Annotated in this window: 60 protein-coding genes and 5 tRNA genes (2 of these 65 running past the window's edge); 27 read left to right on the top strand and 38 right to left on the bottom strand. The window is 36.3% G+C overall.

The annotated features are described in order from the left end of the window. From rpoC to GWK10_RS18655, 18 genes are all read right to left on the bottom strand, one after another. A protein-coding gene (gene rpoC / locus GWK10_RS14655; RefSeq protein ID WP_164033121.1) for a DNA-directed RNA polymerase subunit beta' crosses the window boundary here: on the bottom strand, positions 1-4,203 show its 5' portion. It extends 96 nt beyond the left edge of the window; only the first 4,203 of its 4,299 coding nucleotides appear in the window; its start codon is at positions 4,201-4,203; its stop codon lies off the left edge, out of view. Positions 4,204-4,287: 84 nt separating this feature from the next. Beyond that, entirely contained in the window at positions 4,288-8,097 is a 3,810-nt protein-coding gene (gene rpoB / locus GWK10_RS14650) for a DNA-directed RNA polymerase subunit beta (RefSeq protein ID WP_164033120.1), read from the bottom strand. A 133-nt stretch (positions 8,098-8,230) separates the two neighbouring features. Then, positions 8,231-8,608 carry a 50S ribosomal protein L7/L12 gene (gene rplL / locus GWK10_RS14645; protein WP_164033119.1) on the bottom strand — a complete coding sequence of 126 codons (378 nt, stop codon included), beginning with the start codon at positions 8,606-8,608 and terminating at the stop codon, positions 8,231-8,233. A gap of 56 nt (positions 8,609-8,664) precedes the next feature. Continuing rightward, entirely contained in the window at positions 8,665-9,186 is a 522-nt protein-coding gene (gene rplJ / locus GWK10_RS14640) for a 50S ribosomal protein L10 (protein WP_164033118.1), read from the bottom strand. A 24-nt stretch (positions 9,187-9,210) separates the two neighbouring features. Then, a complete protein-coding gene (rplA, locus tag GWK10_RS14635; protein ID WP_164033117.1) occupies positions 9,211-9,897 on the bottom strand; it encodes a 50S ribosomal protein L1 in 687 nt (228 codons plus the stop codon). An 18-nt stretch (positions 9,898-9,915) separates the two neighbouring features. Further along, positions 9,916-10,353 (bottom strand): 50S ribosomal protein L11, encoded by a 438-nt coding sequence (rplK, locus tag GWK10_RS14630; protein WP_164033116.1) that lies wholly within the window; start codon positions 10,351-10,353, stop codon positions 9,916-9,918. Positions 10,354-10,427: 74 nt separating this feature from the next. Further along, positions 10,428-10,979 (bottom strand): transcription termination/antitermination protein NusG, encoded by a 552-nt coding sequence (gene nusG, locus GWK10_RS14625; protein WP_164033115.1) that lies wholly within the window; start codon positions 10,977-10,979, stop codon positions 10,428-10,430. A gap of 4 nt (positions 10,980-10,983) precedes the next feature. Next, positions 10,984-11,274 (bottom strand): preprotein translocase subunit SecE, encoded by a 291-nt coding sequence (secE, locus tag GWK10_RS18690; protein WP_164033114.1) that lies wholly within the window; start codon positions 11,272-11,274, stop codon positions 10,984-10,986. 59 nt (positions 11,275-11,333) lie between these two features. After that, positions 11,334-11,406: transfer RNA gene (locus tag GWK10_RS14615), tRNA-Trp, on the bottom strand. A gap of 108 nt (positions 11,407-11,514) precedes the next feature. Further along, positions 11,515-12,702: an elongation factor Tu gene (gene tuf / locus GWK10_RS14610; RefSeq protein WP_164033113.1), complete on the bottom strand. Its 1,188-nt coding sequence runs from the start codon at positions 12,700-12,702 to the stop codon at positions 11,515-11,517. Between the two features lie 144 nt (positions 12,703-12,846). Beyond that, a tRNA-Thr gene (locus GWK10_RS14605) sits at positions 12,847-12,918 on the bottom strand. A 64-nt stretch (positions 12,919-12,982) separates the two neighbouring features. Beyond that, positions 12,983-13,055: transfer RNA gene (locus tag GWK10_RS14600), tRNA-Gly, on the bottom strand. 47 nt (positions 13,056-13,102) lie between these two features. Further along, positions 13,103-13,188 (bottom strand) — tRNA-Tyr (locus GWK10_RS14595). Between the two features lie 71 nt (positions 13,189-13,259). Further along, positions 13,260-13,333, bottom strand: a tRNA-Thr gene (locus GWK10_RS14590). Between the two features lie 98 nt (positions 13,334-13,431). After that, entirely contained in the window at positions 13,432-13,737 is a 306-nt protein-coding gene (hpf, locus tag GWK10_RS14585) for a ribosome hibernation-promoting factor, HPF/YfiA family (RefSeq protein ID WP_164033112.1), read from the bottom strand. Between the two features lie 38 nt (positions 13,738-13,775). Continuing rightward, the gene (locus GWK10_RS14580) at positions 13,776-14,666 is read right to left on the bottom strand and encodes a tyrosine-type recombinase/integrase (RefSeq protein WP_164033111.1); all 891 of its coding nucleotides are present in this window, start codon (positions 14,664-14,666) and stop codon (positions 13,776-13,778) included. 63 nt (positions 14,667-14,729) lie between these two features. Then, a complete protein-coding gene (locus tag GWK10_RS14575) occupies positions 14,730-15,464 on the bottom strand; it encodes a LytR/AlgR family response regulator transcription factor (protein ID WP_164033110.1) in 735 nt (244 codons plus the stop codon). Continuing rightward, on the bottom strand, positions 15,461-16,606 hold the full coding sequence (locus GWK10_RS18655) for a sensor histidine kinase (RefSeq protein WP_204263141.1): 1,146 nt from the start codon (positions 16,604-16,606) through the stop codon (positions 15,461-15,463). Before GWK10_RS18655 ends, GWK10_RS14575 begins: the two co-directional genes overlap by 4 nt. Positions 16,607-16,860: 254 nt before the next feature. On the opposite strand from GWK10_RS18655, the gene GWK10_RS14565 reads away from it, so the two are divergent. After that, positions 16,861-18,081: a hypothetical protein gene (locus GWK10_RS14565; RefSeq protein ID WP_164033108.1), complete on the top strand. Its 1,221-nt coding sequence runs from the start codon at positions 16,861-16,863 to the stop codon at positions 18,079-18,081. A 15-nt stretch (positions 18,082-18,096) separates the two neighbouring features. Continuing rightward, positions 18,097-19,026 (top strand): YybH family protein, encoded by a 930-nt coding sequence (locus GWK10_RS14560; RefSeq protein WP_164033107.1) that lies wholly within the window; start codon positions 18,097-18,099, stop codon positions 19,024-19,026. Between the two features lie 113 nt (positions 19,027-19,139). Here GWK10_RS14560 and rpsU read toward each other — a convergent pair whose 3' ends face one another. The 7 genes from rpsU to GWK10_RS14525 all read right to left on the bottom strand — a co-directional run bounded on the left by rpsU (position 19,140) and on the right by GWK10_RS14525 (position 25,889). Beyond that, complete coding sequence (gene rpsU / locus GWK10_RS14555) at positions 19,140-19,334, bottom strand: 30S ribosomal protein S21 (protein ID WP_164033106.1); 195 nt, start codon at positions 19,332-19,334, stop codon at positions 19,140-19,142. Positions 19,335-19,474: 140 nt separating this feature from the next. Beyond that, on the bottom strand, positions 19,475-20,659 hold the full coding sequence (locus GWK10_RS14550) for an acyl-CoA dehydrogenase family protein (RefSeq protein ID WP_164033105.1): 1,185 nt from the start codon (positions 20,657-20,659) through the stop codon (positions 19,475-19,477). 23 nt (positions 20,660-20,682) lie between these two features. After that, a complete protein-coding gene (locus GWK10_RS14545; protein WP_164033104.1) occupies positions 20,683-21,528 on the bottom strand; it encodes a ComEA family DNA-binding protein in 846 nt (281 codons plus the stop codon). A gap of 46 nt (positions 21,529-21,574) precedes the next feature. Then, on the bottom strand, positions 21,575-23,245 hold the full coding sequence (locus tag GWK10_RS14540) for an alanine/glycine:cation symporter family protein (protein WP_164033103.1): 1,671 nt from the start codon (positions 23,243-23,245) through the stop codon (positions 21,575-21,577). Positions 23,246-23,349: 104 nt separating this feature from the next. Beyond that, positions 23,350-24,357 (bottom strand): potassium channel family protein, encoded by a 1,008-nt coding sequence (locus GWK10_RS14535; RefSeq protein ID WP_164033102.1) that lies wholly within the window; start codon positions 24,355-24,357, stop codon positions 23,350-23,352. Positions 24,358-24,360: 3 nt separating this feature from the next. Further along, positions 24,361-24,588, bottom strand: coding sequence for a PspC domain-containing protein (locus GWK10_RS14530; RefSeq protein WP_164033101.1), 228 nt, complete (start codon positions 24,586-24,588; stop codon positions 24,361-24,363). Between the two features lie 32 nt (positions 24,589-24,620). Further along, positions 24,621-25,889 (bottom strand): DUF2851 family protein, encoded by a 1,269-nt coding sequence (locus GWK10_RS14525; protein WP_164033100.1) that lies wholly within the window; start codon positions 25,887-25,889, stop codon positions 24,621-24,623. Between the two features lie 72 nt (positions 25,890-25,961). Between GWK10_RS14525 and GWK10_RS14520 the strand changes: the two genes are divergently transcribed. Beyond that, on the top strand, positions 25,962-26,816 hold the full coding sequence (locus GWK10_RS14520; RefSeq protein WP_164033099.1) for a peroxiredoxin family protein: 855 nt from the start codon (positions 25,962-25,964) through the stop codon (positions 26,814-26,816). 106 nt (positions 26,817-26,922) lie between these two features. Here GWK10_RS14520 and GWK10_RS14515 read toward each other — a convergent pair whose 3' ends face one another. From GWK10_RS14515 to GWK10_RS14500, 4 genes are read right to left on the bottom strand one after another with little or no spacing between them, the layout of a single operon-like run. After that, entirely contained in the window at positions 26,923-27,234 is a 312-nt protein-coding gene (locus tag GWK10_RS14515) for a rhodanese-like domain-containing protein (protein WP_164033098.1), read from the bottom strand. Between the two features lie 44 nt (positions 27,235-27,278). Further along, on the bottom strand, positions 27,279-27,611 hold the full coding sequence (locus tag GWK10_RS14510; RefSeq protein WP_164033097.1) for a hypothetical protein: 333 nt from the start codon (positions 27,609-27,611) through the stop codon (positions 27,279-27,281). Between the two features lie 6 nt (positions 27,612-27,617). Further along, on the bottom strand, positions 27,618-28,235 hold the full coding sequence (locus GWK10_RS14505) for a thioredoxin family protein (protein ID WP_164033096.1): 618 nt from the start codon (positions 28,233-28,235) through the stop codon (positions 27,618-27,620). A gap of 5 nt (positions 28,236-28,240) precedes the next feature. After that, on the bottom strand, positions 28,241-28,786 hold the full coding sequence (locus GWK10_RS14500; protein WP_164033095.1) for a TlpA disulfide reductase family protein: 546 nt from the start codon (positions 28,784-28,786) through the stop codon (positions 28,241-28,243). Positions 28,787-28,906: 120 nt separating this feature from the next. On the opposite strand from GWK10_RS14500, the gene GWK10_RS14495 reads away from it, so the two are divergent. The 11 genes from GWK10_RS14495 (at position 28,907) to GWK10_RS14445 (ending at position 38,937) form a co-directional block, all read left to right on the top strand. Beyond that, positions 28,907-29,359, top strand: coding sequence for a MarR family winged helix-turn-helix transcriptional regulator (locus GWK10_RS14495; RefSeq protein WP_164033094.1), 453 nt, complete (start codon positions 28,907-28,909; stop codon positions 29,357-29,359). A gap of 34 nt (positions 29,360-29,393) precedes the next feature. Then, positions 29,394-29,963 (top strand): YceI family protein, encoded by a 570-nt coding sequence (locus tag GWK10_RS14490; protein ID WP_164033093.1) that lies wholly within the window; start codon positions 29,394-29,396, stop codon positions 29,961-29,963. A 391-nt stretch (positions 29,964-30,354) separates the two neighbouring features. Beyond that, positions 30,355-31,758: an anthranilate synthase component I family protein gene (locus tag GWK10_RS14485; RefSeq protein ID WP_164033092.1), complete on the top strand. Its 1,404-nt coding sequence runs from the start codon at positions 30,355-30,357 to the stop codon at positions 31,756-31,758. Further along, the gene (locus GWK10_RS14480) at positions 31,759-32,325 is read left to right on the top strand and encodes an anthranilate synthase component II (RefSeq protein WP_164033091.1); all 567 of its coding nucleotides are present in this window, start codon (positions 31,759-31,761) and stop codon (positions 32,323-32,325) included. It begins immediately after the preceding gene. Positions 32,326-32,328: 3 nt separating this feature from the next. Beyond that, positions 32,329-33,324: an anthranilate phosphoribosyltransferase gene (gene trpD / locus GWK10_RS14475; protein WP_164033090.1), complete on the top strand. Its 996-nt coding sequence runs from the start codon at positions 32,329-32,331 to the stop codon at positions 33,322-33,324. A gap of 75 nt (positions 33,325-33,399) precedes the next feature. Further along, entirely contained in the window at positions 33,400-34,179 is a 780-nt protein-coding gene (gene trpC / locus GWK10_RS14470; RefSeq protein ID WP_164033089.1) for an indole-3-glycerol phosphate synthase TrpC, read from the top strand. Beyond that, complete coding sequence (locus tag GWK10_RS14465; protein WP_239540767.1) at positions 34,176-34,835, top strand: phosphoribosylanthranilate isomerase; 660 nt, start codon at positions 34,176-34,178, stop codon at positions 34,833-34,835. The genes trpC and GWK10_RS14465 overlap by 4 nt, the downstream gene beginning before the upstream one ends. Positions 34,836-34,852: 17 nt before the next feature. Beyond that, complete coding sequence (trpB, locus tag GWK10_RS14460; protein ID WP_164033088.1) at positions 34,853-36,034, top strand: tryptophan synthase subunit beta; 1,182 nt, start codon at positions 34,853-34,855, stop codon at positions 36,032-36,034. Between the two features lie 2 nt (positions 36,035-36,036). Next, positions 36,037-36,798, top strand: a complete 762-nt coding sequence (gene trpA, locus GWK10_RS14455) for a tryptophan synthase subunit alpha (RefSeq protein ID WP_164033087.1) — start codon at positions 36,037-36,039, stop codon at positions 36,796-36,798. 67 nt (positions 36,799-36,865) lie between these two features. Then, positions 36,866-37,372 carry a hypothetical protein gene (locus GWK10_RS14450; protein WP_164033086.1) on the top strand — a complete coding sequence of 169 codons (507 nt, stop codon included), beginning with the start codon at positions 36,866-36,868 and terminating at the stop codon, positions 37,370-37,372. Between the two features lie 86 nt (positions 37,373-37,458). Continuing rightward, entirely contained in the window at positions 37,459-38,937 is a 1,479-nt protein-coding gene (locus tag GWK10_RS14445; RefSeq protein ID WP_164033085.1) for a M20/M25/M40 family metallo-hydrolase, read from the top strand. A 179-nt stretch (positions 38,938-39,116) separates the two neighbouring features. Here the strand turns inward: GWK10_RS14445 and GWK10_RS14440 are convergent, their stop codons facing one another. Next, positions 39,117-39,770, bottom strand: coding sequence for a uracil-DNA glycosylase family protein (locus GWK10_RS14440; protein WP_164033084.1), 654 nt, complete (start codon positions 39,768-39,770; stop codon positions 39,117-39,119). Positions 39,771-39,893: 123 nt separating this feature from the next. Here GWK10_RS14440 and GWK10_RS14435 point away from each other — a divergent pair, with 123 nt between their 5' ends. Then, a complete protein-coding gene (locus GWK10_RS14435; protein WP_164033083.1) occupies positions 39,894-40,067 on the top strand; it encodes a 30S ribosomal protein THX in 174 nt (57 codons plus the stop codon). 27 nt (positions 40,068-40,094) lie between these two features. On the opposite strand, the gene GWK10_RS14430 is transcribed toward GWK10_RS14435, so the two are convergent. The 4 genes from GWK10_RS14430 to GWK10_RS14415 form a co-directional block, all read right to left on the bottom strand. Continuing rightward, positions 40,095-40,469: a VOC family protein gene (locus GWK10_RS14430; protein WP_164033082.1), complete on the bottom strand. Its 375-nt coding sequence runs from the start codon at positions 40,467-40,469 to the stop codon at positions 40,095-40,097. A gap of 6 nt (positions 40,470-40,475) precedes the next feature. After that, positions 40,476-41,237: a peroxide stress protein YaaA gene (gene yaaA / locus GWK10_RS14425; protein WP_164033081.1), complete on the bottom strand. Its 762-nt coding sequence runs from the start codon at positions 41,235-41,237 to the stop codon at positions 40,476-40,478. Between the two features lie 218 nt (positions 41,238-41,455). Next, positions 41,456-42,508, bottom strand: coding sequence for an RluA family pseudouridine synthase (locus tag GWK10_RS14420; protein WP_239540766.1), 1,053 nt, complete (start codon positions 42,506-42,508; stop codon positions 41,456-41,458). Next, the gene (locus GWK10_RS14415; protein ID WP_164033080.1) at positions 42,474-43,079 is read right to left on the bottom strand and encodes a PASTA domain-containing protein; all 606 of its coding nucleotides are present in this window, start codon (positions 43,077-43,079) and stop codon (positions 42,474-42,476) included. Before GWK10_RS14415 ends, GWK10_RS14420 begins: the two co-directional genes overlap by 35 nt. Before the next feature lie 136 nt (positions 43,080-43,215). Between GWK10_RS14415 and GWK10_RS14410 the strand changes: the two genes are divergently transcribed. Genes GWK10_RS14410 through GWK10_RS14390 form a run of 5 tightly spaced genes read left to right on the top strand, consistent with a single transcriptional unit; the run spans position 43,216 to position 46,519 of the window. Next, the gene (locus tag GWK10_RS14410) at positions 43,216-44,208 is read left to right on the top strand and encodes a D-alanine--D-alanine ligase (RefSeq protein ID WP_164033079.1); all 993 of its coding nucleotides are present in this window, start codon (positions 43,216-43,218) and stop codon (positions 44,206-44,208) included. Continuing rightward, a complete protein-coding gene (gene coaD / locus GWK10_RS14405) occupies positions 44,205-44,663 on the top strand; it encodes a pantetheine-phosphate adenylyltransferase (RefSeq protein ID WP_164033078.1) in 459 nt (152 codons plus the stop codon). The genes GWK10_RS14410 and coaD overlap by 4 nt, the downstream gene beginning before the upstream one ends. 6 nt (positions 44,664-44,669) lie before the next feature. Beyond that, positions 44,670-45,059: a VOC family protein gene (locus tag GWK10_RS14400; RefSeq protein WP_164033077.1), complete on the top strand. Its 390-nt coding sequence runs from the start codon at positions 44,670-44,672 to the stop codon at positions 45,057-45,059. A 37-nt stretch (positions 45,060-45,096) separates the two neighbouring features. After that, positions 45,097-45,798 (top strand): hypothetical protein, encoded by a 702-nt coding sequence (locus GWK10_RS14395; RefSeq protein WP_164033076.1) that lies wholly within the window; start codon positions 45,097-45,099, stop codon positions 45,796-45,798. Next, positions 45,785-46,519, top strand: coding sequence for a hypothetical protein (locus tag GWK10_RS14390; RefSeq protein WP_164033075.1), 735 nt, complete (start codon positions 45,785-45,787; stop codon positions 46,517-46,519). The genes GWK10_RS14395 and GWK10_RS14390 overlap by 14 nt, the downstream gene beginning before the upstream one ends. A 42-nt stretch (positions 46,520-46,561) precedes the next feature. Here the strand turns inward: GWK10_RS14390 and GWK10_RS14385 are convergent, their stop codons facing one another. Continuing rightward, on the bottom strand, positions 46,562-48,433 hold the full coding sequence (locus GWK10_RS14385) for a SulP family inorganic anion transporter (RefSeq protein WP_164033074.1): 1,872 nt from the start codon (positions 48,431-48,433) through the stop codon (positions 46,562-46,564). A gap of 112 nt (positions 48,434-48,545) precedes the next feature. Between GWK10_RS14385 and GWK10_RS14380 the strand changes: the two genes are divergently transcribed. Further along, positions 48,546-50,297 carry a M14 family metallopeptidase gene (locus GWK10_RS14380; RefSeq protein ID WP_164033073.1) on the top strand — a complete coding sequence of 584 codons (1,752 nt, stop codon included), beginning with the start codon at positions 48,546-48,548 and terminating at the stop codon, positions 50,295-50,297. Positions 50,298-50,481: 184 nt separating this feature from the next. Here GWK10_RS14380 and GWK10_RS14375 read toward each other — a convergent pair whose 3' ends face one another. Beyond that, positions 50,482-51,078 (bottom strand): NUDIX hydrolase, encoded by a 597-nt coding sequence (locus GWK10_RS14375; RefSeq protein ID WP_164033072.1) that lies wholly within the window; start codon positions 51,076-51,078, stop codon positions 50,482-50,484. 8 nt (positions 51,079-51,086) lie between these two features. On the opposite strand from GWK10_RS14375, the gene pyrE reads away from it, so the two are divergent. Both pyrE and GWK10_RS14365 read left to right on the top strand, forming a co-directional pair. Next, positions 51,087-51,728, top strand: a complete 642-nt coding sequence (gene pyrE, locus GWK10_RS14370) for an orotate phosphoribosyltransferase (RefSeq protein WP_164033071.1) — start codon at positions 51,087-51,089, stop codon at positions 51,726-51,728. 11 nt (positions 51,729-51,739) lie between these two features. Then, a complete protein-coding gene (locus tag GWK10_RS14365; protein ID WP_164033070.1) occupies positions 51,740-52,132 on the top strand; it encodes an SRPBCC family protein in 393 nt (130 codons plus the stop codon). A gap of 38 nt (positions 52,133-52,170) precedes the next feature. On the opposite strand, the gene GWK10_RS14360 is transcribed toward GWK10_RS14365, so the two are convergent. Both GWK10_RS14360 and GWK10_RS14355 read right to left on the bottom strand, forming a co-directional pair. Then, a complete protein-coding gene (locus tag GWK10_RS14360) occupies positions 52,171-53,157 on the bottom strand; it encodes an aldo/keto reductase (protein WP_164033069.1) in 987 nt (328 codons plus the stop codon). Between the two features lie 109 nt (positions 53,158-53,266). After that, complete coding sequence (locus GWK10_RS14355) at positions 53,267-53,998, bottom strand: biotin--[acetyl-CoA-carboxylase] ligase (RefSeq protein WP_164033068.1); 732 nt, start codon at positions 53,996-53,998, stop codon at positions 53,267-53,269. 92 nt (positions 53,999-54,090) lie between these two features. Between GWK10_RS14355 and rsfS the strand changes: the two genes are divergently transcribed. The 4 genes from rsfS to GWK10_RS14335 all read left to right on the top strand — a co-directional run. Continuing rightward, entirely contained in the window at positions 54,091-54,462 is a 372-nt protein-coding gene (rsfS, locus tag GWK10_RS14350) for a ribosome silencing factor (protein ID WP_164033067.1), read from the top strand. Positions 54,463-54,480: 18 nt separating this feature from the next. Further along, complete coding sequence (gene ftsH / locus GWK10_RS14345; RefSeq protein ID WP_164033066.1) at positions 54,481-56,463, top strand: ATP-dependent zinc metalloprotease FtsH; 1,983 nt, start codon at positions 54,481-54,483, stop codon at positions 56,461-56,463. Positions 56,464-56,555: 92 nt separating this feature from the next. Next, positions 56,556-57,161, top strand: coding sequence for an LUD domain-containing protein (locus GWK10_RS14340; protein WP_164033065.1), 606 nt, complete (start codon positions 56,556-56,558; stop codon positions 57,159-57,161). Between the two features lie 39 nt (positions 57,162-57,200). Beyond that, positions 57,201-57,671, top strand: the 5' portion of a protein-coding gene (locus GWK10_RS14335) for a phosphatidate cytidylyltransferase (protein ID WP_164033064.1). 333 nt of this gene lie beyond the right edge of the window; 471 of the gene's 804 nt are visible here — the first part of the coding sequence; it begins with the start codon at positions 57,201-57,203; its stop codon lies beyond the right edge, outside the window.

Raw genomic sequence — 57,671 nt, 5'->3', positions numbered from 1 at the left:
AGGGATTCTGTGTCCTACAATTACATTTTCTTTTAATCCTTCAAGGGTATCTATTTTACCGCTTACTGCTGCCTCATTTAATACTTTGGTTGTTTCCTGGAAGGAAGCCGCAGAAATAAACGATTTAGTTTGTAGCGATGCTCTAGTAATACCTTGCAATATTGGTGTCGCTGTTGCTGGTTGTGCATCACGCGCTACCACCAAGTTCTTGTCTTCACGACGTAAGATTGAGTTCTCATCTCTTAACTCACGAGAAGTAATGATCTGACCTGCTTTCAAGTTTTCAGATTCACCAGCATCCTCTACAACCTTCTTACCGAAAATGGCATCATTTTCTTCAATAAAGTCATATTTGTGTACTAGTTGATTTTCTAAGAAAATAGTATCTCCTTGATCTTGAATCTTCACTTTACGCATCATCTGACGTACAACTACTTCAAAGTGCTTATCATTAATCTTCACACCTTGTAGTCGGTATACTTCTTGTACCTCGTTTACTAGGTATTGTTGTACAGCCGATGGGCCTTTGATATTTAAGATGTCCTCTGGCGTAATTGAACCATCAGATAATGGCATACCTGCACGTACAAAATCATTTTCTTGAACAAGAATCTGATTTGAAAGTTTTACTAAGTACTTTTTGATTTCACCTAGTTTACTTTCTACAATAATCTCACGGTTACCACGCTTGATCTTACCGAAGGATACTACACCATCGATTTCACTTACTACTGCTGGGTTCGATGGGTTACGCGCTTCAAAAAGCTCAGTTACCCTTGGAAGACCACCAGTAATATCACCAGCCTTAGCCGATTTACGTGGTATCTTAACTAATACTTTACCTTCTTTGATCTTATCACCGTCATCGACCATGATATGAGCTCCTACAGGAAGGTTGTACGAACGAAGCGTTTCACCTTTACTGTCCTGAATTAATAGAGTAGGAATTAGTTTCTTGTTACGTGATTCAGAAATTACCTTTTCTTGGAATCCTGTTTGCTCATCGATCTCGATTTGGTATGTTACACCTTGTTCGATATTCTCATAAGCAATTTTACCTGGGAATTCAGAAATAATTACCCCGTTATACGGATCCCACTGACAAATAACGTCTCCTGCTTTTAGGCTCTGTCCATCTTTCACAAAAATGGTAGAACCGTAAGGTACGTTGTTTGTACTTAGTGTAATTCCTGTTTTCTTATCAATTAATTTCGCTTCAGTAGTACGAGAGATTACAACATCGATATCGTTACCTTCAGCATCTTTACTTTTAACTGTTTTAAGTTCTTCGATTTCCAATTTACCGTCAAACTTAACTGCTAATTTATTCTCTTCTGAAATGTTACCTGCAATACCACCTACGTGGAACGTACGAAGTGTTAACTGTGTACCAGGCTCTCCAATAGATTGCGCTGCTACTACACCAACTGCCTCACCTCGCTGTACCATTTTACCGGTAGCTAGGTTACGACCATAACATTTAGTACAGATACCTTTCTTCGCTTCACATGTTAATGCAGAACGTACTTCAAGACTATCAAGCGGACTTTCGTTTAATCGCTTCACTGCCTCCTCATCAACTTCTTCACCAGCTGCAACTATCAGCTCTTCATTAAGCGGATTGTACACATCGTGCAATGAAATACGACCAAGTACTCTAGCACCTAATGTTTCAACAACCTCGTCATTCTTCTTTAATGGCTCTACAAGCACACCGCGAAGTGTATGACAGTCTTCGATATTGATAATTACATCTTGAGATACATCTACTAGACGACGTGTTAAGTAACCTGCATCCGCCGTTTTAAGGGCGGTATCTGCAAGACCTTTACGTGCACCGTGAGTAGAGATAAAGTATTCAAGAATCGATAGTCCTTCTTTAAAGTTAGAAAGAATCGGGTTTTCGATAATTTCACCACCACCAGCAGTCGATTTTTTAGGCTTTGCCATCAAACCACGCATACCAGTAAGCTGACGAATCTGCTCTTTCGATCCACGTGCTCCAGAATCAAGCATCATGAATACCGAGTTAAATCCTTGCTGGTCTTCGCTAATACGCTTCATTGACAATTCAGTCAAGTTCGCGTTTGTTGAAGTCCATATATCAATTACCTGATTGTATCGTTCATTATTTGTAATAAGACCCATGTTGTAGTTAGAAATAATTCCACCTACTTGACCATTAGCCTCATCAATCATTTTTTGTTTTTCTGGTGGAATAATAATATCACCTAAACTAAATGATAATCCACCTCTAAATGCAAATCCGTATCCTAAACCTTTGATTTCATCTAAGAAAGCTGCAGTCGTAGGAACATCGGTTGCTTTTAATACATCACCAATGATATCACGAAGTGCTTTTTTAGTCAATACCTTGTTAATGAAACCTGCAGCTTCCGGCACTTTTTCGTTGAAAAGTACACGACCTACAGTAGTCTCAATAATTTGTGGTACTAACTCACCAGCTTCATTAAAATCTTTCGCACGTATTTTGATACCTGCATTCAATTCTACTACACCTTCGTTATAAGCCATTGTCACCTCTTCGTCAGAGTAGAATGTTAGGCCTTCACCCTTCACTTTGTACTCTTTAGTCGACTTACGAAGCTTGGTCATATAATACAGACCTAATACCATATCCTGAGACGGTACCGTGATCGGTGATCCGTTTGCAGGGTTCAAGATATTATGAGATGCTAACATTAAAAGCTGCGCTTCTAAGATCGCCTCTGGCCCTAAAGGTAAGTGTACCGCCATCTGGTCACCATCAAAATCCGCATTAAATGCCGTACACACTAATGGGTGTAACTGGATTGCTTTACCTTCAATAAGTTTTGGCTGGAAAGCCTGAATACCTAGACGGTGAAGCGTAGGAGCACGGTTTAGTAATACCGGGTGTCCTTTTAATACGTTTTCAAGAATATCCCAAACAACAGGCTCTTTCCTGTCTATAATTTTCTTAGCAGATTTTACGGTTTTTACAATACCACGTTCGATTAGTTTTCTAATGATGAACGGCTTGTATAATTCCGCTGCCATATCTTTTGGCAGACCACATTCAAATAATTTTAATTCTGGCCCAACAACAATTACCGAACGTGCAGAATAATCAACACGCTTACCAAGTAAGTTTTGACGGAAACGTCCTTGCTTACCTTTTAATGAATCGGATAATGATTTAAGCGGACGATTAGAATCGGTCTTAACAGCCGATGCTTTACGTGTGTTATCAAATAATGAATCTACTGATTCTTGTAACATACGTTTCTCATTACGCAAAATAACCTCTGGCGCTTTGATCTCAACCAAACGCTTTAAACGGTTATTACGAATGATCACACGACGGTATAAATCATTTAAATCTGATGTTGCAAAACGACCACCATCTAACGGCACTAACGGACGTAATTCTGGTGGAATTACAGGAACAACTTTCATGATCATCCACTCTGGGCGGTTCTCACGATTGTTATTTGCCTCACGCAACGCCTGAACAACTTGAAGACGCTTTAATGCTTCTGTTTTACGTTGCTTAGATGTTTCCGTATTTGCTTTATGACGCAATTGGAATGATAGCTCATCTAGATCGATACGCTGTAATAACTCTATCAAACATTCAGCACCCATTTTGGCGATGAATTTGTTCGGATCGCTATCTTCTAAATACTGATTTTCCTGTGGAATTGTTTCAAGAATATTCAAGTACTCTTCCTCAGTAAGGAAATCCATTTTTTGTAATGGTTCACCTTCTTCGTTTTTAGCAATACCTGGTTGAATTACTACATAACGCTCGTAGTAAATGATCATATCCAGTTTCTTAGATGGTAATCCAAGAAGGTATCCTATTTTATTTGGTAACGAACGGAAGTACCAGATGTGTGCTACAGGAACCACAAGATTAATGTGTCCTACACGATCACGACGTACTTTCTTTTCTGTTACTTCTACACCACAACGATCACAAACGATACCCTTATAGCGAATACGCTTATACTTACCACAAGCACATTCGTAATCCTTTACAGGACCGAAAATACGCTCACAGAAAAGTCCGTCACGCTCTGGTTTGTGGGTACGGTAGTTAATCGTTTCCGGCTTTAGCACTTCGCCTCTTGATTCACCTAAAATTGCTTCAGGAGATGCTAATCCGATTGAGATCTTGTCAAATCTTTTTGGTGTATTCTTATCTTTATTTCTAGCCATTGTATATGGTGATATAAATTTTTAATTTGATTTAAAGCTGATGTCTCACTTCGACTGCGCTCAGTGTGACATCAAAATGCTTACCTACTCTTCCAGTCTGATATCTAAACCAAGACCTTTAAGTTCATGCATCAATACGTTAAATGATTCTGGTAAACCTGGTTCTGGCATTGGCTCACCTTTCACGATACTTTCGTATGTTTTGGCACGACCAATAACATCATCCGATTTAACAGTCAAGATCTCACGTAGTGTGCTTGACGCTCCGTAGGCTTCAAGAGCCCAAACTTCCATCTCACCAAAACGCTGACCACCAAACTGTGCTTTACCACCTAATGGCTGTTGCGTAATTAATGAGTATGGTCCGATAGAACGTGCGTGCATCTTATCGTCAACCATGTGACCTAATTTTAACATATAGATCACACCAACTGTTGCAGGTTGGTCAAAACGATCTCCAGTACCACCATCATATAGATAAGTGTGACCGAATCTCGGAATGCCAGCTTCGTCAGTTAGTTCATTGATTTGATCAAGTGAAGCACCATCAAAAATTGGAGTAGCGAACTTCTTACCAATTTTTTGACCGGCCCAACCTAATACCGTTTCATAAATTTGACCAATGTTCATACGTGATGGTACACCTAGCGGGTTCAACACGATATCAACTGGTGTACCATCTTCTAAGAATGGCATATCTTCTTGACGAACAATACGTGCAACAATACCTTTGTTACCGTGACGACCCGCCATTTTATCACCTACTTTAAGCTTACGCTTTTTAGCAATATAAACTTTAGCTAGTTTGATAATTCCTGAAGGAAGTTCATCCCCTACTGAAATAGTAAACTTATCGCGACGTAATGCACCTTGAAGATCGTTTTCTTTGATCTTGTAGTTGTGAATTAAATCAGCTACTAATTCATTAGACTCTTTATCTGTAGTCCACACACCACCTGTTAAGTGATTGTAATCATCTACAGCATTAAGCATCTTAAGGGTGTATTTCTTTCCTTTTGGAAGAATCTCTTCACCTAAGTCATTTTGAACTCCTTGACAAGTTTTGCCATTAACAACACCAAACAACTTATCGATAAGTGTGTTACGTAATTCGTTAAACTTAGAGTTGTAAGACATATCAAGTGCAGCGATATCTTCTTTATCTTGAGCACGCTTGCGCTTGTCTTTAATTGCTCTTTCGAATAATTTTTTATCGATAACTACACCACGTAATGATGGAGATGCTTTTAAAGATGCATCTTTTACATCACCAGCTTTATCACCGAAGATTGCACGAAGTAATTTTTCTTCTGGCGTAGGATCCGATTCTCCTTTAGGAGTGATCTTACCAATAAGAATATCACCAGGCTTTACTTCAGCACCAATACGAATCATACCATGCTCATCAAGATCCTTAGTAGCCTCTTCTGAAACGTTTGGTATATCGTTGGTTAACTCTTCGTTACCTAATTTTGTATCTCTAACTTCTAGCGAGTACTCATCAATGTGGATCGAGGTGAAAATATCATCACGCACCACTTTTTCCGAGATTACAATCGCATCCTCAAAGTTATATCCTTTCCAAGGCATGAAGGCTACTTTCATGTTACGCCCTAGTGCTAATTCACCAGATTGCGTTGCGTAGCCTTCACAAAGTACTTGTCCCTTTTTCACCTTGTCGCCTTTAGCAACAATTGGTTTTAGATTAATTGAAGTACCTTGATTTGTTTTTCTAAACTTAATAAGATTGTAGCTCTTACTATCGCTATCGAAGCTCACTAACTGTTCACGCTCAGAACGATCATAGTTAATTGTGATCATGTTAGAATCTACATACTCTACAACACCATCACCCTCAGCATTGATCAATACACGAGAATCAGAAGCTACTTGTCTTTCAAGACCAGTACCTACAATCGGAGAATCAGGGCGTAATAAAGGAACTGCCTGACGCATCATATTCGATCCCATTAAAGCACGGTTCGCATCATCATGCTCTAAGAATGGAATTAACGAAGCCGAGATAGAAGCAATCTGATTTGGCGCTACATCTGTATAGTGAACCTCAGAAGGATCAACTACTGGGAAGTCACCTTCCTCACGAGCAATAACCCGCTCTTCCTGAATCTTACCTTTGCCATCGATTGGAATATTGGCTTGTGCAATACGCTTACCTTCTTCTTCCTCTGCACTAAGGTATCTGTATTCTGAAGTATCAACAACACCATCTTTTACTTCACGATACGGTGTTTCTAAGAATCCCATTGAATTTACTTTCGCAAATACCCCAAGAGAAGAGATCAAACCAATGTTTGGACCTTCAGGAGTTTCAATAGGACATAAACGGCCATAGTGCGTATAGTGTACATCGCGCACCTCGAAACCGGCACGCTCACGAGATAAACCACCAGGTCCAAGTGCCGATAGACGTCGCTTATGAGTAATCTCTGCTAATGGATTCGTTTGATCCATAAATTGAGACAACTGGTTTGTTCCGAAGAACGAGTTAATTACTGAAGACAAGGTCTTAGCGTTAATCAAATCAATCGGAGTAAACACCTCGTTATCACGAACGTTCATACGCTCACGAATTGTACGAGCCATACGAGCAAGACCTACACCAAATTGTGATGAAAGTTGCTCACCAACAGTACGTACGCGACGGTTAGATAAGTGATCGATATCATCAATCTCTGCTTTAGAGTTGATAAGCTCAATCAAATATTTTACAATCGTAATTATATCTAATTTCGTTAGTACTTGCTTATCCATCCCGATATCAAGTCCTAACTTTTTATTCATTCTATATCGACCTACTTCACCTAAGTTGTAACGTTGGTCAGAGAAGAACAACTTGTCGATAATACCACGAGCAGTCTCTTCATCTGGCGGTTCAGCGTTACGAAGTTGACGGTAAATATGTTCTACCGCTTCTTTTTCAGAGTTGGTAGGATCTTTTTGCAAAGTGTTATAGATAATTGCATAATCACCTTGTTGTGAGTTTTCTTTGTGTAGAAGAATGATTTTTACATCAGCATCAACGATCTCGTCAACATGCTCTTTTTCAAGAACTGTATCACGGTCAAGAACGATTTCATTACGTTCAATCGATACTACTTCACCAGTATCTTCATCTACGAAGTCTTCATGCCATGTTTTTAAAACACGTGCAGCAAGCTTACGACCTAATACTTTTTTAAGCCCGCTTTTAGATACTTTAACCTCTTCTGCAAGGTCAAAGATCTCAAGAATATCTTTATCACGTTCGAAACCAATCGCACGGAAAAGTGTTGTTACAGGTAATTTTTTCTTACGATCAATATACGCATACATTACGCTATTGATGTCTGTTGCGAATTCAATCCATGACCCTTTAAAAGGAATTACACGGGCAGAATACAACTTGGTTCCATTGGCGTGGAAAGACTGACCAAAGAATACACCAGGAGAACGGTGTAACTGTGATACTACAACACGCTCCGCACCATTAATTACAAAGGTGCCTGATGGTGTCATATAAGGAATTACTCCTAAGTACACATCCTGTACTATTGTCTCAAAATCTTCATGTTCTGGATCAGTACAGTATAACTTTAGGCGTGATTTTAATGGCACACTATAGGTTAATCCTCTTTCGATACACTCCTGTATAGAGTAACGTGGTGGATCAACGAAATAGTCAATAAATTCGAGTACGAATTGGTTACGGGTGTCCGTAATTGGAAAGTTCTCCATGAAGGTGTTGTACAACCCCTCATTACCTCTTTGTTCAGATTTTGTTTCTAATTGAAAGAAATCTTGAAATGATTTAATCTGAATGTCAAGAAAATCCGGATATGCCGGTGTGTTCTTAGCTGAGGCGAAATTTACTCTTTCAGTCTGATTTTTGAACATCAATGGACAATATTTTGATTACAATGAAAAAAATGTCGCATAAGAAATGTACTTATACGTAAAAGGGTTTAGGCCTTATCCCGATATTCATCGAGAAAAGGCCTAAACCAAAATCTATTGGCGTTGGCCGAGCTTACTTAAGCTCAACCTCTGCTCCTGCTTCTTCTAGAGAAGTCTTAAGTCCTTCTGCCTCGTCTTTAGAAACACCTTCTTTGATTGCGCTAGGCGCTTCATCAACTAAGCCTTTAGCTTCTTTAAGACCAAGACCTGTAAGTTCTTTTACAAGTTTAACAACTGCAAGTTTAGCGCCTCCAGCAGCTTTCAAGATAACATCAAATTCTGTTTTCTCTTCAGCAGCTTCGCCACCACCAGCACCACCACCAGCAGCAACAGCTACAGCTGCAGCAGCAGGTTCGATACCGTACTCGTCTTTTAAAATATCAGCTAATTCATTAACCTCTTTTACTGTTAAGTTAACTAACTGTTCTGCAAAATCTTTTAAATCTGCCATTTCTATCGTTTTTGTAATTTTTAATATATAATTTAATCTAAGTGCGTACTATTTTATTAACCTTCTTTCTCTGATAAGGTCTTAAGAATTCCTGATAATTTGCTACCACTACCTTTAAGTGCAGAGATAACGTTTTTAGCAGGCGATTGAAGTAATCCAATAACTTCTCCAATCAACTCCTCTTTAGACTTAATTTCTGAAAGGGTTTCAAGTTGGTCGTCACCAACAAAAATTGCTTCTTCTACGAAAGCACCTTTTAAAACAGGTTTTTCTGATTTCTTACGAAATGCCTTTATCACTTTAGCAGGCGCATTACCTACCTCAGATAACATTAAAGAAGTGTTTCCTTTTAATGTTTCTGGCAAATCACCAAAATCTTTATCAGAAGCCTCCATTGCCTTTGCAAGCAATGTGTTTTTAACTACTGCTAACTGTACATTAGCTTTAAAGCATGCACGACGTAATTTTGAAGTCGTGTCTGCATCTAATCCTGAAATATCTGCTAAATAGATATTTGAGTTATCAGCTAACTGCGCAGTTAAGTTTTCTATTACTTGTGATTTTTCTTCTCTTGTCATGATTACTAAATCTTAAACTACCAATTAAACTGTTTTCGGATCGATTGCTATACCAGGACTCATGGTGCTAGACATAGAGATACTTTTCATGTAAGTACCTTTTGCCGTTGATGGCTTTAGCTTCTCTAATGTTGATAACAATTCGTGAGCATTGCCCGCGATTTTATCAGCACTAAATGATGCTTTACCAATTGAAGCGTGAACGATACCAGTTTTATCAACTTTAAAGTCAATTTTACCAGCTTTTACTTCTTTCACAGCTTTAGCAACATCCATAGTTACTGTCCCAGTCTTTGGGTTAGGCATTAAACCACGTGGTCCTAAGACACGTCCTAATGGTCCTAATTTACCCATAACACTAGGCATAGTGATAATTACATCAACATCTGTCCAACCGTCCTTAATTTTTTGTAGGTACTCATCAAGACCTACAAAATCAGCACCCGCTTCTTTAGCGTCTGCTTCTTTATCAGGAGTTACCAATGCCAAAACCTTTACATCTTTACCAGTACCGTGCGGTAGTGTTACTACACCACGTACCATTTGATTTGCTTTACGCGGATCTACTCCTAAACGTACTGCAAGATCAACAGAAGCATCGAATTTCACATTGGTGATTTCTTTAACCAAAGCGGAAGCGTCTTCAACAGAATACAATGTATTCTTGTCAACCTTTGCTCTGGCTTCTTTTTGTTTTTTTGTTAATCCCATTGTCTTTTCTTTTCTAGATTAAAAAGGTTTAGGACCTGATACTTTAAGACCCATAGATCTTGCTGTACCAGCAACCATACTCATTGCAGATTCGATAGTAAAGGCATTTAAATCTGCCATTTTATCTTCTGCAATTGCTCTAACTTGGTCCCAGTTTACACTAGCTACCTTTTTTCGGTTTGGTTCGCCAGATCCTTTTTTAATCTTAGCTGCTTCCATTAGCTGAACTGCTGCAGGGGCTGTTTTAATTACAAATTCAAATGATTTGTCTTTGTAAACGGTGATCGCAACCGGAAGTACTTTTCCAGGTTTATCTTGGGTTCTTGCATTAAATTGCTTACAGAACTCCATGATGTTCACACCAGCAGCACCTAAAGCGGGTCCAACCGGTGGCGACGGATTCGCAGCACCTCCCCTAACTTGTAATTTAACTACTTTGTCAACTTCTTTTGCCATTTTACTTAATTTAGATTGGTATGCCCCTCATTGTTTGGAAGCTAGAGCGACCTACCTTATATAATATGTAACAATTATATTTTTTCTACTTGCATGTAGCTAAGCTCAAGTGGTGTCTTACGGCCAAAAATCTTCACCATCACCTCTAACTTGCGCTTCTCTTCATTAATTTTTTCAACTGTACCATTAAATCCATTAAATGGCCCGTCAATTACTTTAACGGTTTCACCCATTACAAATGGAATAGCAACGCTATCAGTTTGTACTGCCAACTCATCAACCTTACCTAACATTCGGTTTACTTCCGATTGTCTTAATGGCACAGGATCACCACCTTTAGTTTCACCTAAGAAACCAATTACGTTTGTGATTGATTTGATAATGTGAGGAATCTCTCCACTTAAGTTAGCTTTTACCATAATGTAGCCAGGAAAATAAGTACGCTCCTTATTTACCTTTTTACCATTACGTATTTGCACCACCTTTTCAGTTGGCACAAGCACCTCTTCAACAAAATCACCTAAACCAAGTCTAGTGATCTCATTTTCGATGTAATTTTTAATCTTATTTTCTTGTCCGCTTACGGCGCGAACAACGTACCATTTTTTTACACCAACCTCAGCCATCTTCTTACTTCTTTTTAGTGGTTTGCGTTGCTACAACAAAAGCGATAATCGCAATAACGACTACGTTCCGTATATGAGCTCCTGTAATTGGAATATCCCCGTTAGTAAATGCCTCAATGAGATTACCTGAAATCACATCTCCAAAAGCCATATCAACAATCCATACAAACAATGAGAAAATGATTGAAAAAACAGCAACCACAATGGTTAGGTTTTGCGCCTCTGCCCAAGGGGTCCAAGTCACATTGTTCTTTAATTCTCCAAACGATTCCTTAATGTATGTAATCACGCTCATTAGTTCAATATATTTTCAATTCAACCACACTTCCAATGCGATTTCTTTTTCTTTCTTAGCACGGGTTGAGAGGCTCGAACTCCCGACACCTGGTTTTGGAGACCAGTGCTCTACCAACTGAGCTAAACCCGTAAATAAGGTTGGAATCTATAAGAAACCAACCCAACTTTATTTACTTAGAAAGGCATCCCGATTTTATCGGGACACCTTACTTTATACACTCAATCTCTTTACGAGATATTAGTCTAGAATTTCAGTTACCTGACCAGCACCTACAGTTCTACCACCTTCACGGATAGCAAAACGCAGACCAATATTCATTGCAATAGGCTGAATAAGATCAACAGTAATAGTCAAGTTATCTCCAGGCATTACCATTTCAACTCCATCAGGAAGCGCAATGTTTCCAGTTACATCAGTTGTACGTACGTAAAACTGAGGACGGTAGTTATTATGGAATGGAGTGTGACGCCCACCTTCTTCTTTTTTAAGGATATAAACCTCTGCTTTAAACTTAGCGTGAGGAGTTACAGAACCAGGCTTAGTAATTACCATACCGCGAGAGATTTGAGTTTTCTCAATACCTCTTAATAAGATACCTACGTTATCACCAGCTTCACCTCTGTCAAGGATCTTACGGAACATCTCAACACCAGTAATAGTAGAAGCTAATTTCTCGGCACCCATACCGATGATATCTACAGCATCACCTGTATTTGCTACACCAGTCTCAATACGACCTGTTGCAACAGTACCACGACCTGTAATAGAGAATACATCTTCAATTGGCATTAAGAAATCTTTTTCAACATCACGCTTAGGAAGCTCAATCCAGCTATCAACAGCAGCCATTAATTCAGTTACTGTATCTACCCATTTTTGCTCACCGTTTAATGCACCTAATGCTGAACCAGCAATTACAGGACCATTATCACCGTCATATTCGTAGAAACTTAATAGTTCACGTACTTCCATTTCAACAAGCTCTAAAAGCTCATCATCATCTACCATGTCAACTTTGTTCAAGAAAACAACGATGCGAGGAATACCTACCTGACGACCAAGAAGGATGTGCTCACGAGTTTGTGGCATAGGACCATCAGTAGCCGCAACTACCAAGATAGCACCGTCCATTTGAGCAGCACCAGTTACCATGTTCTTTACGTAATCCGCGTGACCTGGACAGTCAACGTGAGCGTAGTGACGGTTAGCTGTAGCGTACTCTACGTGAGACGTGTTAATTGTAATACCTCTTTCTTTTTCTTCAGGAGCATTATCAATCTGATCGAAGTCTCTTACCTCAGACAAACCAGCATCTGATAATACCTTAGTAATAGCAGCAGTTAAAGTAGTTTTACCGTGATCTACGTGTCCAATGGTACCGATATTAAGGTGCGGTTTGGAACGATCAAAAGTTTCCTTTGCCATGATTTTAAATTATTTAATCTTAGTTAAAATATATTAGTGTTCTTAATTTACTAATCCTTGTTATCAGACTAGGTAATTATCAAAAACGACAATTGAGGGCAGTCTGCACCCTCTTTTTTTAGCGTTAAAACGCAATTTTTTTTGAGCCAACGACGGGATTTGAACCCGTGGCCTCTTCCTTACCAAGGAAACGCTCTACCCCTGAGCTACGTCGGCGTAAAGTGTTTACTTTCTCCACCCAAATAATCGGGGTGAGATTCCTGCCTTCGCAGGAATTTAGAGCGGGAGACCGGGTTCGAACCGGCGACATTCAGCTTGGAAGGCTGACGCTCTACCAACTGAGCTACTCCCGCATTTTTACAAAAAAATGCAAATTCAAATTTTTGCTAAGCAAAAATTATGGTGGGGAGAGCAGGATTCGAACCTGCGAAGGTAAAAACCAACAGATTTACAGTCTGTCCTCGTTGGCCGCTTGAGTATCTCCCCGATTGGTATTTTCAATATGTAAATGAACATTTTTCAATCGAAAAAATCGATTTTAAAATTTCAAAATTTAGAGCCGATGGAGGGACTCGAACCCACGACCTGCTGATTACAAATCAGCTGCTCTAGCCAGCTGAGCTACATCGGCTTTTTAGTACTTTTTAGCCATAAAAAAGTCCGCTATTTCTAACGGACTGCAAATGTAGATAAATTTTGATTTAAACAAAACAAAATTTAAAAAAAATATCATCTAGCATATGACCTTAATTTTTCTTTCCTTTTTAATAACACTCTGCCTAACGAACTTGTAGCCATATCTATACCCTCTTCAAAAGATTTACAGGTTTTTTTTACTATAAATTCATCACCAGGAACAGCAACTTTTACCTCTACGATTTTGTTAGCTTTGTCACTGGTATTTTCAACTTTTAAATAAACATCAGAATTTATAACCTGATCATAAAAACTTTCTAGCTTATCCATTCGTCTTTGAATAAATGAAACTAACTTACTGTCTACTGTAAAGTTTACGGAATGAGTGTTTACTTGCATATGAAGTATTTTTAGTGGTTAGACAAAAACTGAAAAAACTATTTTTTCTCGTTCCTCGGATGTGAATTGGAATACACTTTTTTAAGTTCTTCCATACTATTATGAGTATACACCTGAGTCGAAGCGAGGCTGGCATGCCCCAATAATTCTTTTACAGCGTTTAAATCTGCACCCTGGTTAAGCATATGAGTCGCGAACGTATGGCGCAGGATATGAGGACTCTTCTTAGCTTTTGTAGATGCCTTACTAAAATAGTTATTTATTACCCGATAAACAAGAGTGTCGTACAATTTTAACCCCTTTTTGGTAAGTAGTAGATAATTATCTGACTGACCTGTGGCTATTTTACTACGTTCATCAACATAATCATTAATTAAATTTATAATTGTCTGTAAAACAGGTACGTAGCGCTCTTTATCTCGTTTGCCCAAGACCTTTAATTGTTTATTTGCTACATCTACGGCATCTAATGTCAAATTAATAAGCTCTGCACGGCGCATTCCTGTTGCATATAAAAGCTCTATAATTAGTCGATCTCGCTTTCCTTCAAAAGTATCTTCAAAAACAAGATCATCTAAAGTGTTCATCTCTTCTCTAGAAAATGGGACTTGTATTTTTTTGGGGGTCTTTAATGCGCGATGCTTTGCTAGCGGGTTAACTTCAATCTCTTTTATTTTTAAAAGGAATTTGTAGTAGGCTTTTAAGGATGCTATTTTTCTATTGATACTGTTATTCGAAATTCCATCGTCGACCAAAGAGATAATCCAACTTCTTATTTGAGCGTAATTTACATCATCAATATTATTCACATCGAACGAGGACATAGAGAAACTAGAAAAAGCCTCAAGATCTCTTAAATATGCCTTTAAGGTATGATCGGAATAATTCCTTTCTAGTTTTAGATAATCTGCAAAAGCTGTAAACAGCATAAAATACGTTTATATACACCTATAATAGTACAACAAAAAGTAATTAATAAATTTAAAAGCTTTCTATTTTTTCAATATCTTATTTCCAAGCACCTCTTTAGTGATGACTTCTTTATAATTTCTGCCAATTGGAATTTGCACAGACCCTAGCTTGAGTTTATTGTCAGCGATGGAATCAATTTTATCAGCTGCTACAATATATGATTTATGAACTCTAATAAAAGAAGTGTTTTTTAATTTTTCCTCAACGCTTTTTAATGAAAATAGTGCCATATGCTTTTTTTCATTCATCATATGAAACGACACATAATTCTGCATAGCCTCTATATATAAAACCTGATCAAGAATTATCTTTTCATAATTCCGATCACTCTTAATGAAGAAATAGTCCGCACTAGAATTTTGAGGAGCAGTATCCTTCTTATTATGATCTGAAGCAAATTGCTGAAGTTGTTTCGCCTTCGTGACTGCTTTACAAAAACGATTGAAAGTAATTGGTTTTAATAGATAATCAACGACATCAAACTCAAACCCCGCCAACGCATAATTGGGATATGCCGTGGTAAGTATAACCATAGGGCGACTTTTAGTCTGTTCTAGATAGGTTATTCCATTCATTACAGGCATTTGAATGTCCAGAAACACCAAATCAATCTGATGCTTATCCTCTATTTTAATTAACTCTAAAGGATTATTTCCTTCCCCCACCAAAGTTAAAAAGTCTAGTTCTCTAACATAGTTAGCGATACATTCTCTAGCTAGAGGCTCATCATCAATAATTACACATTTGAGATTCATAGTTGTTTTATCAATTTCCTCATATAATATTGCTCACTATCTACACCTTCATTATTGTTTAATATTACTGTACTTAATTCTATATCTAAACGAACACTGTACCTGTTTGCTTGCTCATTTATTTCTAACTTGTATTGATCAGGGTATATTAAATCTAGCCTTCTTTTTACATTCACTAATCCGATACCTCCATCCATTGACATTTTATTTACTACCTCTCTTTCACCCATTGTACTATTGCTTACTTCAAGCCTGAGTAATTGGGCTTCAAAACTGACATTAATTTTAAGCCAATTATCGATTTCATCAAGTTGCGAAACATGCTTAAATGAATTTTCAATAAAAGGCATCAATATAAATGGAGCTATATACAAGTTAGAATATTCAGGTTTATCTACTTGAATCTCCACCATAACATTATTATCTAATCGAAGACTACCTAATTCAATAAAGTTTTGTAAATACTCTAGTTCTCGATACAAAGGGATAAATGACTCATTACATTCGTAAAGTTGATAGCGCATTAAATCAGAAAACTTGGCCAAAGATTCTGAGGCCATATCCTGATTTTTGTGAATTAATACAAAAATTGAGTTTATAGTATTAAATAAGAAATGAGGGTTAAATTGTGATTTTAAAAATTTTAATTCCGTTTCTACTTTTTCACTAGCCAATTCAAGCTCTCGATTTCTGGTTTCAATCCAGTTTTTACAAAGCTTAATACTCATTGCAAGAGTCATACTAGCAATTGTTGATGGCAAAGCATTCGATTTGAACAACTCTAAATAGTCGCCCCTATTGATCTTGAATAGCTCTTCAAAACTTGTATCGAATATCGAAGCTGTCAAATAATATCCACTAATAATAAAGACACAACATAAAAAAATACTAGTACCCAATAATAGCACATACGCTATGTACTTTGATTTTGCCAAGAACTTAGGTATTAAATAATATAAATTGAAATAAACCGCAAGCGCCTGAAAAACCACATAAAACAAAAACTTTATGTTATAGGGAGGAAAAAATGCGTTATGAAATGTATCTGCTGCACTTCCCGAAGCTATTGTCCACCATCCAAAATGATAAGCAATCCAAAAGAATATGTGATAAATTTTATATCTATAAAGCCAATTAAACACGAGATACATTTTCAGTAAAGCTACACAAATAAGTTATTATTAGGGTTAATTATATAGCAATGGATAGCTCCTAGTGACCAACGTTTACTGAATGATGATCAACGTCTTTTTCTAAATACTTTCCGCTACTTAGATCAATTAAACACTTAAACGAAAGCTTTGTCAATTAAACTAGGCTTTATATCATTTTGAGTTTTATAAATGGTCAGACTACCATTTACTTTGATATTGAAATCAAGAAACAGCAATAGTTCATGTTCAAACTAAATAATTTATACATAGTAATACTATTCTGTATTTGCAATACTCATCAAACAAGTACTGCACAAGAGGCCTCAGTATTATTTAATCTATCAGCAAAAACTATTAAAGAAGCTACGAAAGATAATTCACTTCATATTGGCATTAGAGGAAGCAGCATGCCCTTAACTTGGGTAAATGATATTCTTTTAAAAGATAATAACGGTGATGGTATATATACCGTAACCATAAACTTCCCTATAAAAACAAAAACAGATGTTTACTTCAAATTTGTTCTTAACCAAGTGGAATGGGAAAAAGGAGATGCACGAAAACTTAGATTGGAACCTGGAACTACAACTACTTATGAAGCAGAATTCAATTATGAGTCAAGACCAGGAAATCCTTTTGAAAAATTTATTGGGACATGGAGCTTAAAAGACAATAGCTGGGAACAGGGTAATAAAGATGAAACAACACAACTAAAAATATATGAGCACCAAACAGTTTGCAAAGAATTAAATACAGACAATAGTTTGCTTTGGACTGTAAACGCTCCATCAGCCCGAGGCCATATATTATGGGTTTATAACCATAAGCAAAAAAAAGTGAACCATTTATCAAGTTTTCTTCCCTATAGAAGCGGTATTGGAAAGGGCTCCATTACTAAGGAGGGTAATGTATCGCTAAAAATTGCATTCGAGGGCGAGCCTAAAAACACATATCGATTATATCATTATAATTGGGTAAACGATGATGAATATGTTTTAGAATCAATTCAATATGATCAATCAGGCACAAAAACTGGAGATTTTTATGGCGGCAGCTTCATTCGTGTAGACAAAGATCATTTTGTAAAACAAAAGATTCAGAATATCCTTAATGTACTTGATAACAAGAAAACAACACTTCAAGAGAAATTAGATGTTTGGTCAGAAGATCTTATTCATATGGCGCCAAACCACAGCACAATTACAAGTAAAAAACAATTAGCCAATTTTTTAGAAGCCGAGAAAGAAAATACCGACATCACAATGAAACATGATATCATTGACATACTCTCCTATGAAGATACTGTAATTATGCGAGGAGCGGTGAACGGTTCCTTCTCTAAAAAAAATAGTCAAGAAACAATTCCATTTTCAACAAAAAATCTTTTTGTATTTAAGAAAAATAAGAACGGCATATTAAAAATCTGGAAGGTCATATATAACATGTCATCTAATAATCAATAAACTAATTATAGAATCATGAACAAAAGTTTAGGAATACTCATCCTTTTATTCGCTATTATTTATGGATGCGACAATGGCAATGCGCAAAGCAAAAAAGAAACACAGAATAGGATTGCCATCGAATCTAGAATTGACGAACTCAATCGCAAACTAATTGAAGCAGCTAAAACCAAGAACTTTGAACCAGTAGAGCACTTATATACTAATGATGCATTATTATTAACAGAGTTTCATACAATTATTGATGGAAAACGAGATATATTAAAATTTTATAATACCATATTTGAAAGACACACATTAAAAACATATAAAAAAACTACTAAAGAAATTCTTGATCTTGGTTCGCAAATTCTTGAAATAGGAACCTTTACAAAAACCTTTGAAAATCTAAAAGAACAAGAAGGAAAATATTGGAATATATGGACTCCGCAGAAAAATGGAGATCTCAAACTTCAGTCAGAATCTTATGGCTATTTTCATAAAATTGATGATTATAAATCTCAAGTGGTTGAAGAATTTCGTAAACTACCAACAACTACTCAAAGTAGAAATGGAAAGCTTATCCCTCCCGAATTACTCGCATACGACGCTTATACCGAAAAAATAGTTCGCGAACGAAATGTAGAGAAAGCAATGAGTCTATACCAGAAAGATGCTGACTATTATGGTATTGCAAAACAAAGTATTCACGGTTTAGATGATCTTACTTCCTACTACGAAGATTACTACAAAAACCCTGTAACCATTGATAGTATAAGCATATGGACCTATGACTATAAAAAGGTAAATGACGGTTTTATAAAATATGTCAAATTTCATGTTGAATGGACCGTCCCAGAATTCTCAGGTAAAACATCCGGAACGAATACCGTTTATTGGCGAAGACAAGCTGATGGATCTTTAAAGAGAAAAAGGCTAATCGGATTCCATATAGATCAATTTTAGCCTTGAATTTAGGAATATAAAAAATCCGCTAGCGATAAACACTAGCGGATTATATATGATTAGATCCTATAAGAGAAGGATCGAACTTTAAAAATTAAGAACCGTACTTTAGACTAAATGTCTTCCTGGTCTCTTAAGCCCTGAATATACTGAGCTTTTTGCACTTGTGCTCTTCTTACGACAGAAGGCTTAGTGAATTGTTTTCTAGAACGCAGCTGACGCATAGTCCCCGTACGATCGAATTTTCTCTTGAAACGCTTTAGCGCTCTATCGATGTTTTCTCCTTCTTTTATTGGTATTATTAACATAAGACACCTCCTTTCATTAGTTATAAGGCGGCAAAGATACACTTAAAATTAAATATCAATAACAAAAAAGAGAAAAAATTAAAATAAGATTACAAGCTTATTACAAACCCCTTACATAAGGTGCAAAAACTATCTGAAAACTATTTACCCGCCAACTCTTTTTGATCAATAACGGGTGCTTTGTACTCTTTCTTATCTATAATCATCTTGGCTATAATTTCTCGAAGTATCTCAGATGTTCCCCCGCCAATCGGGCCTAATCGACTATCGCGAAGCAAACGAGCCATAGGATATTCTTCCATATAGCCATAACCACCTAAAAATTGTAGGCAATCATAAGCAACTTGATCAGCGATTTTAGTAGAGATTAGTTTAGACATTGTCGCTTCTTTAACAGCGTATACCCCCTGATCTAACTTGCGGGCTGTTGCGTAATTAAACTCCTTGCACATTTCTACCTCAGCGGCGTGCTCAGCAATTTTATGACGTAGCGCTTGAAATTTATCAATAGTAGTACCAAATGCAGTACGCTGCGACATATAATCTAGTGTATATTCAATCGCATATTCTGATCGGGCATGGGCATTAATTCCCATAATTAGTCGTTCCGATGCAAAATGCTGCATGATATACGAAAACCCTTTGTTTTCATCTCCCATTAAATTCTCAGCAGGTACTTTTACATTATCAAATGCAATTTCACCGGTATCCGAGGCGCGCCACCCAAGCTTATCTAATTTAGTTGCAGACAGACCTTCACTATCACGATCGATCACAAATATGCTGATGCCTTTATTTCCTAACTCAGGTGCTGTTTTAGCAGCAACTACTAAATAGTCACTATAGACACCGTTGGTAATAAAGGTTTTCGATCCGTTTAAGATGTAATGATCTCCTTGTTTTACTGCCGTCGATCGCATTCCTGCGACATCCGATCCTCCAAAAGGTTCTGTAACACAAAGACAACCTATTTTTGTACCTTCTATACTAGGTGCTAAATACTTTTCCTTAATATGATGATCGCCCTCTGATTTTAAATGTGTCATTGCCAAATAAGCATGCGCCCAAATAGCAGCAGCAAAACCTCCAGAATTTATTTTTTGAAGTTCCTCCAATAAAATTACTGTATAGAAAAAATCAAGATCTAGTCCCCCATATTCCTCAGGGTATGCCAATCCGAAGTAGCCCATTTCTCCGAATTTCTCCCAGATAAAGCGATCAATATCTCCCGTTTTTTCCCATTTTTCGATATGTGGACTCACCTCACGTTTTAGAAAGTCCTTTAAGCTATCACGAAATGCATTGTGCTCTTCAGTAAAGTACATGGGCAATTATTTTTAAAGCAATTTTAATCTACTAACAAATATAATCGAATTCTCTCGATCTTGTTTGTGGGGAATCCTTCAATTTTTGTTAATTGATCAATGGACTCAAATGTACCTACTGAATCGCGATAAGCCACTATCTTCTTAGCAAGACTATATTTAACATAAACAAGTGAAGACAATTCATAAGCCGATACTTCATTGATATTGAGTCTTTCAATCGTCGGTTTTGTGAACACCGAATATCGTTCTTTTACCTTATTAACAACTTCGGGTTTTAATCCGTACACATCGTATAATTGATCTTCAACTAGAAAGCCACCTAATGCTGTTCTAAATTTTATAATACGAGCTGCAAGCGCATTTCCAATTCCTGATATTGCCTTTAGTTCATTTTCAGAAACGCTATTTAGATCTTCTTTTACAATAGCTATTTTAGGCTTTACCAGAAGTGCTTTTGTTCCTTTCTTTTGAGGTTTAAAATTCGGAAATCGAAAGTCTTGTTTTATCGTATTTAAAACAGAATCAGAAACCTGGGTTACTTGTTGAAACTCGTCAGCGGTATTGACATATTTACCTATTGCTCTAAACCGATGTAGCCTATCAATTTCGTCTAAAGAAAGTCCTAATTGATAGCCTTTCTCTTCAGTAATAAAATTCGGATTATAAGTGAAGGCTTTTTTAACCGGCTGTAAAGCTGAAAACGAATCTATCTGCCGATTAAGTAATTCTATTTCACTATTAACCACTAGTTGTTCATCCTGAGAGAAATCAACAAACCAATAGATTAGTTGTAATACTACTATAAGTAAAATCAAAAAGAAAATCCCATTTCGTTCGTTTTTACTGAACTGAAAATGGGATTTCATAATGAACTATTTGAATTAGTAGTTTATCTTATATATTCTCTAGAACTTATGCCCTATTCTTTATTGCATCTAGATAGCGATTAAGCTGTTTCTTAACAACTGGGAATAGGAAGTATAATCCTACCATATTCGGGAATACCATCGCAAAGATCATTGCATCAGAGAATGCCCAAATCGATCCCATACTTGCTGCTGCTCCAATTACAACAAACGTTAAGAATAATAACTTGTATGTTAAATCTGCTGCTTTACCTCTACCGAATAAGAATTTCCAAGATTGCAATCCGTAGTAAGACCATGATATCATAGTTGAAACAGCGAACAAAACGACTGCAATCGTTAAGAATACATTTGAATAAGGAATATATTGAGCAAAGGCCGAGGATGTAATTCCAGCACCTTCCTTAAGCTCTCCGCCAATTAACACTTTACCTTCTACGTCTGTATACGTAATACCATTAATAATGGCATTAAAAGTACCGTCTGCTTGTTCAACGGCTCCTGGTATAGTACCATAATCGAAAGCTTCACCGAAGTTGAAAATGATAATCACCAATGCCGTCATTGTACAGATAACAACTGTATCAATAAAAGGCTCTAGTAATGCTACTAAACCTTCAGAAGCTGAATATTTTGTTTTTACAGCCGAGTGAGCGATTGAAGCCGAACCAGCACCTGCCTCATTAGAGAATGCAGCACGCTTGAAACCGACCAATAATACTCCTATAAAACCACCAACTCCTATTGCAGTAGGATTGAATGCTTCTTTAACTATAAGTCCAATTGCATCATCAATTAATGAGAAATTACTACCTATTATATAAAGACAGCAAAGTACGTACAATACCGCCATAAACGGCACCACTTTTTCAGTTACTGATGCAATACGCTTAATACCGCCTATTATAATGATACCTACTAAAATTGCTAAAACAAGACCTACTAGCGCACCTGCTGCTGTACTTTCCCAGGCAAACATTTCTTTTATAACTATCGTAGCTTGATTAGATTGTGCAGCATTACCACCACCAAAAGATCCACCGATACAGAAAATTGCAAATAGTACCGCAGCTACCTTACCAAGAGTTTTAAATCCTTTATCTTTAAGACCTTTACTTATATAGTACATCGGGCCACCATATACGGTACCATCCTCACCTACATCACGATACTGAACTCCCAAAGTACATTCCACAAATTTGGTTGACATACCAAGAAGACCACAAACAATCATCCAGAAAGTTGCACCTGGACCACCTAATGCAATTGCTAATGCTACCCCAGCAATATTACCATTACCAACCGTTCCTGAAACTGCGGTTGCCAATGCCTGAAAATGAGAAACTTCTCCTTCTTTACTTTCATCTCTAATAGTTTCAATGGCATCACCACCTGGTGTAGAATCGCCATACATGGCCTCTGCAACCGGATGATCAAGTTCATCATACTTACCACGAACCACATTAATCGCTTTACCGAAGAATCTGATATTAGGAAACCCGAAATAGATTGTAAAGAATGCAGCACTGGCCACCAATAGAATTAAGACAAATGGTGTGCCCATGATTTCGAAGAAAATCACATTAGAAAAGAAATCCGAAACCGGCTTAAAAGCCTCATCGATTTTTTGATCAAGACCGACCTCTTCTTCGACTTCTTGTGCAAATGTTAATAAGGGCAAAAGCAATGAAAATAGTGCTAGTAGCTGCTTCTTCATAATTTGATGTTTGAGTTAAGTTTTTGTTAGTTTAATTAAAACTGCGAGCCAATATCTTAAAAATTACGGCTTACTTCCAAATTTTGGCAGTTAAATATAATTGTTTAGATATCGTACAATTTATTCAGTGCGTTAATTTGCTCGGGGCGACCAAGCACGATAATGCTTGTATTAGGAGACAGAACCGTTTCAGCCTCAGGGTTTACTATGTAGGATCCGTCAGGTTTTTTAAAACCTATTATGGTACAGCCAGTTTTATTTCTAAGGTCGAGACCTTTAATGGTCTTCGCTTCATGGGTGTCGTACAAATCTTCAACCGATACTTCTTCAATATTAGTGGTATCGCCATTCATAACACTTAGATTATCAATAAACTCAATTAAATCAGGAACTACAACTAAGGAAGCCATATGATCTCCCCCAATTTTATCTGGCATGATCACATTATTTGCTCCTGCCAATTTTAATTTTTTGTAGGATGTATCTTGTGATGCTCTACTAATAATGGTAAGGTCTTTATTTAACTGCCTTGCTGAAAGCACAACAAATAAGTTATCGGCATCATCTGGTAATGCTGATATTAAACACTTTGCACGCTCGATACCAGCTTCCAGCAAAACCTCATCGTGATTGGCATTGCCTAATACAAATGGTACTTCTTCTATATCAATCGTATCAACAAGCTCTTTATCCAATTCAACAACCACAAATTTTTCACCATAAGTAATTAGCTTCTGAACCGCTTGTTGCCCATTTCTACCATAACCACATACAATGACATGATCATGATATTGGTCGATAATCTTCTTCATTTTTTTCTTTTTAAGTAGTTTGGTATTGGTCTTACTAAAAATATATTCAGTTATCACAGTAATCGCATAACCGAAGATAAAAACACTAGTTACAATTAAACAGATTGTAAATATTTTTGAAGCCTGATCTAGTTCACCTACTGTAGAAAACCCAACAGTGGTTACTGTAATCATGGTCATGAACATAGAATCTACCCATCCAAAACCAGATATGTATCGGTATCCAATAACTCCTATTAGATAAATACCTATTAATAGTGAAAGAGCTATGACAAATTTTGACCGAAAGAGCTTAAACATACATTACAGATCGAACACCGAAGTTCGTTTAGAATAGATTAGGTCTTTAATACGCATCCAAAATGCAATGAATAAGTATAGTGCAAATCCGAAACCCAGTGTTACAAAAGTGACATATATAAATGAGATACGCACTACTTTAGCTCGCATTCCCATTCTGTCAGCAATACGCTGGCACACCTCGTATCCGTGCTTTTGAAAAAAATATAAGATGTTGTAGAATAGTTGCATTACAGCAAAAATAGAAAAGATTTGTTAGTAAACTACTTGACCAGACTACTTCCTACTGCGCATTGCAAGCAGAGATTCCGATCGCAATACTCTTTTTTTAATTGAATAAGCGCTTGAGAATGCATGGCATTGACCGATGTCATTTTTAAACTTCCGAACCGATCGACAATGCCATTTTTTTCAGCTTTGATTTCCTGAATAATATTTAAAACAGCATCAGCATTGGGTTTAGATTGCGATTGTGTGTAGCAAAATTGAAGTGGAATAATCGTATTGATTAACAGCAAATCGATAAACAACTCACTCAATTTTTTACTTCTTTTCGCCGTTTCCTTTTTGAAAGTATAATGTGTGTCCCAAAATGAAGATGCCTTAACTTCGAATAGATCATAAAAGTCCTGTTTACTCTTTAGGGTAATGATTTTTGAAAACAACGAATCGGTCGAAGCATATAAGCTTGCCAATTGAGACAAACGAATTGTCGGAAAATTATTAGGCCGTAATCTAAAAAACTGAATAGGTAAAACTGATTGGTTGTCTAGCTGAAACTTACTTTTCAAAAAATGATACTCTTTTTTTAATTGCTTGTGGTAAGCACTCTCAATTTCTTCATCTAGAAAAGAAGCCTGACCAAATAATAAAGCTTCTAATTTAAGTTGATCATGGTGCGTTTTTCTTACCACTCCTAAATCAATTGAATTAGCCAGACTAAAAAAAGCCTCTCCATTAATATTAGTACCAAAACCTTTTGTTAGCATCTTAAACAGTACCGCATCCCAATCATTCTTAGAATCTTTAAGGAGTTTGATAATTACTGTTGACTTTTGTTCTAAGCGTTCGAAATATAGACGCTCTAGCCAATGCTGTTTTAAAAATTCATCAACTTCTGGTAACTCATGTTCGCAATTAATCCATTTTAATGATTTCCCTACTAAAGCTTCATATTTATATATCAAGTTAGAATCGACATATTTTGATAGTTCTAAAACTGGAATGGCAGAATTATCCTTTCTAAAAACATCAGTATCATGATTCCATACTACATGCAAAATCACATTATCGTAAGCTGGATCATTTTCATGATGATGTGCGTACCAGTCGGATGATTTAAGATGAATTTCAACATTACCAGCCCAAAGCTGACCATCGATATTGATAGTTGCATTAAAAAAGTCAGGTCCAGCATGAAGATTGTGTGATCCTACAGATTTTAAAACTACCGCTGCTCCATCTTCAGTTTTTAAATTCTGAAAATCGAACTTTTTATGTTTCCAGATATAATGAAGAAAATCTTCTTTCATGCTTTGTAACGAAAATTTTATCAGTTTTGTAAACTTACAGAAAAGTATCAGACTTATCATAAAACACAATTCATGAGAAGCTTATTGAAATCTCTTTTTATTTCCATTTTCCCAGTACTTGCTTTAATTTGTTTGGGTTATGGAGTATTTCAATTTATGGAAAACGGATTTTCATTTTTATTAGTAGGACAAACCATTGTTATGGGAACTGTTGTTGCGCTTTTTGGTGGACTTTTCATAAAACCAACGGCGCGAACTGATGCCAATTTAAAAATCTATTCCTTATTAATTTTTATGGGGTTTTTCATTGGTCTTGTAATGGGAATCATGATTGATAAGAATCCCATTTCAAAGCTATTCCCCTCCACGATCCTTCTATTACTATGGATTGTTTACTTAAAATGGTATTCGAAATTTAGTGATAGAGATACAAATGAAATACTTAAAGTAGGAAAGCAATTAATAGATTTTGAATTGGAAGATGAAAATGGCAATGCGGTTTCATCTTCTTCTTTTGAAGGAAAGTCAACCATTTATCTGTTTTATCGCGGTAATTGGTGCCCGCTATGCATGGCGCAGATAAAGGAAATCGCTCAGCAATATCAGGAGCTAGCAGCTAGAAATGTACGTACTGTATTGGTGAGTCCACAACCTCATAAAAACACCAAACATTTGGCTACTAAATTTAAGGTAGGCTTTGAATTTATGGTAGACGTAAAAAATAAAGCAGCCACCAAGCTAGGTATTCTTGCAATAAATGGAATTCCTGCTGGCTTTCAGGTTCTTGGTTATGATAGCGATACTGTAATGCCCACGGTGATCATAACGAATTCAGAAAACAAGATCATTTTTGCTGATTTAACGGATAATTATAGAGTGCGACCTGAGCCAGAGACTTTCTTGAAGGTGATAGACCAAATGGCTTAGCTAAATCCCAATATTTTGAAATTTCAAAAAGCACTTGCGCCAGTTTTAGTGATTTTTTCAATTATAACCAAGGGAAAAATTGCATACAGCTACTACCCACTGAAAACTATGGAGTAACGGTCTCCCCCTGCCAATCAAGGATACCACCAAGAAGATTATAGGTCGTATCAAAACCCATTTGGTTCATAATTTGGCATGCTTGAGCACTTCTTGCCCCACTACGACAATATACATAGTAGTTTTTTGATGCATCTAATGCTTGTAACCCATCGATAAAACCTTGTCCTTGACGTATATCTATATTTTGAGCAAGGGGTATGTAGCCGTCTTCTACTTCTTCCTCACTACGAACATCTAAAATGACCGCATTTTCATCAGCATTTAGTTTGCTTACCCAATCTTCTTGACTTAAATCCATTATGTATTTTATTTAATACAGTAAAAATAAAAAAACCGAAGTGATTACTTCGGTTTTACGATTCTTAAATAATTAGTTGTTGTACTGTCTAATTCGAAAATTCTAAACTTAAAATGACCTTTAGGTTTATAAATTGGCATATTGTCTATCGAACGATCTTTACTTTCAATTCCTTCTTCTAAAACAAAATTACCTTCTGGATTTTTCTTGATTTTTTCAAATAGAAGTCCTAAAACTTCTGAATTCAGTAAATCAATTTGCTTAATAGGCATCTTGTCTGTTATTTCAGAGGAATCGACTTTAAAAGTCCGCTTCTGTTGAGCAACAGCAAATCCTACTCCCGCAAAAAGAAACAATAGCAGGCTAGATATTTTCACTTATAATTAAACTTTAATAGTACAACCAATAGCTTTTGTGGTTTTTAAAGGTACTTCTTCACCTTTTAACAAAGCATCTACCGCATTTTCAACAAATTTTTCTTCAACGCTATCAGCATTTCGAGAACTATCATCGATAGCTCCTATATATTTTACCTGATTGCCTTTTGAAGTTTTTTGCAGTATAAAAACATGCGGAGTTCGTGTAGCTCCGTATTTAGGATAAATCTTCTGACCATCATCAAACAGATAAGGAAATGTAAATCCTTTTTCTTTTGCGCGTACTTTCATCGAAGCAAAGTCATCACCAGATTTAACCGCCGGGTTGTTAGGATTTATTGCAATCACAGGATAACCTAAACTCTTGTATTTTTTATCTAGAGCAATGATTCTATCTTCATAAGCGACAGAATAAGGACAAGTATTGCAGGTGAAAATCACAATAAAGCCTTTTGCATCCGTATAGTCTGCCATTGACACCATTTTACCATCGACGTTTTTTAGTTTAAAATCAGTTGCATAATCGTCTATTTTATAACCGTCAGATGTGGGCTTCACATTAATTGCAAATGCACTAACAGCAGCTACTACTACTAATGCAAAAAATAGTTTAAAGAATTTCATAGGTTTTAATTTAAGAATTGTTGGACTTCGGTTTCTAACTCCTCATATGTAAACGAACGTTCATAGAACTTTCGTGTGTCTTTGTTATATATTACGGTGGCGGGTATCGCTCCGGACCATTCTTCACTTACCTTTGGTATCCATTTATGACTTTTGGCATCATCTAAAACCACCACCTCTGATTTTATCTTGTTCGCATCAACAAAAGGAACAACTTTGGTTTCTATGTGTTGCTTAAAATCCATACTAACCAAAATCACTTCTACGCTTTTGTCATTATAATTGGCGTTCAACTTTTCAAAGGCTGGTAATTCCTTCACGCAAGGCTTGCACCAAGTCGCCCAAAAGTTAACAATATAGGTTTTGTCATCTTTTTTATGAAGCTGCTCTTCAAACTCATCATAGGTATAAAATGGTATTGTTTGCGAAGCACTTTTAAAAACAGTAGTCGTAGACTCTGGTATTTGAGGCGCACTAGAAGAAATTTCTTCTTTCTTTTCTTTACAAGACGAAACCACTATTAAAAGTAAAAAAGGAATAAATCGGTGCATAGTGCTTCAAATTACAAATGAAAGAAGCCCCAACGAAAACCTTTAACAAAAAATTATCGTGTAAATAATTGGTAAAATCAACCAAATCAATACATTTGTATATACAATTGTTGTAAATACATGAATGTAGAAGCTTGTCTTAAAACTGAAAAAAAAATCCCATTACCAAAACGCACCCTAATTCATTTACAATTAGTAGCGAGTAGGTTGCATGAGGATTTATCTGAGACACTTAAACCTTTTGATGTATCCCTGCAACAATTTAACGTGTTACGCATTTTGCGAGGTCAAAAAGGAAATCCAGCTACTCTGCAAACTATTAGTGAGCGTATGGTCAATAAAATGAGTAATACTACAAGGTTAGTCGACAAGTTAATCGCTAAAGGTTTAGTTCGGCGCGATATTTGTCCTAGCAATAGAAGAAAGGTAGATATTACGATAACCAATAAAGGGCTTGAAGTTTTAAAAGAAATGGATTTAGCCATGAATAATACTGAAAGTAGAATGCTAACCAATTTTTCTGAAACCGAATTACAAGAAATTAATCGTCTTTTCGACAAATTATATAACTAGTTAAATCAAACATATTATTTATTAAATCTTAATCATGAAAAAAAACATTTTAACAAGCACCTTAGCAGTTGTAATCTTATTTGGAACAACTGCTTTTACTACTTTAAAAGATAAAAAAGTGGAGATCAAAAACAGTACAATTACCTGGGTAGGTAAAAAAGTAACTGGAAAGCATACAGGAAACATCACTTTAAAAGAAGGTTTCTTAATGATGAAAGGAAAAGAGTTACGTGGGGGAGAATTTGTTATGGACATGACCACTATTAATGTAACTGACCTAGAAGGCGGATCAAAAGGAAAGTTAGAAGGACACTTAAAATCTGATGACTTCTTTGGTGTTGACAATCACCCAACAGCAACTTTAAAGTTTACAGGCTTTTCTGGCGAAGATGGCATGTATACCGTTATTGGCGACCTTACAATAAAAGGACAAACACACCCTGTTCGCTTTGACCTAAAAATCGATGGGAAGACTGCAACCACTTCTTTAAAGGTAAACAGAACAAAATACGGTATCAAGTATGGTTCTGGAAGCTTTTTTGACAATCTTGGAGACAAAGCTATTAATGATGAATTTGAGTTAAATGTAGAATTACAATTCTAATTTAAATCCAAATCACCCTAAACAAGTGGAACCCACATAATGTTAATATTATGTGGGTTTTTATTTGATGCTACAATTTTCATTTATATATTTGAACCATCATAAGAGAACAATGAAGCAAACTTTAAATACTTGGTGGTGGTCTAATTTACGTCGACAGTCGTGAACTAAGCTCCTATTGTATTTAATAAACATATAAAGGCTTGTCATCACGACAGGCCTTTTTTTTGTGAAACACTTATTTGAAAACTCCCTTCCCTTGAGGGAAGGGCTGGGGATGGGTGTTAACATTATAAATGATTAGAAATATAGAGTCTTTTAAAAATATTTAGAAGGGACACCCCTCTTAATCTCCCCTCAAGGGGAGAAACTTATAAAAGGTAATAACAGAATGAATTACAACTTAAAAACAACATACACCAAAATACTTGCAGATACCATTACTCCTGTAAGTGTGTATTTAAAAATTCGGGATAAATTTCCTAATAGTTTATTGCTCGAGAGTAGCGATTATCATGCAAACGACAATAGTTTTTCGTATGTCTGCTGCAACCCAATTGCCAGTATTCAAATAAAAGACGGTGTAGTTTCTTACTCGTATCCTGACGGATCGAACTCAAAATTAGCCTTAGAAGAAGACCATGATGTTCCGGCTTTAATCACTCAATTTAGCAACCAGTTCAAAGCTGAAAAAAATGATTTTAAATTCATCAATAATGGCTTATTTGGTTATATCGCCTATGATGCTGTTCGATACTTCGAAGACGTTGACGTCAATAAAAAAGAAGACACCTTAAACATTCCTGATATTTATTATGCGGTTTATCAGAATATCATCGCTATCAATCACTTTAAAAACGAAGCTTATATTTTTCATCATGGATTGGATTTAACTAAAAATAATTTAGAGGATATCGAGCAACTTATCCGAGTTCGGAATTTTGCTACTTACAATTTTAAACGTGAAGGAGAATCATCTTCAAATTTAAAAGATGAAGAATATAAAGAACATGTTGAATTTGCAAAAAAACACTGTTGCCGCGGTGATGTATTTCAGCTTGTGCTTTCACGTAGGTTTTCGCAGAGTTTTAAAGGTGATGAATTTAATGTGTATCGTGCTTTACGATCTATCAATCCTAGTCCATATCTATTTTATTTCGATTATGGTGGATTCAAAATATTTGGTTCTTCGCCAGAAGCTCAGCTAGTGGTTAAAAATCGCCAAGCAGAAATTCACCCTATCGCAGGAACCTTTAAACGTACCGGTAACGATTTAAAAGATGCTGAATTGGCAAAGGAATTAGTTAAAGACGAAAAAGAAAATGCCGAGCATGTCATGCTGGTTGATTTAGCAAGAAACGACCTTAGCAGAAACGGCAGCATGGTAAAGGTTGATAACTATCGTGAAGTTCAATTTTTTAGTCATGTAATACACCTAGTGTCTAAAGTAACTGGTAAGATGCATGATGATGTTACGACCATGCAAGTGGTGGCCGACACCTTTCCAGCAGGAACATTAAGTGGTGCACCAAAACACAGAGCAATGCAGTTAATTGAGCAATACGAAAAATGCAACCGCGATTTTTATGGAGGTGCGATTGGTGTAATGGATTTTGAAGGCAATTTTAATCATGCCATCATGATTCGTACTTTCTTAAGTAAAGATCATCAACTTCATTATCAAGCCGGTGCTGGCATCGTATCTGAATCAAATGCCGATCATGAGTTACAAGAAACCTATAATAAATTAGGTGCGTTAAATAAGGCTTTAGAAATTGCTGAAAGAATAAAATAAATGAAAAAAGTATTAGTAATAGATAACTACGACAGCTTCACCTACAACCTAGTCCACTATTTAGAAGACTTGAACTGTGATGTTACAGTCTGGAGAAATGATAAATTCGATCTTGAACAGGTCGACTCTTTTGACAAAATCATTCTTTCACCAGGACCAGGAATTCCTGATGAAGCTGGATTATTAAAAGCCGTAATCAAAGAATATGCTCCTACGAAAAGTATTCTGGGAGTGTGTTTAGGTCAACAAGCCATTGGCGAAGTTTTTGGTGCTTCATTAATTAATCTTGATAAGGTATATCATGGTGTTGCGACCGATATTGAAGTCATTGTAAATGATGAATCTCTTTTTGAAGGAATAAATAAAAATTTCGAAGTAGGTCGTTATCATTCCTGGGTTGTGAATCCTGAATTATCAGATGTTTTAGAAGCCACTTCATTTGACGAAAATGGTCAAGTAATGTCATTACGCCATAAAGTATATGATGTAAAGGGAGTTCAATATCATCCTGAATCAGTACTTACCCCAAATGGGAAGAAAATTTTAGAAAACTGGGTAAATAGCTAGTACATGAAACAATTATTAAATAGATTAATCAATCATGAAACTATCTCGAAAGAAGAGGCAAAAAAAGTATTGGTTAATATTTCAAAAGGAGACTACAACACCAGTCAAATAGCGGCATTTCTAACAGTCTATATGATGCGCAGCATTACTCTAGATGAACTAGAAGGTTTTAGAGATGCCTTACTCGATCTATGTTTGGCAATTGATTTAGCTGAATATAACCCAATCGACCTTTGTGGAACTGGCGGAGATGGTAAAGACACATTCAACATATCGACACTTTCATCATTTGTAACTGCAGGCGCAGGTGTTCATGTCACCAAACACGGAAATTACGGCGTATCTTCTAAATGCGGATCGAGTAACGTAATGGAACATCTCGGTATTAAATTTAGTAATGATGTTGATTTCCTGAAAAGATCGATCGACAAGGCAGGAATTTGTGTACTGCACGCTCCCCTATTCCATCCTGCAATGAAAAACGTGGCTCCAATAAGAAGAGAGCTCGGTGTAAAAACTTTTTTCAATATGTTGGGCCCAATGGTAAATCCAGCGTTCCCAAAGAACCAACTGGTTGGAGTTTTCAACTTAGAATTGGCAAGAATGTATGGTTATTTATATCAAAAAACTGATAAGAACTTCACCGTATTACATTCATTGGATGGTTATGATGAAATTTCGTTAACTGGAAACACAAAAACTATTTCTAATAATACGGAGTCAATGCTAACACCCGAAGATTTCGGAGTCAAAGTCTTAAAACAAGAAGAAATTTATGGTGGCGACACAGTCGAAGATTCCGCAAAAATATTCATGAATGTGTTAAGAGGAAAAGGAACCGAAGCACAGAATAATGTCGTTTGCGCAAATGCAGGTATGGCAATTGCCACGGCAAAACAACTTGAACCAAAACAAGGATTCGAATTAGCAAAAGTATCCTTACTATCAGGAAAAGGCTTAGAAGCTTTAAATACATTACAAGAACTAAGTAAAAACTAAAAAACACATGTCAGTTCGAGTGTTTTAATCGGACGATAATGAGATTAAAAAGTATCGAGAACCTTTTTCTAAATTATGAACATCCTAGACAAAATAGTAGCAGATAAGCGCATAGAAGTTGACCTTAAAAAAGGTTTGATTCCATTAAAACAATTAGAAGCTTCTGTCTTATTTGACAGGAAATCGACTTCTATGTCAAAAAGTATAAAGTCTGGCTCAGGAATTATTGCCGAACATAAAAGACGATCACCTTCCAAATCCGTTATCAATCAAAAAGTAAGTGTGCAAGAAGTTGCCGCTGGTTACGAAAATGCTGGTGTAAGTGCCATGTCTGTTTTAACCGATGGAAAACATTTTGGGGGCTCGTTAGATGACTTATTACTTGCCAGAGCCTCCGTGAAAATGCCATTGTTACGCAAAGAATTCATAATAGATGAATATCAAATACTAGAGGCAAAAGCTCACGGTGCGGATGCTATATTATTAATCGCAGCGGTCCTAAGTAAAAATGAAATAAAGTCACTTTCAGAAACAGCAAAAAGTATCGGATTGGATGTGTTATTAGAAGTCCATAATGAAGAGGAATTACACAAATCGATCATGCCGAGTTTGGATATGTTAGGTGTTAATAATCGTAATCTCAAAACTTTTGAAGTCAGCCTTGAAACCAGCAAAAAACTATCGACTATTATACCTAATGATTTTGTAAAAGTCTCTGAAAGTGGCATCAGTAATATCGAAGCCATAAAAGAACTAAAACCATATGGCTATGAAGGTTTTTTAATAGGAGAAAACTTTATGAAAACTGATAATCCTGGAAAAAGCGCAAGTGAATTTATCAAAAGCCTAAAATGAAAAAAGTGAAACTTAAAATCTGCGGTATGAAACATCCTGAAAACATTCAGGAAGTAGCTTCATTACAACCAGATTACCTGGGTTTCATTTTTTATGAAGAATCTCCAAGGAATTTTGAAGGGATTATTCCAGAAACGCTCAATTCCATCAAAAGAGTTGGCGTTTTTGTTGATGCTTCGATTGATTTCGTATTAGAAAATATTAAAAAACATAATCTCGATGTCATTCAATTTCACGGTAATGAAAGTCACAAGTATCTTGAAGAGTTTAAAAAACGATTTCTGGTCGAGCGCAGTCGAGATCTACCCATAATTTGGAAAGTATTTTCAATCAAAGATAAATTCGATTTTAATCGTTTAGAGCCCTATGAAGGAATAGTCGATGCGTTCTTATTTGACACTAAAGGAAAAGAAAAAGGTGGTAACGGATATACATTTAATTGGGATGCCTTAAAAGAATATCCATCTAAAACACCAATTGTTTTAAGTGGTGGGATTGGGTTAAATGAAATTGACCAACTAAAAGAAATTTTAAATACCGATTTACCAATTCAAATTATAGATCTAAACAGTAAGTTGGAAATCAAACCAGGACTTAAAAACGTCGAAAAAGTAAAAGAATTTATAAAAGAAATAAGTCTAGCATTTAGGTTCTAGACTCTAATACATACCTAATGAAATATAACGCTAACGAAAAAGGATATTACGGTCAGTTTGGAGGAGCATTCATTCCAGAAATGCTGTATCCCAATGTAGAAGAGCTACGTCAAAATTACCTTAAGATCATGGCAAAACCAGATTTTAAAAATGAATTTGATCAGCTTTTGAAGGATTATGTAGGTCGACCTACACCCCTGTATTTTGCGGAGCGTCTTTCGGCCAAATACAACACCAAAGTCTACTTAAAACGAGAAGATCTTTGCCATACAGGTGCGCACAAAGTAAATAATACAATCGGTCAAATTTTGATGGCGAAACATCTTGGTAAAAATCGGATAATTGCCGAGACTGGAGCCGGACAACATGGTGTAGCGACGGCAACCGTTTGCGCCCTTATGGGAATTGAGTGTGTTGTGTATATGGGTGAAATTGATATTGCTAGACAAGCACCCAATGTTGCCCGGATGAAAATGCTGGGCGCAGAAGTTAGGCCTGCCTTATCTGGTAGTCGAACTCTAAAAGATGCGACTAATGAAGCTATTCGCGATTGGATTAATAATCCCGTCGATACACACTACATCATCGGATCAGTGGTTGGACCGCACCCATATCCAGACATGGTAGCTAGATTTCAATCGGTTATTTCTGATGAAATTAAATGGCAATTGAAGGAAAAAGAAGGGCGTGAAAATCCGGATTATGTTATTGCTTGCGTTGGTGGTGGTAGTAATGCTGCAGGTGCCTATTATCATTTTTTAGATGAAACTGATGTCAACATTATCGCTGTTGAAGCCGCTGGAAAAGGAATTCACTCTGGAGAAAGCGCAGCAACTTCAGCCTTAGGAAAAGTTGGTATTATACACGGTAGTAAAACCTTATTAATGCAAACTCCAGACGGTCAAATTACAGAACCTTACTCCATTTCAGCTGGATTGGATTATCCTGGAGTTGGACCTATGCATGCTCATTTGTTTGATAGCCGGCGAGCCGAATTTATATCGGTAACCGACGACGACGCCATGACTTTTGGGTTGGAATTATCCCAATTAGAAGGCATTATCCCTGCAATTGAAACTTCCCACGCATTTGCTGTGTTAGATCAGAAAAAGTTTAAGGAAGATGATATTGTTGTTATTAATCTTTCTGGGCGTGGGGATAAGGATTTAAATACTTATATAGACTATTTCAAATTATAAGCATGAATAGAATACACAAGAAACTACAAGAAGACAAAAAGCTTCTTTCCATATACTTCACAGCGGGATACCCTGAATTAAATGATACAGTAACTGTGATCGAAAAGCTACAAGAAAATGGAGTCGATATGATCGAGATCGGGTTACCATTTTCTGATCCGCTAGCAGATGGACCAACTATTCAAGCAAGTTCTACTGAAGCTTTGCACAATGGAATGACTACAGATGTCTTGTTCAATCAAATAAAAGACATTAGAAAAACTGTGGATATTCCACTAATCGTTATGGGATATTTCAACCCTATGTTTCAATATGGTGTGGAAAAATTCTGCGCTAAGTGCGCCGAAATTGGAATTGACGGCATCATCATGCCTGACCTTCCGCTTGCGGAATATCAAGAAGAATATAAAGCGATTTTCAAAAAATACAATTTGAGTAATATCTTTTTGATCACGCCTCAGACTTCTGACGAACGTATTCGCCAAATTGATGAAGCAAGCGACGCATTTATCTATATGGTTAGCTCCGCAAGTACTACTGGAGCAAAAAGTGGGTTCGGAAACGAGCAAGAAGATTACTTTGAGCGCATTGCTAGTATGAACCTAAAGAATCCGCAAATTGTAGGATTTGGAATCAGTAATTCAGACACTTTTACGGCTGCCACGGCAAAATCAAAAGGGGCTATTATTGGGTCAGCATTTATTAAAACACTAACTGAAAAAGGAATCGATGGAATTTCCCATTTTATAAGAAGTATTCGCTAAAATTAATTCTATTAAAGCAACCCTTATTTCAAAACCCTATCTTTAGAGTAATTCTAAATGACCAATAATGAAATTCATTTTACTGGCATTTCTATCAATTGCCATATCTAATTCGATAGTTGCTCAAGAAGATGAAAATCAAAATTTCGCGGCACCGAAACACGTAATTCATGTTTCAGCAGGAACCTTTTTTATTACAGCTTCCGGAAATATTTCATACGATTATCGCATCGCACAAAATGAAACTGGTTTTTTCAAATCCTATTATGCCACACTTAAAGGAGGCTATCAATATATTGGAACTTTCTCCGGTCTTAATACAGAAGGCCCAATTATTACCGCAGGTGTTACTGGGTTAACAGGAACGGGAAAAGGTCATATGGAAGCCAATTTAGGACTAAGTTATCTCATCGGAAGAACTAATGATGACCCAGTCGATGGTGATACGGACGAAGGAGTTTTATTGCCATATTTTTCTATCGGATATAGAAAACAAGTTTCAAATGGGCTCGTATTTAGAACAGGGGTTGGTTTTGTCGATGGGGCTTATATAGGATTAGGGTATAGTTTCTAACTTCATTTTTTAACATTATTGGTAGGTGTACTTCACTATGATGGTTGAATTGGTTTCATTACTTTTATCTACAGAAATCTATGTATATGAAACTTCGATTAATCAGTATTTTCCTGATCATAATAGCACCATTAAAAGCACAAGAATCAATTAAAAAACAACTTGTACCTGCCATTAATGAGCTTAAAGAATTTATAGCCATTCCCAATGACGCATTAGAACATAGTGATATGATGCGCAACATTTTTTGGTTAGAAAAGCAATTTAAAGAACGTGGCTTCAATACCGCTCAACTTCCAACGGATGGCGAGCCATTATTCTTTGCTAATCTTCCGATAAAAGAAGGCTTGCCTACATTACTGTTTTATATGCATTTTGATGGGCAGGCGGTAGACCCTTCGAAATGGGGTCAGAAAAATCCGTATGAGCTGGTTTTAAGAGACGGAACTACGGATCTCGATTGGTCAAAATTAGAAAATGGTATTGATAATGAATGGCGCCTATATGGCCGCTCTACTTCAGATGATAAAGGTCCTATTGTGATGTTACTAAATGCATTCGATGTTCTAAAGCAAGAATCAAAGGAAGTTCCTTTTAATGTAAAGGTAATTTTAGATAGTGAAGAAGAAAAAGGAAGTAAACCACTTCCAAAGGCTGTAAAACAATACAAAAGTCTTTTAAAAGCCGATTATTTGGTAATAAGTGATGGTCCAGTTCACACTTCAGGTAAACCAACTTTGGCTTATGGTTGCCGCGGAATCACCACAGTAACCTTAACCACATACGGACCCGTAAAACCGCAACATAGTGGTCATTATGGCAATTATGCACCCAATCCGTCTTTTAGAATGGCTGCATTATTGTCTAGTATGAAAGATGAGCAAGGAAAAGTGCTTATTCCGGGATATTATGATGGTATTTCTCTTAATGATGCAACCAAAGAGATTTTAGCTGCGGTACCTGATGATCAGGCATCAATCTTATCCAAGTTAAGCATTAAGACAGCTGAAACGGTCGGAGCAAATTATCAGGAAGCATTGCAATACCCTTCTTTAAATGTTCGTGGAATTAATTCAGGATGGACAGGCAGCAAAGCCCGTACAATTGTTCCAGATAGGACAGTAGCAGAAATTGATATTCGCTTAGTGCCAGAGAGTGATGGTAACCGTTTAAAAGATCTAGTTAAAAAACACATTCAAAAACAGGGTTATCATATTGTTGAAAAAGATCCTACAGCTGAAGAAAGAGCAGCTCATGATAAAATTTTAAAGTTTGAGTCAAGAGGAGTTACAAAACCATTTAGAACTGATATTGATAGTCCATTTTCAAACTGGCTACAAGCTGTCATGAAAAACACTCATGGTGATGAGCTGGTTCGTATTAGAATTATGGGCGGTACAGTGCCAATCTCTCCTTTTATCAATGAACTAAATATTCCCGCCATTTTAGTCCCTATGGTCAATGCTGATAACAATCAACACAGCCCAAACGAAAATATTAAAGTCGGAATGATCGAGTATGGAATGAAAACTTTTTATGGGATTTTGACTACGTCAATGGACTAGGCTTAGTCCGATAGCGAAGTGTCACTTCGAGTGATTTTTATTTTATTGGAAATGAAAATGAAAATTGTATCGAGAAGCTTGCTTAACCATTCAATTTATCATTCTAAGGTTCTCGATACATTTTTCTTCCTCATACTTCGTCGAAAACCACTCGAACAGACAACTATCGCAGTCAATTTTTAAAAAAACTCCCGATACTGCATCACTCTAAAATCAAACGTATTGAATTCTGGGTTCTTTGCTTTTAATTGCTTGTATAGAGGATTACTCCCTACCGCAATATTAGCAGTCCCAGTAGGTGCTGTAAGTGAAACTGTTCTAACAATTCTGTCATCAATTTCAACTTCGTGAATCTTAGGAGTGGATTTTTCCACCAGTTTTAAACTCATTTTGTATTCACGAAGATGCCTTCTAAAAAAATATTCTGGTCCGTTTTTACTATTACCGCCAGTAAATAACAGGGTATCAACTTTGGGATATTTCCTTAAATAACCAACTAAATCGCGAAGCTTTATATGCTGCATCCCAAGATCAGAAGCATCGATCTTTTCGCGTTGAGCACTATCCACTATATCGCAGATTCCGATTCCTTGTTTTTCTAAAAAGCCCTTGCGTTGTTTAATAGGAAAATCGGTGTTTTCAAAGACTAAATCTAGTTCAAAAATCTGGTCAAGTATTCGCCATAACATACCGTCCCTGCTACCGTAACAAAAATTGACATCGTCAGGTTTTAAATCTCCTGTAGTGAATCTAGGAGGAGGCAGCGTACCTACTATTAATTTGGTAGCGTTTTCAGGAATAAATGGTTGGTATGGGTGTGTATGAATGAACAAAATAAATCGAGTTATTGGCTACGAATATCGGAAAATACAAGCTATCGCTTGCATACAATTCATTGATTTTAAGTTCAAAATGATTAACTTTAAGTTTCAACCACTACAAAAATCAACCAAACCATGGGAAAAGGTGACAAAAAAACCAGAAGAGGTAAAATTAGACTAGGCACATTTGGCGCTCGTAGAAAACGAAAAAAAACAGCTGCATATACCCCACCAGTAGTAAAAGAAACTCCAGCTCCTAAAAAGAAGGCTAAACCAAAGAAAAAAGAAGAAGCAGAAACGGAGGAATAGATATATTCTAGTTTTAAATAGGTTTGGTTAAATCCTCCACGGAGGGTTCAATCTGTTTTCACCCGCATGATATAAAATTAATTGATTCCCGTCAGGATCTTTTAATCTTGCCTCACGCCAAAGCCATTTTTGATCTTTAGCCGAGCTATCAAATCGAATTCCCGATTCCACTAACTCTTTAACTTTGTCATCGAGGTTTTCTAATTCGAAATAGATATAAATACCATTTCCTTTTGGCAGCTCATCTACCAAATGAATTGAAAAACTTGATGAACCATCAGGACATTCAAATCGGGCATAATTGGGTAACGCATCAACTATTAGTTTAAGTCCTAATTGTTGATAAAAAGCAACAGAAACTGCAAGATTAATTGAAGGTGCCGTTATCTGGTTTAGATTCATTACCGACTATCTGATAAACACCAATTCATTTGCCTTAGTGCTATGCTCTTCACTAAAACCGTAACCGTCATAATTAAAGCCCTTAATGTCGTCAATTGTTTGTGCATCGGTATCGATTATATAACGAGTCATTAATCCGCGTGCTTTTTTAGCGAAGAAACTTATCATTTTTAGTTGTCCATTTTTCCAATCTTTAAAAATCGGAGTAATAACTGGTACTTTTAAAGCTTTGGTGTCAACAGCGCCAAAATATTCATTGCTGGCAAGGTTTAAGAACAGCTCATCATCAGCTAATTCATCGTTTAATTGCTGAGTGACTTTCTTTCTCCAGAATTCATATAAGTTTTTATTCTTACCAACCGAAAGTTTTGTTCCCATTTCAAGTCGATAAGGCTGTATCAAATCTAACGGCTTTAAAACACCATACAACCCAGATAAAATTCGCAGGGTGTTTTGTAATGTTTCTAATTTTTCTTCTGAAATGGTATATGCGTCTAGACCAGTATATACATCTCCATTAAATGCATAAGCTGCCGGTCGGGCGTTTTCAACCGTAAAAGGAAGACTCCAGTTCTGATTCCGCTCATAGTTCAGCTGACCTAAATTATCACTAATACTCATTAATTTTGATAAACTTTTAGCCGATTTCTTTTTCAACATCTTGCTCAATCGTTCAGCTTCGCTTAAAAAACAAGGCTGCGAATGCTTGTTAGTGGGTAGTTCTGCTTCAAAATTTAATGACTTGGCTGGTGATACTACAATTTTCATGCGTTTTAATCTTATTAACTACTCAAATTTACACAGGAAAGTGCAGTTCACCTAAAAAAGAGAACTATCTATATTTATAAGAGTATTGATATAGTCTATTGAAACAAAAATTTAGTCGTTTGGCTATTACACAGAGGTGCACAGAGAATCACAAAGGTTCACGAAGAAATTTCGAAAAAATTGGAATTATTGGAATTTTTAAAAGCTTCTGTTAGCTCTTATTCCATATCCCGATGCTTTGCATAATCCCGCCACTTATCAATACACTTTTGCATATCTTCAGGAATATCAGTATTGAATTCTAACCATTTTCCAGTAATTGGATGCTCAAAACCAAGTGTTTTTGCATGAAGTGCTTGTCTTGGCAGAATTTTAAAGCAGTTGTCTACAAACTGTTTGTATTTTGTAAAAGTGGTCCCTTTCAAAATCTTCTCCCCACCATATCGCTCATCATTAAATAAGGTATGACCAATATGCTTCATATGTACCCTGATTTGATGGGTACGACCGGTTTCTAATTTGCAAGAAACCAAAGTCACATAACCTAGACGCTCTAAAACTTTATAATGTGTGACGGCTGGTTTCCCTTGGCTCTCATCTTCAAAAACAGTATTCTGCATTCTGTTTTTAGGATGACGGCCGATAAAGCCTTCTACTGTACCTTCATCTTCATCAACATTTCCCCAAACCAAAGCGACATATTCTCTTGTACTACTTTTATCAAAAAACTGTTTTGCCAAATGCGTCATCGCATGTTCAGTTTTGGCAACTACGAGCAGGCCGCTAGTATCTTTATCGATACGATGTACTAATCCTGGGCGATCACTGCTGTTTTTTGGCAAGTTTTCGAAATGAAAAGTCAATGCATTAATTAAAGTGCCTGAATAATTTCCATGTCCTGGATGCACCACCATACCAGCTGGCTTATTTACAACCAACAATTCATCGTCTTCATATACAATATCAATAGGAATATTTTCAGGAACTAATAAAAACTCGTATGGCGGGTGTTCAAAAAGCACTTTTACTACATCGCCACCTTTTACTTTGTAGTTCTGTTTTACAGGAGTATCGTTTACAAAAATATTACCAGACTTTGCAGCAGCCTGCACTTTGTTTCTGGTAACGTTCTCGATAAGATTCATTAAATATTTGTCAACCCTAAGCGGGTTTTGCCCTTTATCGGCTACAAAGCGGTAGTGTTCGTAAAGTTCTTGGTTAGCCTCCTCTATTTGATCATCTTCCTTCATCGGTATCTCCTTCCTCTTCATCAGGATCATCCGGCACAACCAAACGTCCTTTACCATCGCCAACTACTAGATCAATTTTCGACGTTTGTGGTAGCATTTCACCAGGTTTGATGATTCTGCCGTCATGACGTATTTCTAAAACTTCCTGTGAAATATGGTTTCTAAACGTGATTTTACCAATATTGAAGCCCATTGCTTTTAAAACAGGTTCGGCATTTCGTCTTGTTTTTTGTCGTACATCAGGTACACTAACTTTGCGGTATCCTGAAGGGTTTAAGGTTAAATAAATCTTACGATCCTTTTTAACCTGTGTGCCAGCCTCGGGTTGTTGCTCGATTACGGAATGTTTCGGAAAATTAGGGTTATAATTCGCTGAATCCCGAACTTCAAATCGCAATTTGGCATCGTTCAACTTCATTTCAACAATATCCAAAGTTTGCTTTTCTAATTGTGGTACTTTAATAAAATCACCATGATTGGTAGTCATGTTTAGGTATTGCATCATCAACCACCCAATCAAAATAAGCGCTACAATAGCTAGACCAAGCTGCTTTAAAAACAACTTGCTCCATATAAACTTAAATAATCCCATTTAGCATTTGTTAGTAGGGCAAATATAATAAACCCAAACATTAACCATTGAAGCAATAACGACTTTGCAGATTATTTGTTTTACTATCTTTTAAAATAAGATTAACTTCGTTTACACGAATTACAGTAAGCATAGCATGAAAAAAAATATCGCCATCATCATGGGCGGATATTCGTCGGAATATCAAATATCTTTAAAAAGCGGCGAAGTTGTTTATCAGCATTTAGATAAAACGAAGTACATAGCATATCGCATACATATATTTAAGGACAAGTGGTGTTATGTTGATGATGCTGGCACTGAATTCCCGATAGATAGAAATGACTTTTCAGTAACTATTAATGGTCAGACTCATAATTTCGATTGCGTTTTTAATGCGATCCATGGCAGTCCTGGTGAAGATGGACTCATGCAAGCTTATTTCGAATTGTTAGGCATTCCTCAAACCAGCTGCGATTTTTATCAGTCAGCACTGACTTTTAATAAAAGAGACCTGTTATCGACCTTAAAACCCTATGGGATTAAGACCGCACAATCTTATTTTTTAAATGAAGGAGATTCCATAGACACAAAAGGCATTGTAGATGCTGTGGGTCTACCCTGCTTTGTAAAAGCAAATAAAGCTGGTAGTAGTTTTGGAATAAGTAAAGTGTATAAAGAAGAAGAACTTCCTGCTGCGATTGAAAATAGTTTTAAGGAAGATAATGAGATCATTATAGAAGAATTTCTCGATGGAACCGAAGTCTCTGTAGGTGTAATAACCTACCAAGGCAAAACCAAAGTTTTAGGCATTACTGAGATTATAAGCGAGAATGATTTTTTCGATTATGAAGCAAAATATGAAGGAAAATCACAGGAGATTACACCAGCCAGGATATCAAATAAAATGGCAGAAAAAGTATCCACTGTCGCTTCAAAAATATACGACATCCTAAAAATGAAAGGCTATAGCCGCAGTGAATTCATTTTTAAAAACAACGAACCATACTTACTTGAAATGAATACAGTGCCTGGGCTTACCGAAGCTAGCATTTTACCAATGCAAGCAAAATTTTCAGGACTTAGTTTAACCGAATTGTTTGACAGCGCTATTGAAGAAGCATTAACCAATACAAAAACCACCTTATGAGACGAGCCATTTTCCCAGGATCCTTCGATCCGCTAACACTAGGGCATTATGATATTATAAAACGTGGTGTTCAACTTTTTGACGAAGTGGTTGTTGCTATCGGTATTAATGCGAACAAAAAATATATGTTTTCATTAGAAGAACGCAAGCAATTTATTGAAGACGCATTTAAAGATTTTCCAAAAGTAAAAGTGGTTACCTATAAAGGTTTAACGGTGGACTTCTGTAAAGAGATTGATGCTCAATTTATTTTAAGGGGTCTTAGAAATCCAGCTGATTTTGAATTTGAAAAGGCCATTGCGCATACCAACCGTAAACTGTCTAAAATTGAAACAGTATTTCTACTAACCGCCGCAAAAACCTCATTTATAAGCTCGAGCATTGTTCGCGATGTAATTAGAAATAATGGAGACTATACGATTTTGGTTCCAGAGAGTGTGCGGGTTAGCAAGTAAATCAGAATGAATCAATCTATTTCATCTATCGCCCTTGCAGTAAAAGACTACGACGAGGCCATTGATTTTTATGTCAATAAAATGGGATTCGAATTAATAAGTGATATTCCACTGGAAGCTGGAAAAAGATGGGTTTTAGTCAAACCAAAGGGAAAAAATAATACGACTTTACTCTTGGCTAAGGCTGATGGTTTGGAACAAGAAAAAGCAATAGGCAACCAAACTGGTGGCCGCGTTTTCTTGTTTTTAAATACTGACAATTTTCAAAGAGACTATAAACAAATGCTTGCAAATGGCGTTGAGTTTCTTGAAAAGCCTCGACATGAAGTTTACGGAACCGTCGCTGTTTTCAAGGATTTGTATGGTAATAAATGGGATTTGATTGAATCGAAATAATTATTTTCACTTCAAAGTTTAAAAGTACCTTTTCAATATGAATGAAATTATTTTCGGAATACTATTCATACTTGTTTACTTCTCTCCTGTTTTTTATCAACTTCATAAAATAATAAAGGAAAATCCAGAAAAAAGAAAATTGAAAATAAGAGGACTGATCAAAGTTTTGAAAATCACTTTAGTTTCTTTCACAGTCATTGCGGCAGTCTTTCTTAGTTTACAGCATACAAACTGGCTGGATTACGAAAAGCCTATTCCTTTCAAAAATTTCAATGATATCTCTTTTAAAAACTTTAGAGGATTAGAATTTTTTAAAAAGACGCTTTATGGCTCAAAAAGATTTGCTTACATAAGAACGGACATTGAAACTGATATAGGTGATGATCAGGTTTATGTTGAATCTTTTTTTCATCCTTCGAAGTCATTTGTTTATGCAAAGAATAATAATGATAAGTACCTTCTACAACATGAATTATATCATTTTAGAATAACCGAACTTTTTGCTAGAAAAATAAAACAGGAAATTGATACAACTTCTATAAAAAGCAAAACCAGGATTAACCAAATAATTCTAAAACACTTTGACTCGCTAGGTAACTATCAAAAAAGCTATGACTATGATACTTTTCATAGTTATGTGCTAAAAGAGCAACGAAAATATGAGAAAGAAGTAGATAGTTTATTATTATTGCTAAACAAATACAAAAAATCAAACATAGTAATTAATGAGAGTAATTAGCCTTTTACTTTGCCTTTTGATCTTAGTTTCTTGTGAAGAAAAAAGTAAATATCCTGTAGATAAACGCTATTGGACTCCGGAAGACTATCATTCTGTTTTGCTAAATAGCCTGTACAAGAATAATGAAGAAGACAAAACTCCATCATTTAATGACCCCGAAACAAGAATAGTAGTTGAAAAACTCATGGATCATTCAAATTATCTAATTGTTTTAGATGATAACGAATTAGGCTTAAAGTATAGAAGTGAAGTTGCTCAAAAGTTTTTTGACGAATGGAAAGACCTCTACAAACTCTATAATGTTACTGATAGGAAAGATCAATATAAATATGAAAAGGAATTTTTGTCCGCTGTTGACTTTGGTCTAGGTCTTCAAATAAAGTATTTCAAATTAGGCAACGATAATATTATCAAAAATTCCAGTAATCCTAAGGAGTCGAGAATTCAGAATATTCTTAAGGATAATGAACAGATCGTTGTGGTCAACTTCGAAAATCAATTAGAATTAATTAATGAAGAAAGTGTCTTCTCCAAAGAAGGATTAGATAAATTGAATTCAATATACGATGAACATTTTGTGAATCTACACAACACTTTTCCCTCCGCTCGATATTCCAGTTTAGTTACCAAAATGGAATTACTTAAAGAGAAATGCACATCAGAAAAAATAAGAAAAACATTAGATGAGCTTATCACAAAAATGAAAGGTGATAATTCCTAATTCGGAATGAAACTAACTCCTACCTAGTAAATCGTAAATCCTTTACAACTTATACTCAGTCAAACTTTTAGGAAACGCTTCTGGATTTGCAGCTAAATGATAACGCGGATCGTCTACCGCTTCTTCGATAACAGTTCTGAAGATTGGACTTGCCTTATATAGTAAGGCTTTACAATCAGTGCTTAAATGTAACAGCTTAACATCTTTTCCGGCTGCTTGGTATTTTTCTACCAAATTAAAGATAGCTTCCAGCGCAGAGTGATCACTTACACGAGCCTCTACAAAATCGATGACTACCTTATCTGGGTCATTCTTAACATCGAATTTACTATTAAACTCTTGTATAGCGCCAAAAAACAGTGGCCCCCAAATTTCATAAACTTTAGTCCCATCTTCACGCATACGCTTGCGTGCACGAATACGTTTCGCATTCTCCCAAGAGAACACCAATGCCGACATAATCACCCCAGCAATTACCGCAATGGCTAAGTCGAAAATTACCGTTAATGAGGATACCGCAATTAAAACAATGGCATCTGTTATTGGTATTTTTCTAAGTATTCTAAAACTAGACCAAGCGAATGTTCCTATGACCACCATAAACATAACCCCGACCAAAGCTGCAATAGGAACTTGTTCAATTAAGCTACTCGCGAATAAGATAAATATGAGTAAAGTTACAGCCGCGACAATACCAGATAATCTTGTTCGACCACCACTTTTAATATTTATGATAGATTGACCGATCATAGCGCAACCACCCATACCACCGAATAATCCTGTTACGATATTAGCGCCACCTTGAGCGATACATTCTCTATTCGAATTTCCTCTAGTTTCGGTTAATTCATCTACTAAATTTAAGGTCATTAATGACTCGATCAAACCGATAGCAGCTAGAATTAATGCATAAGGCCCTATGAATTTCAAGGTTTCCCAATTCATCGGTACTTTATTAAAAATATCAAATTGAAATTGTGGCAATCCACCTTTCAAACCTGCTCCTCCGCCGTCTCTAATAAAACTTCCAACCGTTGCCACATCTTTAAGTCCTCCGAAAATAACAATGGCAGAAACCACTAATATTGCTACTAATCCATCAGGGATTTTCTTTGACAGCTTAGGCAAACCGAACATCAATAGCATAGTCAATAATACAAGTCCAGCCATTAACAATAGTTCTGGAGTTGGTAAAAATTTCTTCGCAAAGCCTTTATTTTCTACTTCGTAAATACTCTCATCTTCGATATTAAAACGTACTTTATTTGTAGCAGCATCAAAAACCTGACCATCTGCAATCTTATATTTTAAAGTGTTATCATCAATTGAATATAAGCCATCTTCTTTTTTCGTGAAAAGTGATTTCTCAGTATGGAAGTCTGTCACTACATCGCCTGAAACTGTCATTATTTGCTCTGTAGATACTGTCTTATATTTATTATTTCCAAAAGCATCTTTAATATTCTCTTTGAACATCCCTACTTGAGATAAGAAAATAACAATGGCTAGTCCGTTTACAAAACCCATCATTACAGGGTGGGGAATCAACCTTACAAACTTACCTAACTTAAAAAAACCAGCTAGCATTTGAATAACCCCCATTAAGATAACGGTAGCGAACAAATAGTATAATCCAAGCTGCTCTCCTTCAACCCCCATCGCATTTCCTTTAGCAACTAATGCTACCATAACAACAGCTAATGCTCCAGTTGCACCAGATATCATACCCGGACGACCTCCAAAAACTGCTGTAATTAAACCAATCATAAATGCAGCGTACAACCCAACCAATGGATCGACTCCTGCAACAAACGCGAAGGCGACTGCTTCTGGCACCAAGGCAAGTGCTACTGTTAATCCTGATAAAATATCGTTTTTGGCGTTGGCTACTCGTTTGCGTACAAACTCCGTCATGACTTGATTTTTAAGAAGCGGCAAAGATATGGCTATTCTATCGTTTGACAAGATATTATGTCACTTCATTACATTGTTATAAATTTGAGATACATAACCAATATCATCAATCTTGAGAAAATCAATCCTATTTTTAATCACCACACTTGCCTTTATCTCTTGTAAAATTGAAAAGGAAGCATCCGATTTTGACTTTACAACAACCTTTGAAAAATCGGAAGGAAAACAGACCGCAACCTATGAAGAGGTGGTTAGGTTTTATGAAAATTTAGCCGAAGCCTACCCATCGGTCAAAATGAGAAATTCTGGCCGAACTGATAGTCGCGAACGGTTAAAAATGGTAACCATCAACCCTAGTCCGGAAACTAATTTAGATAAGGTAAAGGAAGACAAAAACATCATTCTCATAAACAATGGTATCCATCCAGGCGAATCCGATGGCATAGATGCTACCATGATGTTATTCCGAGATATTGCTCAAGGCAAGATTGACATGCCAAAAAATACTGTTTTGGCCACCATTCCTGTATATAATATTGGTGGAGCTTTGAATAGAAATAGTGGTTCTCGAACCAATCAAAATGGACCTGAAGAATATGGTTTTAGAGGAAATGCAAGAAACTATGATCTAAATAGAGATTTTATAAAAGCCGATACTTGGAATGCCTCAGCCTTCGCTCGAATTTTCCATATTCTGCGACCGGATGTTTTTATCGATAATCATGTAAGCAATGGTGCGGATTATCAATATACGTTGACACATTTATTCACCCAACACAATAAATTAGGTGGTGAGCTAGGTAATTATTTACATACCGAGTTAATGCCATCGTTAGAAACGGATCTTGCTTCAAAAAAATGGGATATTACGCCTTATGTAAATGTTTATAACCGAACTCCCGACAAAGGGTTTTCTCAGTTTATGGATTCCCCCAGATATTCAACCGGTTATACAACGCTTTGGAATACATTGGGAATGATGGTTGAAACGCATATGTTGAAACCATATAAACAGCGCGTAGAAGGCACCTATGAATTAATGAAATCAATGATTGAAATTGTTGAGCGTGATCATGAAAAAATTAAATCGCTTCGAAAAGATCCTTATAAAAAATTTTTAGAAAAAGAGACTTATCCTATCGGTTGGCAGCTAGACACTACTAAATCTTCCACACTTTATTTCAAAGGATATGAAGGTGAAATGATTACAAGTGAAGTAACCGGATTGCCAAGACTAAAGTACGATCAAAACAAACCTTTTACAAAAGAAATTCCTTATCAAAATTATTTCAAAACAACTAAAGAAATAACAATTCCTGAAGCATATCTCATCCCAAGACCATGGAAACGAATTATTGATCGATTGGAAGTAAATGAGATCGAAATGGAATACATTGAAGATGATGTGGATATGGAAGTTGAAGTATATCATATTGACAGCTACCAAACATACAACCGACCGTATGAAGGACACTACCCTCACTACAATACAACAGTTACTAATACTACTGAGACTGTGTCAATCAAAAAGAATAGCTATTTAAAAGTAAAAACGGATCAGCCTGGATTACGGTATATTCTAGAAACATTAGAACCCGAAGCCGTAGATTCATTTTTTAATTGGAACTTTTTCGATACCATTTTACAACAAAAAGAAGGTTTCTCAGCCTATGTATGGGAAGATGAAGCTGCCAAACTATTAGCCGAGAACGCCGAGTTAAAATCCAAGTTCGAAAAGAAAAAACAGAATGATGAAAAATTTGCAGCCAGTTCTTACCAACAGTTAGATTGGCTTCATAAAAAATCGGATAATTATGAGAAAGCCCATATGCGATATCCGATTTATCGGGTTCTTAAAAAATAGAGGCAAGACTGCTACGCTGCTAGAGCTTAGAAACAAGACTAAAAAATTCTAAGATTGAAGTCTCCCTCCTTGGGGAGGGATTCCACATGAGTAAAAGTTTAATGGAATCTCAAGAATTCTGGAAGAAAAAATTAGCTTCGACACCCCTCTAAATCTCCCCTCAAGGGGAGACCATATTTTCTTTCTAAAAAAACTCCTCAGAAAACAGCAACCTTATATTGGCATAAGAGTTTTTTAATGCTTCTTTAGCATCGCCCAGAGTCTTCCATTCAACCTTGGTAATATCTTCTTCCAATTGCGGAATCAGTTCAGCATCATGACTGGTTTTCATTTCAAACCAATGTGTTATTTTCAATTTAAATGCGCCATTGCGTCTAAAAACATGATAGGTAATTGGCAATGTATTTGTGATCTCTAATCCCAGGACTCCTGTCTCCTCCTCTACTTCACGAATAGCGGTTGTTTCAATATCCTCCCCTTTTTCGGTTTTTCCTTTAGGCAAATCCCATTTTTGGTTCCGAAAAATAAATAAAATCTCTCCCTTCGCATTTTTAACCAATCCACCCCCTGCGTATACAGGGGTAATTTTCTTCTTTAGTTTAGAAATTAGCTTTTCTTCATTCTTGTGATATAAACTAATTGGCGGTCCGTTTAAATCGGATGCTTCTTTGATTACCTCGGCAATGTCACACTTTTTTAATTTGTACTGTTTTACCTCCTCACTATTTTCTTTCACATTGGTAAGAATCATAGCACGGTCGTTGACAAAAACTTTATACATTTGCATCCATGATTTTAGATAAGAACACCGCTATGAAAACTGCGGAGCTTTTGTTGCAAATTAACGCAATAAAACTACAACCGCAACAACCTTTTACTTGGGCTTCAGGATGGCAATCTCCCATTTATTGTGATAATAGAATTGTACTATCATACCCAACCATTCGAAATTTCTTAAGAGAGCAATTCGCCAGCCAAATCGAGCAATTATATGGGAAACCAGATATTATCGCTGGTGTTGCCACTGGCGCGATAGGAATTGGCATGTTAGTTGCAGAAATTATGGGACTACCTTTTATATATGTTAGACCCGAAGCGAAAAAACATGGGCGTCAAAATCAGATAGAAGGTGTCTTAGAAGCTGGACAAACAGTCGTTGTAGTGGAAGATTTGATAAGTACGGGAAAAAGTAGCTTGAATGCTGTAGAAGCGTTAAGACAAGGCGGGGCTAATATTAAAGGAATGCTCGCTATTTTCACTTATGGTTTTGAAGTTGCTTCTGATAATTTTAGAAAAAACAAGATTGAGTTACATACGCTATCTAACTATAAATTTCTGTTACAACAAGCCTTGAAAACAAATTATATAAACGAAGATCAATTAAAGGTTCTATCAAGTTGGAATGAAAGTCCTGATACTTGGAAACTATAAAATATTAAAAAATGAATTTAGAAAGTCCAAAAGTTACCGTCGATAAATCAGCCAATGACCTTTGTGAATTTTTAAGCGAGGTGAAAAATTTTGAGCAACTAATGCCGGAAAACACAAGTAAATTTGAAGTTTTAAATGAAAAACGTTTCCTATTTGCTTTAAAAGGAATGCCAGAAATAGTACTTGAACTTAAAGATGTGCAAGCTCCTAACAAAGTGATTCTAGGCGCTGCCAGTGACAAGCTACCATTTACACTTACTGCTGATATTAATGAAATCGAAGCTAATAAAAGTGAAGCTCAATTAGAGTTTGCAGGCGAGTTTAATGCAATGATGGCAATGATGATTAAAGGCCCTATTACCAATTTTATTGGTGCGCTTTCTGAGAATATGGCTAAGCTGTAAATAGGCGTATAGCAAGTATTTAAGACTGTTCCATATCCTTACCAAAGATGATGCACATATTTTTTAATATGTGAATCATAAATCTCGTTAACAGCATGGCGTTGTTCGTTGGATAGTGATTTCATCTCTGTTGCTGCATTATTTGAAGTGAGGTATTCAGTTTTTGATGTTCCCGGTATGACACAACTAACTTGAGAAAAGTCTAAAATCCAGCGAAGTGCCACAGTAGCTAAATTTTCCTGATCCGGAAAGACTTCGCGAAGCTTTGTTACCGCATCTAGCCCAATTTCATAGGGCACACCAGAAAAAGTTTCTCCTTTATCAAAACCGGCACCTTCACGATTAAAAAAACGATGGTCGTCTTTCTCAAATGTGGAATTTTTGGTAAACTTCCCGGTTAACAATCCGCTAGCTAAGGGCACTCTAACAATAACACCAATATCATTTTTACCGGCCTCCTGAAAAAACAGCTCCGCCGGTCGCTGTCTGAATATGTTAAAAATTATCTGAACTGTGGTCACATTTGGAAATTCTATTCCCTTTAACGCCTCCTCTATTTTTTCAACACTGATACCTAGGTTTTTAATTTTCCCTTCATCTTTCAGTCTATCAAAAAGTTCAAATATCTCAGGTCGATAGTAAACTTCAGTAGGTGGGCAATGCAATTGAATAAGATCTAGGCATTCTAAACCTGTATTTCTCAAACTAGCCTCAACAAATTCGCGTAATGCTTTTGGCGTATAATTCTCGTTAATGTGCGGATTAATTTGGCGTCCACATTTTGTAGCAACAAATATTTCTTCGCTTCTACTTTTAACTACTCTACCAACTGCTGCTTCGCTAGCTCCAGCTTCGTATACATCAGCAGTATCAATAAAATTGACTCCTTGATCAATAGCTTCATTTATTATTTTTTCAGCTAAGGCATCATCGAATCCTGAACCCCATCTACCGCCCACTTGCCAGGTACCTAATGAAACTTCAGAAACATTCAAGTTAGTCTTACCGAGTCTTCTGTAATTCATGATTTTTAACTTATGATTATCGAAATTAAAAAAAAGACCCTTATTACATCGTATCATTTGTAACACAATAACTGCCTTATGGGATAATGATGCTAAAAGTTATATGAAATCAATACATTAATTTTATCTCCTTCATATCAAACTCCTTTAAAACTTCGTCTTCCAATAATACTTGAAGTCGACCTGAATTAGAAACCCCTTTAATAAAGCCCATGATCAAATTATCGTTTTGATCTTTAAAGGTCGAGGGTTTTTCTTTTCTGAATAGATGTTGGTGATACTCTTGGCTAATTTCATCTAATTTACTTTCCACTAAGAGAGAAACATAATGTTTAACTTCTTCTAATAAATCGTGTAAAACCTCATCAAGATTGTAGTTAACACCAGTCAGGTTTTTAAGAGAAGAAGCTGGGAAGTTTTTATTAAATGTTGTTTGATTTACATTAAGACCGATACCAACAATAATCGCGTCTAGTTTTTGCTTTCTTATAATGCTTTCGATCAAAACACCACAAATCTTGCGATTATCTGACAAAATGTCGTTTGGCCATTTTACTGATAAACTAGGGATTTGCTTTTTTTTCAGCGTTTTTAAAACCGCTAAGGAACTTGCCATACTCACATAGAACTGCTGCTCAATAGCTAAACAGTCAATCTTCTTAAACACACTAAGCATAAGGTTTTTACCCGGATCGGATTCCCAAACCGTTCCCATTTGACCTCTACCACTAGTCTGTTCAGCAGCTGAAACCACAGTAAAATCTTGAAGATCTCCATCGAGGTATCGCTTCCTTAAATAGGAGTTCGTCGAGTCGATGGCATTAAGTTTGATTAAATGCATATTAACGGCTTAATCCGGTTTGATAAAACTTGGTAGAACAGGGGTTAAAAGCTAAAAAAAAGTAATAACTTTGCGTAAAATAATAAAAATTAATGGTAAAGGAGAATGTAAGCGCAGATGAATTAATATCGACCATAATTAGCGGGATTGAAGATGTAAAGGGACATGATATAGATATCTTAGACTTACGTGAAATTGAAAACACCGTTTGTGACTATTTCATTATAACCAATGGTACCTCTAACACTCAAGTAAATGCCATTGTAAATTCCATACAAAAAAAGGTAAGTAAAGTACATCAAAACAAGCCATGGCATGTAGAAGGTTCTGACAATGCCGAGTGGATTTTGATAGACTATGTAAATATAGTTGTACATGTTTTTCAGAAGCATATTCGAGAGTTTTACGATATAGAGAGTTTGTGGGGAGACGCAAAAACAACAACTATTCAAACAAATTATTAAGAAACAAGAATTCAATTAATGTCAAAAGATAATAGCAATAACGCACCAAATAAAAAACCTAAATTTAGCCCGTATTGGTTATACGCAGCGATCATTTTAGTCATCATTAGTCTTAATTTTTTTGGTAGCAGCAATAAATGGCAGGATATTAAGCCAACTACTTCTTCTAAGTTTGATGAATTTTTAGATGATGGCGATATAAAAGATGTATTGGTCATCAACCAACGCAAGGCTAAGGTAACTCTTACAGAAGAGGCACTAAAAAAGGATATACACAAAGGTGCTGAATCGACCAATTTACTAGGTCAAAAAAATACAAAGGGGCCGCATTATCAATTTGAAATTGGTAGTGAAGATATTTTTCAAGAAAAGTTAGATAAAGCAAAGGCTGAAGGCAAGTTAGAATCATATGCATATGATACTGAGCAGAATTTCTGGGGTGATATGCTTATTAGCTTATTGCCATTTGCATTGATAATTGGTGTTTGGATTTTCTTAATGCGTCGTATGTCAGGTGGAGCTGGCGGTGGAGCTGGCGGCCAGATATTTAATATTGGAAAATCACGTGCTAAGCTATTCGACGAAAAACAAGACGTTAAAGTAACTTTTAAAGATGTTGCCGGTCTTGAAGGAGCGAAAGAAGAAGTACAAGAGATTGTAGATTTCCTTAAAACTCCAGATAAATACACATCACTAGGTGGTAAAATTCCTAAAGGAGCCTTATTAGTAGGACCTCCAGGAACAGGTAAAACCTTACTGGCAAAAGCCGTTGCAGGTGAAGCAAAAGTCCCATTTTTCTCACTATCAGGATCTGATTTTGTTGAGATGTTTGTTGGGGTTGGTGCATCTCGAGTACGTGACTTATTTAAGCAGGCAAAAGAGAAATCTCCAGCTATTATATTCATTGATGAAATCGATGCTGTAGGTCGTGCTCGTGGTAAAAGTAATTTTACAGGAAGTAATGATGAGCGTGAAAACACCTTGAACCAGTTACTCACCGAAATGGATGGTTTTGGAAGTAAAACGAACGTTATTGTTCTAGCAGCGACCAACCGTGCTGATGTATTAGACAAAGCCCTGATGCGTGCTGGACGTTTTGATCGTCAAATTTATGTCGATCTTCCTGATGTTCGTGAGCGTAAAGAAATTTTTGAAGTACACCTACGTCCACTTAAAATATCTGAAGGTCTTGATATGGATTTCTTATCAAAACAAACACCTGGGTTCTCAGGAGCAGATATTGCGAATGTATGTAACGAAGCAGCTTTAATTGCTGCTCGTAATAACAAAAAAGCGGTAGACAAACAAGACTTTCTTGATGCGGTCGATCGTATTGTAGGTGGACTTGAAAAGAAAAACAAGATCATTACTCCACTTGAAAAGAAAACGATTGCTTATCACGAAGCAGGGCATGCAACTGTTAGTTGGATGCTAGAGCATGCAGCTCCATTAGTGAAGGTAACTATCGTTCCTAGAGGACAATCTTTAGGGGCCGCTTGGTATTTACCGGAAGAGCGCTTATTGGTTAGACCTGATCAAATGTTAGATGAAATGTGTGCAACCCTTGGAGGTCGTGCTGCAGAAAAAGTAATTTTTGATAAAATATCTACGGGAGCATTAAGTGATCTTGAAAAAGTAACCAGACAAGCAAAGGCCATGGTTACCGTTTACGGATTGAACGACAAAATAGGAAACCTTACCTATTATGATTCTTCAGGACAGGCCGACTACAACTTTACAAAACCATATAGTGAAGAAACTGCTCAAATAATAGATAAAGAAATATCTGCTATAATCGAAGAGCAGTACCAGCGGGCCATCGATCTTTTGACAAATCACAAAGACAAACTTACAGAGCTGGCAGATGTTCTATTAGAGCGCGAAGTCATTTTTAAGGATGACCTTCAAGAAATCTTCGGAAAACGTCCTTTTGCTAAGGATGTAAAGGAAGACGAAGAAGAACAAGCTCAAAACGAAGCAATAACCAATAACGATGCATAGTTATTAGTTTGTTAAATGTACTGTTGAGTTTTTTATAGTTTTATATATTAAGAAAAACTCAATAGTCACTTAGCTCTCTTGTTAGATTAGGAATGAATATTTTCAAAAAATTATTCGGATCAAAATCAACATCCTCTAAAGGCAACATCAAAGAGGAACGAGGGAAGTATATGCCCGAAGTCAACATTCCTGCGGATGAAAAATTCACTATCAACTTCAAAAAAAACGGAGGAAAATTTATTTATTGCGATTCCAAAAGCGAAATAGCCGATGCTTTTCAAAGCATACTACAAGAGAATAAATGGGATAAAGACCCTGTGTTTTGTAATGATCAACTGCTGCAAAATAATTTCAAGAGTTTCAATCTTAATTTTACTGAAAAAACGCAAGGAAGCAGTTTTTTCTTTTCTAAATGCGAGTATTTAATTGCTGACGAAGGTGGTATTTTATTATGTTCAAAACAAATTGGCGAACACCGACTTCCCAATTTACCAACCAACGTTGTTATTTATGCCAATACAAGTCAATTAGTTGACACTATTGGCGAAGGACTCCGACTAATAAAGAACAAAGACAAGCAGAAGCTTCCTTCAAATATTACTACCATAAAACACTTCGAAACTAAAAAGGAAAAGGACTTTTTAAGCTATGGTAGTAGTTCAAAAAACCTATATTTGTTGCTGCTAGAAGACCTTTAATTCGCTTTGAGGGTTACTAAATAACTAACTACTTTAAGATTGAAAGAACTTGCAATTCGAGCTGTATCTGGACTGCTTTATATTACCTTGATTATTGGTGCTGTATTGCTATCTAGCAATGCGTTTTATATTGTGTTTTTCTTATTTGGAATAATTTGCCTGGTCGAGTTTAATAAACTGGTCAATAACACCTACTCAGTAACTTATTTCATTTTTGCAGCCTTGTTTTTTGTATTTGCTTTTGATAAAACCGAAGGCTTTTCACCTTACTTTCTGTTAGTTCCCACCATTTTGGCGAATCTTTTTTTAATTATTGATTTATTTAGGGCACAACAACAGAAATTGTCAGCCATTAAAAATTACCTTATATCGACAACCTATATTATAGGTGGATTCATTTTTGTATGTCTATTGCCTAGTTATGAAAACTCATTTCACCCAATGATTGTATTCGGGGTTTTTCCTTTAATATGGATTAATGATAGTTTCGCTTATTTGGTTGGTAAGAAT

It is taken from the genome of Spongiivirga citrea, assembly GCF_010671565.1.
In the GTDB taxonomy this organism is placed as follows: Bacteria; Bacteroidota; Bacteroidia; order Flavobacteriales; family Flavobacteriaceae; genus Spongiivirga; species Spongiivirga citrea.
This window is presented reverse-complemented; position numbering and strand designations above follow the sequence as displayed.

What these genes read in the sequence shown, in the direction of transcription:
- rpoB (WP_164033120.1), bottom strand. Translation starts at nt 8,097, where the DNA reads ATGTTCAAAAATCAGACTGAAAGAGTAAATTTCGCCTCAGCTAAGAAC.
- rplL (WP_164033119.1), bottom strand. Translation starts at nt 8,608, where the DNA reads ATGGCAGATTTAAAAGATTTTGCAGAACAGTTAGTTAACTTAACAGTA.
- rplJ (WP_164033118.1), bottom strand. Translation starts at nt 9,186, where the DNA reads ATGACAAGAGAAGAAAAATCACAAGTAATAGAAAACTTAACTGCGCAG.
- rplA (WP_164033117.1), bottom strand. Translation starts at nt 9,897, where the DNA reads ATGGGATTAACAAAAAAACAAAAAGAAGCCAGAGCAAAGGTTGACAAG.
- rplK (WP_164033116.1), bottom strand. Translation starts at nt 10,353, where the DNA reads ATGGCAAAAGAAGTTGACAAAGTAGTTAAATTACAAGTTAGGGGAGGT.
- nusG (WP_164033115.1), bottom strand. Translation starts at nt 10,979, where the DNA reads ATGGCTGAGGTTGGTGTAAAAAAATGGTACGTTGTTCGCGCCGTAAGC.
- secE (WP_164033114.1), bottom strand. Translation starts at nt 11,274, where the DNA reads ATGAGCGTGATTACATACATTAAGGAATCGTTTGGAGAATTAAAGAAC.
- tuf (WP_164033113.1), bottom strand. Translation starts at nt 12,702, where the DNA reads ATGGCAAAGGAAACTTTTGATCGTTCCAAACCGCACCTTAATATCGGT.
- hpf (WP_164033112.1), bottom strand. Translation starts at nt 13,737, where the DNA reads ATGCAAGTAAACACTCATTCCGTAAACTTTACAGTAGACAGTAAGTTA.
- GWK10_RS14580 (WP_164033111.1), bottom strand. Translation starts at nt 14,666, where the DNA reads ATGCTGTTTACAGCTTTTGCAGATTATCTAAAACTAGAAAGGAATTAT.
- GWK10_RS14575 (WP_164033110.1), bottom strand. Translation starts at nt 15,464, where the DNA reads ATGAATCTCAAATGTGTAATTATTGATGATGAGCCTCTAGCTAGAGAA.
- GWK10_RS14565 (WP_164033108.1), top strand. Translation starts at nt 16,861, where the DNA reads ATGTTCAAACTAAATAATTTATACATAGTAATACTATTCTGTATTTGC.
- GWK10_RS14560 (WP_164033107.1), top strand. Translation starts at nt 18,097, where the DNA reads ATGAACAAAAGTTTAGGAATACTCATCCTTTTATTCGCTATTATTTAT.
- rpsU (WP_164033106.1), bottom strand. Translation starts at nt 19,334, where the DNA reads ATGTTAATAATACCAATAAAAGAAGGAGAAAACATCGATAGAGCGCTA.
- GWK10_RS14550 (WP_164033105.1), bottom strand. Translation starts at nt 20,659, where the DNA reads ATGTACTTTACTGAAGAGCACAATGCATTTCGTGATAGCTTAAAGGAC.
- GWK10_RS14545 (WP_164033104.1), bottom strand. Translation starts at nt 21,528, where the DNA reads ATGAAATCCCATTTTCAGTTCAGTAAAAACGAACGAAATGGGATTTTC.
- GWK10_RS14540 (WP_164033103.1), bottom strand. Translation starts at nt 23,245, where the DNA reads ATGAAGAAGCAGCTACTAGCACTATTTTCATTGCTTTTGCCCTTATTA.
- GWK10_RS14535 (WP_164033102.1), bottom strand. Translation starts at nt 24,357, where the DNA reads ATGTTTAAGCTCTTTCGGTCAAAATTTGTCATAGCTCTTTCACTATTA.
- GWK10_RS14530 (WP_164033101.1), bottom strand. Translation starts at nt 24,588, where the DNA reads ATGCAACTATTCTACAACATCTTATATTTTTTTCAAAAGCACGGATAC.
- GWK10_RS14525 (WP_164033100.1), bottom strand. Translation starts at nt 25,889, where the DNA reads ATGAAAGAAGATTTTCTTCATTATATCTGGAAACATAAAAAGTTCGAT.
- GWK10_RS14520 (WP_164033099.1), top strand. Translation starts at nt 25,962, where the DNA reads ATGAGAAGCTTATTGAAATCTCTTTTTATTTCCATTTTCCCAGTACTT.
- GWK10_RS14515 (WP_164033098.1), bottom strand. Translation starts at nt 27,234, where the DNA reads ATGGATTTAAGTCAAGAAGATTGGGTAAGCAAACTAAATGCTGATGAA.
- GWK10_RS14505 (WP_164033096.1), bottom strand. Translation starts at nt 28,235, where the DNA reads ATGAAATTCTTTAAACTATTTTTTGCATTAGTAGTAGTAGCTGCTGTT.
- GWK10_RS14500 (WP_164033095.1), bottom strand. Translation starts at nt 28,786, where the DNA reads ATGCACCGATTTATTCCTTTTTTACTTTTAATAGTGGTTTCGTCTTGT.
- GWK10_RS14495 (WP_164033094.1), top strand. Translation starts at nt 28,907, where the DNA reads ATGAATGTAGAAGCTTGTCTTAAAACTGAAAAAAAAATCCCATTACCA.
- GWK10_RS14490 (WP_164033093.1), top strand. Translation starts at nt 29,394, where the DNA reads ATGAAAAAAAACATTTTAACAAGCACCTTAGCAGTTGTAATCTTATTT.
- GWK10_RS14485 (WP_164033092.1), top strand. Translation starts at nt 30,355, where the DNA reads ATGAATTACAACTTAAAAACAACATACACCAAAATACTTGCAGATACC.
- GWK10_RS14480 (WP_164033091.1), top strand. Translation starts at nt 31,759, where the DNA reads ATGAAAAAAGTATTAGTAATAGATAACTACGACAGCTTCACCTACAAC.
- trpD (WP_164033090.1), top strand. Translation starts at nt 32,329, where the DNA reads ATGAAACAATTATTAAATAGATTAATCAATCATGAAACTATCTCGAAA.
- trpC (WP_164033089.1), top strand. Translation starts at nt 33,400, where the DNA reads ATGAACATCCTAGACAAAATAGTAGCAGATAAGCGCATAGAAGTTGAC.
- GWK10_RS14465 (WP_239540767.1), top strand. Translation starts at nt 34,176, where the DNA reads ATGAAAAAAGTGAAACTTAAAATCTGCGGTATGAAACATCCTGAAAAC.
- trpB (WP_164033088.1), top strand. Translation starts at nt 34,853, where the DNA reads ATGAAATATAACGCTAACGAAAAAGGATATTACGGTCAGTTTGGAGGA.
- trpA (WP_164033087.1), top strand. Translation starts at nt 36,037, where the DNA reads ATGAATAGAATACACAAGAAACTACAAGAAGACAAAAAGCTTCTTTCC.
- GWK10_RS14450 (WP_164033086.1), top strand. Translation starts at nt 36,866, where the DNA reads ATGAAATTCATTTTACTGGCATTTCTATCAATTGCCATATCTAATTCG.
- GWK10_RS14445 (WP_164033085.1), top strand. Translation starts at nt 37,459, where the DNA reads ATGAAACTTCGATTAATCAGTATTTTCCTGATCATAATAGCACCATTA.
- GWK10_RS14435 (WP_164033083.1), top strand. Translation starts at nt 39,894, where the DNA reads ATGGGAAAAGGTGACAAAAAAACCAGAAGAGGTAAAATTAGACTAGGC.
- GWK10_RS14430 (WP_164033082.1), bottom strand. Translation starts at nt 40,469, where the DNA reads ATGAATCTAAACCAGATAACGGCACCTTCAATTAATCTTGCAGTTTCT.
- yaaA (WP_164033081.1), bottom strand. Translation starts at nt 41,237, where the DNA reads ATGAAAATTGTAGTATCACCAGCCAAGTCATTAAATTTTGAAGCAGAA.
- GWK10_RS14420 (WP_239540766.1), bottom strand. Translation starts at nt 42,508, where the DNA reads ATGAAGAGGAAGGAGATACCGATGAAGGAAGATGATCAAATAGAGGAG.
- GWK10_RS14415 (WP_164033080.1), bottom strand. Translation starts at nt 43,079, where the DNA reads ATGGGATTATTTAAGTTTATATGGAGCAAGTTGTTTTTAAAGCAGCTT.
- GWK10_RS14410 (WP_164033079.1), top strand. Translation starts at nt 43,216, where the DNA reads ATGAAAAAAAATATCGCCATCATCATGGGCGGATATTCGTCGGAATAT.
- coaD (WP_164033078.1), top strand. Translation starts at nt 44,205, where the DNA reads ATGAGACGAGCCATTTTCCCAGGATCCTTCGATCCGCTAACACTAGGG.
- GWK10_RS14400 (WP_164033077.1), top strand. Translation starts at nt 44,670, where the DNA reads ATGAATCAATCTATTTCATCTATCGCCCTTGCAGTAAAAGACTACGAC.
- GWK10_RS14395 (WP_164033076.1), top strand. Translation starts at nt 45,097, where the DNA reads ATGAATGAAATTATTTTCGGAATACTATTCATACTTGTTTACTTCTCT.
- GWK10_RS14390 (WP_164033075.1), top strand. Translation starts at nt 45,785, where the DNA reads ATGAGAGTAATTAGCCTTTTACTTTGCCTTTTGATCTTAGTTTCTTGT.
- GWK10_RS14385 (WP_164033074.1), bottom strand. Translation starts at nt 48,433, where the DNA reads ATGACGGAGTTTGTACGCAAACGAGTAGCCAACGCCAAAAACGATATT.
- GWK10_RS14375 (WP_164033072.1), bottom strand. Translation starts at nt 51,078, where the DNA reads ATGTATAAAGTTTTTGTCAACGACCGTGCTATGATTCTTACCAATGTG.
- pyrE (WP_164033071.1), top strand. Translation starts at nt 51,087, where the DNA reads ATGATTTTAGATAAGAACACCGCTATGAAAACTGCGGAGCTTTTGTTG.
- GWK10_RS14365 (WP_164033070.1), top strand. Translation starts at nt 51,740, where the DNA reads ATGAATTTAGAAAGTCCAAAAGTTACCGTCGATAAATCAGCCAATGAC.
- GWK10_RS14360 (WP_164033069.1), bottom strand. Translation starts at nt 53,157, where the DNA reads ATGAATTACAGAAGACTCGGTAAGACTAACTTGAATGTTTCTGAAGTT.
- GWK10_RS14355 (WP_164033068.1), bottom strand. Translation starts at nt 53,998, where the DNA reads ATGCATTTAATCAAACTTAATGCCATCGACTCGACGAACTCCTATTTA.
- rsfS (WP_164033067.1), top strand. Translation starts at nt 54,091, where the DNA reads ATGGTAAAGGAGAATGTAAGCGCAGATGAATTAATATCGACCATAATT.
- ftsH (WP_164033066.1), top strand. Translation starts at nt 54,481, where the DNA reads ATGTCAAAAGATAATAGCAATAACGCACCAAATAAAAAACCTAAATTT.
- GWK10_RS14340 (WP_164033065.1), top strand. Translation starts at nt 56,556, where the DNA reads ATGAATATTTTCAAAAAATTATTCGGATCAAAATCAACATCCTCTAAA.